Annotated in this window: 54 protein-coding genes and 1 tRNA gene (2 of these 55 only partly in view); 30 read left to right on the top strand and 25 right to left on the bottom strand. The window is 68.9% G+C overall.

Going from position 1 to position 54580, the window contains the following annotated elements:
• Positions 1-484: the start of a DUF5784 family protein gene (locus tag NOW55_RS16295; protein WP_256401166.1), read on the bottom strand. The gene continues 524 nt to the left of window position 1, outside the view; 484 of the gene's 1008 nt are visible here — the first part of the coding sequence; its start codon is at positions 482-484; its stop codon lies beyond the left edge, outside the window.
• A 176-nt stretch (positions 485-660) separates the two neighbouring features.
• On the opposite strand from NOW55_RS16295, the gene NOW55_RS16290 reads away from it, so the two are divergent.
• Entirely contained in the window at positions 661-834 is a 174-nt protein-coding gene (locus tag NOW55_RS16290) for a DUF5786 family protein (RefSeq protein ID WP_256295900.1), read from the top strand.
• Here the strand turns inward: NOW55_RS16290 and NOW55_RS16285 are convergent.
• The 3 genes from NOW55_RS16285 to NOW55_RS16275 are packed head-to-tail and all read right to left on the bottom strand — an operon-like array spanning position 831 to position 3472.
• A complete protein-coding gene (locus tag NOW55_RS16285; RefSeq protein WP_438266579.1) occupies positions 831-1607 on the bottom strand; it encodes a DUF7530 family protein in 777 nt (258 codons plus the stop codon). The genes NOW55_RS16290 and NOW55_RS16285 overlap by 4 nt on opposite strands.
• Positions 1604-2527 carry an NAD(P)H-binding protein gene (locus tag NOW55_RS16280; protein WP_256401165.1) on the bottom strand — a complete coding sequence of 308 codons (924 nt, stop codon included), beginning with the start codon at positions 2525-2527 and terminating at the stop codon, positions 1604-1606. Before NOW55_RS16280 ends, NOW55_RS16285 begins: the two co-directional genes overlap by 4 nt.
• A gap of 60 nt (positions 2528-2587) precedes the next feature.
• On the bottom strand, positions 2588-3472 hold the full coding sequence (locus NOW55_RS16275; RefSeq protein ID WP_256401164.1) for a YkgJ family cysteine cluster protein: 885 nt from the start codon (positions 3470-3472) through the stop codon (positions 2588-2590).
• A gap of 114 nt (positions 3473-3586) precedes the next feature.
• On the opposite strand from NOW55_RS16275, the gene NOW55_RS16270 reads away from it, so the two are divergent.
• Together NOW55_RS16270 and NOW55_RS16265 are read left to right on the top strand one after the other, a co-directional pair.
• Positions 3587-3865, top strand: coding sequence for a hypothetical protein (locus NOW55_RS16270; RefSeq protein WP_256401163.1), 279 nt, complete (start codon positions 3587-3589; stop codon positions 3863-3865).
• Positions 3866-3890: 25 nt separating this feature from the next.
• A complete protein-coding gene (locus tag NOW55_RS16265; RefSeq protein WP_256401162.1) occupies positions 3891-4100 on the top strand; it encodes a DUF7561 family protein in 210 nt (69 codons plus the stop codon).
• Here NOW55_RS16265 and NOW55_RS16260 read toward each other — a convergent pair whose 3' ends face one another.
• Both NOW55_RS16260 and NOW55_RS16255 read right to left on the bottom strand, forming a co-directional pair.
• Positions 4101-4520, bottom strand: a complete 420-nt coding sequence (locus NOW55_RS16260) for an RNA-binding domain-containing protein (RefSeq protein WP_256401161.1) — start codon at positions 4518-4520, stop codon at positions 4101-4103. It abuts the gene before it with no gap.
• On the bottom strand, positions 4517-5086 hold the full coding sequence (locus NOW55_RS16255; protein WP_256401160.1) for an AAA family ATPase: 570 nt from the start codon (positions 5084-5086) through the stop codon (positions 4517-4519). The genes NOW55_RS16260 and NOW55_RS16255 overlap by 4 nt, the downstream gene beginning before the upstream one ends.
• A 104-nt stretch (positions 5087-5190) precedes the next feature.
• Here NOW55_RS16255 and NOW55_RS16250 point away from each other — a divergent pair, with 104 nt between their 5' ends.
• Positions 5191-5565, top strand: coding sequence for a YccF domain-containing protein (locus tag NOW55_RS16250; protein ID WP_256401159.1), 375 nt, complete (start codon positions 5191-5193; stop codon positions 5563-5565).
• Here NOW55_RS16250 and NOW55_RS16245 read toward each other — a convergent pair.
• Positions 5547-6278 (bottom strand): GNAT family N-acetyltransferase, encoded by a 732-nt coding sequence (locus tag NOW55_RS16245; protein ID WP_256401158.1) that lies wholly within the window; start codon positions 6276-6278, stop codon positions 5547-5549. The two genes, NOW55_RS16250 and NOW55_RS16245, sit on opposite strands and share 19 nt — an antisense overlap.
• A gap of 117 nt (positions 6279-6395) precedes the next feature.
• On the opposite strand from NOW55_RS16245, the gene NOW55_RS16240 reads away from it, so the two are divergent.
• A tRNA-Arg gene (locus tag NOW55_RS16240) sits at positions 6396-6470 on the top strand.
• A 394-nt stretch (positions 6471-6864) separates the two neighbouring features.
• On the opposite strand, the gene NOW55_RS16235 is transcribed toward NOW55_RS16240, so the two are convergent.
• Positions 6865-7179 carry a hypothetical protein gene (locus NOW55_RS16235; RefSeq protein ID WP_256401157.1) on the bottom strand — a complete coding sequence of 105 codons (315 nt, stop codon included), beginning with the start codon at positions 7177-7179 and terminating at the stop codon, positions 6865-6867.
• Positions 7180-7275: 96 nt separating this feature from the next.
• On the opposite strand from NOW55_RS16235, the gene NOW55_RS16230 reads away from it, so the two are divergent.
• The 3 genes from NOW55_RS16230 (at position 7276) to NOW55_RS16220 (ending at position 11999) form a co-directional block, all read left to right on the top strand.
• The gene (locus NOW55_RS16230) at positions 7276-7710 is read left to right on the top strand and encodes a MaoC family dehydratase (RefSeq protein ID WP_256401156.1); all 435 of its coding nucleotides are present in this window, start codon (positions 7276-7278) and stop codon (positions 7708-7710) included.
• Between the two features lie 306 nt (positions 7711-8016).
• Positions 8017-10083: a YncE family protein gene (locus NOW55_RS16225; RefSeq protein ID WP_256401155.1), complete on the top strand. Its 2067-nt coding sequence runs from the start codon at positions 8017-8019 to the stop codon at positions 10081-10083.
• 200 nt (positions 10084-10283) lie between these two features.
• Positions 10284-11999: a histidine kinase N-terminal 7TM domain-containing protein gene (locus tag NOW55_RS16220; RefSeq protein WP_256401154.1), complete on the top strand. Its 1716-nt coding sequence runs from the start codon at positions 10284-10286 to the stop codon at positions 11997-11999.
• Positions 12000-12069: 70 nt separating this feature from the next.
• Here NOW55_RS16220 and NOW55_RS16215 read toward each other — a convergent pair whose 3' ends face one another.
• The 8 genes from NOW55_RS16215 to NOW55_RS16180 all read right to left on the bottom strand — a co-directional run bounded on the left by NOW55_RS16215 (position 12070) and on the right by NOW55_RS16180 (position 22312).
• Complete coding sequence (locus NOW55_RS16215; RefSeq protein WP_256401153.1) at positions 12070-13158, bottom strand: aminopeptidase; 1089 nt, start codon at positions 13156-13158, stop codon at positions 12070-12072.
• 60 nt (positions 13159-13218) lie between these two features.
• Positions 13219-13776, bottom strand: a complete 558-nt coding sequence (locus tag NOW55_RS16210; RefSeq protein ID WP_256401152.1) for a DUF7529 family protein — start codon at positions 13774-13776, stop codon at positions 13219-13221.
• 61 nt (positions 13777-13837) lie between these two features.
• The gene (locus NOW55_RS16205) at positions 13838-14317 is read right to left on the bottom strand and encodes a DUF7555 family protein (protein ID WP_256401151.1); all 480 of its coding nucleotides are present in this window, start codon (positions 14315-14317) and stop codon (positions 13838-13840) included.
• On the bottom strand, positions 14314-15984 hold the full coding sequence (locus NOW55_RS16200) for an ABC transporter ATP-binding protein (protein ID WP_256401150.1): 1671 nt from the start codon (positions 15982-15984) through the stop codon (positions 14314-14316). Before NOW55_RS16200 ends, NOW55_RS16205 begins: the two co-directional genes overlap by 4 nt.
• Positions 15981-17375: an ABC transporter ATP-binding protein gene (locus tag NOW55_RS16195; RefSeq protein WP_256401149.1), complete on the bottom strand. Its 1395-nt coding sequence runs from the start codon at positions 17373-17375 to the stop codon at positions 15981-15983. The genes NOW55_RS16200 and NOW55_RS16195 overlap by 4 nt, the downstream gene beginning before the upstream one ends.
• Positions 17375-19195: an ABC transporter permease gene (locus tag NOW55_RS16190; protein ID WP_256401148.1), complete on the bottom strand. Its 1821-nt coding sequence runs from the start codon at positions 19193-19195 to the stop codon at positions 17375-17377. Before NOW55_RS16190 ends, NOW55_RS16195 begins: the two co-directional genes overlap by 1 nt.
• 1 nt (position 19196) lies before the next feature.
• Positions 19197-20282 carry an ABC transporter permease gene (locus NOW55_RS16185; protein ID WP_256401147.1) on the bottom strand — a complete coding sequence of 362 codons (1086 nt, stop codon included), beginning with the start codon at positions 20280-20282 and terminating at the stop codon, positions 19197-19199.
• Between the two features lie 161 nt (positions 20283-20443).
• Entirely contained in the window at positions 20444-22312 is a 1869-nt protein-coding gene (locus tag NOW55_RS16180; protein ID WP_256401146.1) for an ABC transporter substrate-binding protein, read from the bottom strand.
• A 309-nt stretch (positions 22313-22621) separates the two neighbouring features.
• Between NOW55_RS16180 and NOW55_RS16175 the strand changes: the two genes are divergently transcribed.
• The 7 genes from NOW55_RS16175 to NOW55_RS16145 all read left to right on the top strand — a co-directional run bounded on the left by NOW55_RS16175 (position 22622) and on the right by NOW55_RS16145 (position 32928).
• Complete coding sequence (locus NOW55_RS16175) at positions 22622-22792, top strand: DUF7556 family protein (protein ID WP_256401145.1); 171 nt, start codon at positions 22622-22624, stop codon at positions 22790-22792.
• Positions 22793-22891: 99 nt separating this feature from the next.
• Positions 22892-23311 carry a PPC domain-containing DNA-binding protein gene (locus tag NOW55_RS16170; RefSeq protein WP_256401144.1) on the top strand — a complete coding sequence of 140 codons (420 nt, stop codon included), beginning with the start codon at positions 22892-22894 and terminating at the stop codon, positions 23309-23311.
• A complete protein-coding gene (locus tag NOW55_RS16165; protein ID WP_256401143.1) occupies positions 23312-26914 on the top strand; it encodes a DNA polymerase II large subunit in 3603 nt (1200 codons plus the stop codon).
• Positions 26915-26996: 82 nt separating this feature from the next.
• A complete protein-coding gene (locus NOW55_RS16160) occupies positions 26997-27851 on the top strand; it encodes a CBS domain-containing protein (protein ID WP_256401142.1) in 855 nt (284 codons plus the stop codon).
• The gene (gene glyS, locus NOW55_RS16155; protein ID WP_256401141.1) at positions 27844-29574 is read left to right on the top strand and encodes a glycine--tRNA ligase; all 1731 of its coding nucleotides are present in this window, start codon (positions 27844-27846) and stop codon (positions 29572-29574) included. The genes NOW55_RS16160 and glyS overlap by 8 nt, the downstream gene beginning before the upstream one ends.
• Before the next feature lies 1 nt (position 29575).
• Complete coding sequence (locus tag NOW55_RS16150; RefSeq protein WP_256401140.1) at positions 29576-30193, top strand: diacylglycerol/polyprenol kinase family protein; 618 nt, start codon at positions 29576-29578, stop codon at positions 30191-30193.
• Between the two features lie 308 nt (positions 30194-30501).
• A complete protein-coding gene (locus NOW55_RS16145) occupies positions 30502-32928 on the top strand; it encodes a DEAD/DEAH box helicase (protein ID WP_256401139.1) in 2427 nt (808 codons plus the stop codon).
• 21 nt (positions 32929-32949) lie between these two features.
• On the opposite strand, the gene NOW55_RS16140 is transcribed toward NOW55_RS16145, so the two are convergent.
• Positions 32950-33552: an Sjogren's syndrome/scleroderma autoantigen 1 family protein gene (locus tag NOW55_RS16140; protein WP_256401138.1), complete on the bottom strand. Its 603-nt coding sequence runs from the start codon at positions 33550-33552 to the stop codon at positions 32950-32952.
• Between the two features lie 144 nt (positions 33553-33696).
• Here NOW55_RS16140 and mdh point away from each other — a divergent pair, with 144 nt between their 5' ends.
• Complete coding sequence (mdh, locus tag NOW55_RS16135) at positions 33697-34611, top strand: malate dehydrogenase (RefSeq protein WP_256401137.1); 915 nt, start codon at positions 33697-33699, stop codon at positions 34609-34611.
• Between the two features lie 8 nt (positions 34612-34619).
• On the opposite strand, the gene NOW55_RS16130 is transcribed toward mdh, so the two are convergent.
• From NOW55_RS16130 to NOW55_RS16110, 5 genes are all read right to left on the bottom strand, one after another.
• Positions 34620-34760: a hypothetical protein gene (locus tag NOW55_RS16130; protein ID WP_256295932.1), complete on the bottom strand. Its 141-nt coding sequence runs from the start codon at positions 34758-34760 to the stop codon at positions 34620-34622.
• A gap of 72 nt (positions 34761-34832) precedes the next feature.
• A complete protein-coding gene (locus tag NOW55_RS16125) occupies positions 34833-36812 on the bottom strand; it encodes a bacterio-opsin activator domain-containing protein (protein WP_256401136.1) in 1980 nt (659 codons plus the stop codon).
• A 51-nt stretch (positions 36813-36863) separates the two neighbouring features.
• A complete protein-coding gene (locus NOW55_RS16120; protein WP_256401135.1) occupies positions 36864-37112 on the bottom strand; it encodes a ferredoxin in 249 nt (82 codons plus the stop codon).
• Between the two features lie 61 nt (positions 37113-37173).
• Complete coding sequence (cgi121, locus tag NOW55_RS16115) at positions 37174-37698, bottom strand: KEOPS complex subunit Cgi121 (protein ID WP_256401134.1); 525 nt, start codon at positions 37696-37698, stop codon at positions 37174-37176.
• Positions 37698-40106, bottom strand: coding sequence for an ATP-dependent DNA helicase (locus NOW55_RS16110; RefSeq protein WP_256401133.1), 2409 nt, complete (start codon positions 40104-40106; stop codon positions 37698-37700). The genes cgi121 and NOW55_RS16110 overlap by 1 nt, the downstream gene beginning before the upstream one ends.
• Before the next feature lie 278 nt (positions 40107-40384).
• Between NOW55_RS16110 and NOW55_RS16105 the strand changes: the two genes are divergently transcribed.
• Positions 40385-41803 carry an MFS transporter gene (locus tag NOW55_RS16105; protein ID WP_256401132.1) on the top strand — a complete coding sequence of 473 codons (1419 nt, stop codon included), beginning with the start codon at positions 40385-40387 and terminating at the stop codon, positions 41801-41803.
• A gap of 9 nt (positions 41804-41812) precedes the next feature.
• Here NOW55_RS16105 and NOW55_RS16100 read toward each other — a convergent pair whose 3' ends face one another.
• Entirely contained in the window at positions 41813-42232 is a 420-nt protein-coding gene (locus NOW55_RS16100; RefSeq protein WP_256401131.1) for a hypothetical protein, read from the bottom strand.
• 82 nt (positions 42233-42314) lie between these two features.
• Here NOW55_RS16100 and NOW55_RS16095 point away from each other — a divergent pair, with 82 nt between their 5' ends.
• Together NOW55_RS16095 and NOW55_RS16090 are read left to right on the top strand one after the other, a co-directional pair.
• Positions 42315-43616, top strand: a complete 1302-nt coding sequence (locus tag NOW55_RS16095; RefSeq protein ID WP_256401130.1) for an oxidoreductase — start codon at positions 42315-42317, stop codon at positions 43614-43616.
• A 144-nt stretch (positions 43617-43760) separates the two neighbouring features.
• Positions 43761-43913 carry a hypothetical protein gene (locus NOW55_RS16090; RefSeq protein ID WP_256401129.1) on the top strand — a complete coding sequence of 51 codons (153 nt, stop codon included), beginning with the start codon at positions 43761-43763 and terminating at the stop codon, positions 43911-43913.
• A 15-nt stretch (positions 43914-43928) separates the two neighbouring features.
• Here NOW55_RS16090 and NOW55_RS16085 read toward each other — a convergent pair whose 3' ends face one another.
• Entirely contained in the window at positions 43929-44603 is a 675-nt protein-coding gene (locus NOW55_RS16085) for a rhodanese-like domain-containing protein (protein ID WP_256401128.1), read from the bottom strand.
• A 361-nt stretch (positions 44604-44964) separates the two neighbouring features.
• Between NOW55_RS16085 and NOW55_RS16080 the strand changes: the two genes are divergently transcribed.
• Both NOW55_RS16080 and NOW55_RS16075 read left to right on the top strand, forming a co-directional pair.
• Positions 44965-46095 carry an MFS transporter gene (locus NOW55_RS16080; RefSeq protein ID WP_368407782.1) on the top strand — a complete coding sequence of 377 codons (1131 nt, stop codon included), beginning with the start codon at positions 44965-44967 and terminating at the stop codon, positions 46093-46095.
• A 76-nt stretch (positions 46096-46171) separates the two neighbouring features.
• Entirely contained in the window at positions 46172-46519 is a 348-nt protein-coding gene (locus tag NOW55_RS16075; protein ID WP_256401127.1) for a TRAM domain-containing protein, read from the top strand.
• A 127-nt stretch (positions 46520-46646) separates the two neighbouring features.
• Here the strand turns inward: NOW55_RS16075 and NOW55_RS16070 are convergent, their stop codons facing one another.
• A complete protein-coding gene (locus NOW55_RS16070; protein ID WP_256401126.1) occupies positions 46647-47858 on the bottom strand; it encodes an MFS transporter in 1212 nt (403 codons plus the stop codon).
• A gap of 165 nt (positions 47859-48023) precedes the next feature.
• Between NOW55_RS16070 and NOW55_RS16065 the strand changes: the two genes are divergently transcribed.
• The 9 genes from NOW55_RS16065 to NOW55_RS16025 all read left to right on the top strand — a co-directional run.
• Entirely contained in the window at positions 48024-49784 is a 1761-nt protein-coding gene (locus tag NOW55_RS16065; RefSeq protein ID WP_256401125.1) for a right-handed parallel beta-helix repeat-containing protein, read from the top strand.
• A gap of 147 nt (positions 49785-49931) precedes the next feature.
• Complete coding sequence (locus tag NOW55_RS16060) at positions 49932-50903, top strand: Na+/H+ antiporter subunit E (RefSeq protein WP_256401124.1); 972 nt, start codon at positions 49932-49934, stop codon at positions 50901-50903.
• Complete coding sequence (locus NOW55_RS16055) at positions 50900-51193, top strand: monovalent cation/H+ antiporter complex subunit F (RefSeq protein WP_256401123.1); 294 nt, start codon at positions 50900-50902, stop codon at positions 51191-51193. The genes NOW55_RS16060 and NOW55_RS16055 overlap by 4 nt, the downstream gene beginning before the upstream one ends.
• A complete protein-coding gene (mnhG, locus tag NOW55_RS16050) occupies positions 51190-51501 on the top strand; it encodes a monovalent cation/H(+) antiporter subunit G (protein ID WP_256401122.1) in 312 nt (103 codons plus the stop codon). Before NOW55_RS16055 ends, mnhG begins: the two co-directional genes overlap by 4 nt.
• Positions 51498-52034, top strand: coding sequence for a DUF4040 domain-containing protein (locus NOW55_RS16045; protein WP_256401121.1), 537 nt, complete (start codon positions 51498-51500; stop codon positions 52032-52034). The genes mnhG and NOW55_RS16045 overlap by 4 nt, the downstream gene beginning before the upstream one ends.
• A 2-nt stretch (positions 52035-52036) precedes the next feature.
• A complete protein-coding gene (locus NOW55_RS16040; protein WP_256401120.1) occupies positions 52037-52540 on the top strand; it encodes an MnhB domain-containing protein in 504 nt (167 codons plus the stop codon).
• Positions 52537-52896, top strand: a complete 360-nt coding sequence (locus tag NOW55_RS16035; RefSeq protein ID WP_256401119.1) for a cation:proton antiporter subunit C — start codon at positions 52537-52539, stop codon at positions 52894-52896. The genes NOW55_RS16040 and NOW55_RS16035 overlap by 4 nt, the downstream gene beginning before the upstream one ends.
• Entirely contained in the window at positions 52889-54421 is a 1533-nt protein-coding gene (locus tag NOW55_RS16030; protein ID WP_256401118.1) for a proton-conducting transporter transmembrane domain-containing protein, read from the top strand. Before NOW55_RS16035 ends, NOW55_RS16030 begins: the two co-directional genes overlap by 8 nt.
• A 5-nt stretch (positions 54422-54426) precedes the next feature.
• On the top strand, positions 54427-54580 hold the start of the coding sequence (locus tag NOW55_RS16025; protein WP_256401117.1) for a complex I subunit 5 family protein. The gene runs 1418 nt beyond the window's last position; the window shows 154 of its 1572 coding nt (coding positions 1-154); it begins with the start codon at positions 54427-54429; its stop codon lies beyond the right edge, outside the window.

Here is a 54580-nt window from a genome sequence, read left to right as displayed (position 1 = left end):
ATTCGAGGTACGAAAGCGCCACGTCGGGGTCGGAATCGGGGAAGCCACAGGCGCGCTCGTGGAGGAACTCCCGGGTCGTCTCGCGGCCGTCCTTGGACATCAGGACGGTGAGGAAGTACCAGCGGACGTGCGGGTAGTCGCCGAGCCACGGTGCCTCGACGGCGAGGTCGGCCATGAGCTCGCGCTGGGCCCACCGGGTGACCTCGTAGGGGACGTCGTCCCACTCGTACTTGTCCGTCCGCCAGAGCGTGCTCGGCGTCTCGGTGTTGCCGAGCCAGTACGCCACGTCGCCGTCGTAACAGAACAGTGCCATGTCGCCGTTGTCCATCTCGAACCGCCACGCCTGCCAGCCGTTCGGCGGCTTGTAGTGGGGCGTGACGAGCTCTGCACCGAGGTTCGAATCGAGGTCCGCCAGCAGGTCCCGGCGAACGCGGTCGTCGTCCCAGCGTTCGTGCGAGCGCCGGAAGCGGAGGGGTCGTGCCACACCGGGAGTTGGTCGGCTTGAGTTAAACGGGTTCGGGTACGGTCGGTCGGTTCGACGGCCCTGGGGCGGCGTTCGCTGCCGGGTGCGTCGCCGTCCACTCACCCCACCCCGCTCTCCGGGCCCGGTTTCGGCGATAGTTTGATATAGTGTAGCATCCAATCATGAGTCGTATTGCCATGTCAATGGGTGCCTACGACGATGACGAGCACGAGCGGCGCGAGCAGCAGGCCAGTCGGGTCGATACCGACTTCGACGACGAGCGGACTGTGTACCACGGGAAGGTCGAGTACGACTCGGGCGACTCGACCGAGGACCTGCTCGAACAGTTCGAGCAGATAAAGTCGGATTAGGGGTCGTTCTGCCGGCGGATGCTCAGCCCCACCGAGAGCGACGTGGCCAGCGTCACGGCGAAGACGTGGGCGACGATGACGGCCGACAGCACCGGCCGATCGAGGACGAACGGCACGAGCAGCAGCTGTGCGACCGCGAACCAGAGGTTCAGCAGGTCGGCCCGGGCGAACGCCCACGAGGTCTCGCGGTCGAACTCGTAGACGTACGCCCGCCAGATGGCGACGACGCCGGCCCACCAGCCGGTGCCGATGCGGTAGGCGACGTCCCAGAGGATGAGCAGCATCAGGTACACCGCGAGCACCGGCGGCTCCTCGCCGAACAGGCTGGTGACCAGCGGGTCCGCCGAGCGCGCAGGGTCGACGACGAACAGGTGCGTGACGACCGCGATGAACGCGAGCACGCCGAGGACGACCTCGATGCTCGAACCGAACAGGAGTCGCTGGTAGTCGTCGGGCGTCGGGAGCCGGCGGATGGAGGCCCCGAGCCGCAGCATCAGCGCGCTGCCGACGGCGGCGACTGCGACCGCCGCGGTGCCCGCCGGGACCGCCGACCAGAGGTCGTAGTACCACGCCAGCAGGAGCAGTGCGGCCTCGAAGCCGAGCAGCTGGATGGTGACGGCCGCTCGCTCGGAGATCTCGATGCCGGGGAGTGCGCCGACGATGCTCTCGTACACCCACGTCTCGCCGAACTCCTCGCGGTCGCGGGGCGGCTCCCTGGGCGTGCCGCCCGTCGCCGTACCGTCGCCGGACTGCGCGGTGGAGCCGTCGCTCACGCCGGGCCCACCACCGGGACCGGTTCCGGTGCCTCCGGGTCCGCGGCGAGCGCTTCGCGCACGGCGGTCTCGAACGGCGTCAGCTCCACGTCGACGTAGTCGGTGATGCTGTCGTCGGTGACGACGACCGGGTTCCGGAGTCCGGCGATGAGCGGTCGGGCGACGCCCTTCGGCACGTCGGTCACGAGGCTGACCCAGTACGCCGACAACTCCGGTGAGAGGACAGGCACCGGGACGACACGGAGCGGCTGACCGGTGGCCCGTGCCGTCGTCTCCAGCATCTCGCGGTAGGTGAGCACCTCGGAGCCGCCGATCTCGAACGTCCGGCCGGCCGTCTCCGGGGCGTCCAGCACGCCGACGAGGTAGGCGACCACGTCGTCGATGGCGATGGGCTGGCACGGGGTCGACACCCACTTCGGCGTCACCATCACCGGCAGCCGCTTGACGAGCTGGTACACCATCTGGAAGCTGGCGCTGCCCGCCCCGACGATGATGGCCGCCCGGAGCGTCGTCAGCTCGAACTCGCCCTCCTCCAGCAGGTGCTCGACCTCGCGGCGCGAGCGCAGGTGTTCGGAGAGGCGGTCGCGCTCCTCGCCGAGGCCGCCGAGATAGACCACGCGCGAGACGCCCGCCTCGTCCGCCGCGTCGACGAAGTTCCGGGCTGCACGCCGGTCGCGGTCCTCGAAGTCCTCGCCGGACTGCATCGAGTGGACGAGGTAGTACGCCGCGTCGACGTCCTCGAACGCGGGCGGGAGCGTCTCGGGGTCGAGCAGGTCGCCGCGAACGACGGTCACGTCGTCGGGGGCGTCGTACCGGGCGGGGTCGCGGACGAGCGCCACCACGTCGTGGCCCGCGTCGCGCAGCGGGGGCACGAGGTGACCACCGACGAATCCGGTCGCACCGGTGACGAGCACGCGCATACAGTCACGAAGGGGTGGCTGCTGCATAAAGCGTCACCCCGACTCGTTCCCGGTGCCGGGTCACTCCACCGCGTCCCAGCCGGGGGTCCCCGGTGCTCCAGCCTGGTCCTCGACGCGTTCGGCGGCCTCGGCGTCGGGCGCATCCTCACCCTCGCCGGACGCCCAGGCGGTCCAGGTCTCGACTGCGCCCGTGACCCAGGAGTCGGCCGACAGCACGGCGTCGCGGTACTCCTCGTAGCGTCGCTCGCTGTGCTCGGTCGTTCCCGGGACCGACCCCGCCGCCCAGCCGGCGAACTCGGCGCGGTCCGCGCGGGTCAGCGTCCCCGCGGCTGCCCGGCTCGCGATGCCCGCCAGCGCGTCGGGCTCGGGGTGGACGAACACCTTCTCGCCGAGCGCCTGCGGGCCGAGCAGCAGTCCGCCGACCGACTCGGGGGGCTCGTCGTCGAGCAGGCGTTCGCCGTCGAACGCGGCCTCGACGCGCTCGCACTCGGTCTCGCGTTCGAGGAGGAGGTTGTGCCCCGGGTAGTCGGCGCACTCCGACGGGTAGAGCCCGCCGCCGTGGATTCGACACTGGAGCGTCGTCGGGTCGAGGAACACGCAGCTCCGGAGCCACCGCTCCGCGTCGGTCCCGACCGGCGCGACCGGCTTCGGGGTCTTCCGCAGGCCGACGAAGAACGTCGGCTGGCCACCGAGTGCGGCCAGCCGGCGGCCGTCGACGACCACCGCACCGTCCACCGTTTCGGGGACCGTCCAGAGCCGCGGGATCAGCGCGTCGCCGTAGCCGGCGTCACAGAACTGCCGCACCTCCGTCCGGGTCAGCGGCGCGAGGTTGTAGATGTCGTCGAGTGGCTCGTGGGGCCCGCGGCGCTCGTGGTCGCTCGGGTGGTCCGTGAGGGGTCGCCAGTCGACACAGCAACCGGCACAGCCCTCGCAGTCGACGTCCATGCGTACGGGGTTCGGCCGCCAGCGACAAATCCGTATCTCTGTCTGTAGCTGGTCTCTATAGTGCTCTATATTGCACCCAAACCTATTCCATACATGAGTGTGAAGGCCCTTCACATGGTGAGTGGCAGAAACAGGGGCGTCAGCACGGTCGCGAACCGCGAGGTGGTCGCGAGCTTCGCACTTCTGGCGTCGCTGGTCGCACTCGGGCGGCTCACGACACTCGGGCCGCTCGAGACACCGGGCACACTGCTGGTCGAGGGCTACGAACTGGTGGAGACGTTCCTGACGGACGTGGTGGCCGTCTCCGCGCCGACGGCCCTGCTCTTTCTGGTGTACCTCTACGTCCTCGCGGTCGGCGTCGCCTGGTTCGTCCGCCACACGGGAAAGAGCTAACGCCGTCCAGCCCCGAGGCTGGGGCGTGAGCACGGACCCCTGTGACGGCTGCGGTAGCCCGGTGAAGATACGCGGCGGTATCGGCGACTTCTGGTCGTTCTTCGGCGGCAGCAATGACGCCGAGGGGATGCTGTTGACGTTCGACAGCGACGGCTCCGAGCACCTGCTCTGCTACGACTGCATCGAGAAGCTTCCGGACGAGCCGACCGCGGCCGACGTCGCGGCCCTGGAGTAGTCAGTTCTCGTCGCGCGTCTCGACCGGTTTGCCCTCCTCGGTCGGCGGCGCGACGTGGTCGACGAACGCCTCGACGGACGGCTCCGTGACCCGCATCCGGACGTGGATGTCGCCCAGTTCGTCGGGGTTGCCGACGGAGAAGTTCACCACGCCCTGGAACGCCGCCTGCTTCTTCAGGTCGAACTCGACGACGTTGCCGTCGCGGTTTCCGAAGAACTGGCCGCGGGCCGTGTCGAGGATGGCTCGCTCGTGCAGCAGCTCCGAGAAGTGGTCGACCTGGTGGGTCGTCGCGAGCAGCTCGCCCGGGTGCTCCTCGACCGTGGCCTCCGGGAAGATGTTCCGGATGGCGTCGGCGACTCGGTCCGTGACCTCGGTGTCCTTCACCGGTGCCGTGATCTGCACGTCGACGCTGTATATCATCCCTGCACCTCCGAGACGGCCGCCGGTCCCTCGGCGAGCAACGTCTCGATCTGCTCGCGGAACGCCGCCAACGTGTCGGTGTTGTCGATGACGACGTCCGCACGCTCCATCGCGTCGTCCATCCCGAAGCCGCGCTCGCGCTCGTCGCGCTCCCGCAGGCTCTCGCCGTCCTCGTCGGTCCTGTCCCGGCCGCGCTCGGCCAGACGGTCCCGGCGCACCTCGAACGGAGCCTCGATGCTCACGAGCACGAAGTCGTCACCGAACGCGGCCTCGAACACCTCGAGCTCGACGCCCGAGCGCAGGCCGTCGACGAGGACGGTGTCGTGACCCGCGAGGTGGTCGCGGATCATGGGTAGCGACCGCTGGGCGATGGCGTCGGGGCCGTTCTCCTCCCGTAGCGCCTGTGCGATGCGGCCGTGGTGCTCGGCCGGGTCGAGCCCGCGATCACGACACTCCTGTCGGATGACGTCGCCCATCGTCACGACGGGGATGTCGTGCTCGCGGGCCACGTTCGCCGCCTCGCCCTTGCCGCTCCCGGGCAGGCCGACTGTTCCGATGACGGTCATCGGCCGAGAGTTGTCGTGTGGGCGGCTTAACCCCACCGCTCTCCCGCTGACGGTACCACGCGCCGTCGCCAACGCTTTTCGCCGGTCGGTACGTCTGTTCACGTATGGCCCGTTCCCTCCTCGTCCGTGCCGTGTGGTTCCTGCTCGTCGGCTGGTGGCTCACGTTCATCGCCATCAACGTCGCGTGGTTCCTGAACGTCACCATCATCGGCATCCCGCTCGGTATCGCCATCATCAACCGCGTGCCGACGCTGCTGACGCTGAAGGAGCGCCGCGAGCCCATCGACCCCGACGCCGGCCGGAGCCAGCACTCGCTGCTCGTCCGGGCGGTGTACTTCCTGCTCGTCGGCTGGTGGCTCAGCCTGCTCTGGGCGAACCTCGCCTGGGCGTTCGCCGCCTCCATCGTCGGCCTCCCCGTCGCCGTCGTGATGTTCAACTACCTGCCGTATCTGACCTCGCTCTACCGGTTCGACGGCTGAGCGACGACGACCAGCAAGCCCGTCGCGAACCGCTCGAAGCCCAGTCCCTCCGCCAGCGCGACCGACCACGGCCACGCGTCGAGCGTCCGGTACTGCGGCCACAGCCCGGCGTCGAGCGCCCGCTCGGTCGCCCGCGAGACCACCGCCCGCCCGAACCCCCGGGAGCGGTAGTCGGGGTGCGTGACGACGCCGACGTGTGCGATCTGCTCGTCCCACACCTTGAAGCCCGCCGCCGCGACGAGCCGGCCGTCCGCCTCGATGCCGACGGTCTCCCCCGGCTCGAACGCCGGGCCGCCAGCGTCCCACTCGTCTGCTGGCACCGCCGCCCGGAACCGGTCGTAGGCAGCCTCGTCGTCGTCGGTCAGCACCCGCGCCGCCGACGCGACGGGCTCGAAGCGCTCGCGGTCGGTGTAGCCGTAGAACGCCGGGCCGAGCACCGTCTCGACCGGGGCGACCCGCTCCTCGACCCACCGTTCGAGCGCCGCCGGGTCGTCGGCCGCGACCGCTGCGAGCGCGTCGGCCCGCGCCCGGCAGTCCGCGACGAACGCCGACGGCGCACCGACGGCGACGGTGCCGTCTCGGACGAACACCTGTACGCCCGCGTCGTCTCCGACCTCGCCGACGACCACGCCGCCCGTCTCGAACGCGTCGCCCGAGACGCCGAGCTGGTCGGTCCAGTACGCTTCGAGCGCTCGCTCCGTCGCCGGCTGCATGGTCGTTCGGACGCACGCCTTCGTGAAAACGCTTCGACCGGTGTGTGGGTCCGTCGCACCTGCCGCGTCGGTCGAATCCCGACCGTTTTTCTACGATGGGGCCATATCGCGGTTCGAGGGCACGTAGCTCAGCCTGGATAGAGCGTCGGACTTCTAATCCGATGGTCGTGGGTTCAAATCCCATCGTGCTCGCTAGCCGCGAACGAAGTGAGCAGTAGCGCCGCTCGGGATTTGAAGCAGGGAGCGGAACGGAGTGGAGCGACCGTGTTCAAATCCCTTCGTGCTCGTTCGCTCCAGTCGCCAGTGTCGCCTACTGGACACCTGCTACGCCATGGTCCCTTTTGTGTGGCGGAGAGACACTAGACTGCTAGCCTCGACGTTGATGTGTGATGACATGGTACGTGAATGTGCGTCGTCGGACCAGGGAGTAGTCCCGGTGGTCCAGCCGATCGAGACCGGTCGGAACCGTCGGTCCCCATCGGGGGGACGGGACCGACGTGTGTCGCGGGCCGCCGTGGAGTACGAACCGACGATGCGAGAGGGAGGGGGTCCAGTGCCGCTGCGACGCCGTTCGGCAGTGCGCGGACTATCCGGCCGTCGTCGTCGTCCGGTCCGTGGTCCGGACCAGGACGTAGCCGTACAGCGTACAGCCCATCGCCACGAGCAGGGCGGTCGCGCGGACGGCGGGGTGGACGCCGAGGTCGGAGACGAGGCCGAAGACGTTCTCGAAGGCGACCATCGTGACAACGAACAGCGCGCTCCCGGACTGGAAGACGACGAGGGCACGCCGCCGCTCCGGGGAGACGCCGCGTCGCTGGCGGACCCGCTCCGAGCGGGCGAGGGCGAGGACGCTCGCGACCACGAGCCCACCGACGAGTAGCCAGTTCGAGGGTACCGACATCGTTCGATCGTAGTCCGTTCCGACTGAAAAATACTCGCCTCCAGACCATCCCGGGCCGATATGCAGGTTTTAGTCGACACCAGTCGAGACGACGGTATGGAGTACTTCGAGGACATCGAGGTCGGCGACACCCGCGAGTATGGCAGCTACACCGTCGAGGCCGAGGAGATCATGGAGTTCGCCGGGCAGTACGACCCGCAGCCGTTCCACACCGACGAGGAGGCCGCCGCGGAGAGCTTCTTCGGCGGGCTGGTCGCGAGCGGCTGGCACACCAGCGCGATCACGATGCGGCTGCTGGTCACGGGCATCTTCCCCGACACCTCGGCGATGGGCGCGGTCGGGGTCGACGAGCTGCGCTGGCCGAACCCGGTGCGGCCGGGCGACGAACTCCACGTCGAGACGGAGGTGCTGGAGACCGAGGCGGACTACCGCCCCGGCGTCGGCCTGGTCCGGAGCCGCGTGGAGACGTTCGACCAGGATGGCGAACTGAAGCAGCACTTCGTGAGCCGGGCGCTGTACGAGCAGCGGTGACGAGTCAGCTGTTCGACTGGTAACTGGGGCGATTGTTCGGCGGGTGGCTACCGCCGTTTCGAGACACGAGACAGCTAGTGTTCGGCCGGCGTCCGACCGTCCAGCACCCACCCGTCTTTCGACATCATCCGGTTTTGAACTCTCTCCGACGTGTTGAGTGGGTCGTTTGCGGTTCGTCCGTACCGCAGTATCCACTCCGTACCGGGAGCCATCGCCGGTGGCTTATGGCCATAACTATAGGCTATATTTATATCTGCTAGCTGAGAACATCGCGGTTACGGGGGCGAACTCCCTCGCACAGAGACCATGACAGACGTAACAACCATCGCGACAGGAATCGACGCCGCCATCGGCTGTGACTATCGACGGGCAGAACGCGCGCTGTACTTCGTCGAGTTCGGCGGCAGCATCGCACGCTACGACCTCGTTCGGGACGCCGTCGGCACGGTCTCCACGGGGACGGACACCATCATGGGGACGTACCAGTACGACCTCGACACGGGCCAGCAGGGAGCCGCCGGCGACGACGTCTGGTGGGAGATCATCACCGACGGCGAGCGAAAGCTCGTCTCGCTGGAGGACGCCGCCATCGCGTACCTCGGTGACGTCGACTACGACGGCATCTCGTCGGCCGAGGTACAGGCCCTCGACTACGACCGGGCGCGGGACATAAGCGGCAGCGACGACGACAACGAGCTGTTCGAGGGCGCGGTGTTCACGGTCCGGACCAACGACGGCAACTACGCGAAGGTCGAGGTGCTCGACCACGGGGACGACCTGCAGATCCGGTACCGCACCTACGAGCTGCAGGACGCGTACCAGGAGCTCGGCACGGGCTACGACCGACCGGAGGACATCGCGCTCGGCAGCGACGGTCGCCACGCGTACGTCACCGAGCGCGGCGGCAACGTCCTCCGCGTCGACCTGGACGACGCCGACCGGAGTCAGGCGACCGTCCTCGCGAGCGGGCTCACGGGGCCCCACCAGCTCGCGCTCGACGAGGACCACAACCAGGCCTACGTCGTGGAGTACGACGACGACGGCCGGCTGCTCCGGGTCGACCTCACCACCGGTGCCGTCGACGAACGCTACGGCGGACTTCACGGTGCCGTCGGGCTCCTCGTCGACGAGGAGCGACAGTTCGCCTACGTCACCGAACAGCGCGGTGGGGGCTCGAACGGGGTGCTCACCCGCATCGAGCTCGCGACCGGCGCGAACGAGCAGCTGGTCGACAACCTGACCGCCCCGTTCATGCTCTCGTGGGGGAGCCCCACGGAGGACCGCGTCGTCTTCACCGAGCGCGACCCCGAGAACGCCGTCTCGATGGTCGACCTCACGACGCTCGACGTCGACACGCTCGTCGACGACGTCCCGTTCCGGCCGTCGAGCGTCGCGCTCGTCAGCGAGGACGAACTCGTCGTCTGTAGCGACGACGTGCTCGCCAGCGTCGACCTCGTCGCCGACCTCTACCCGGCGGACGCACCGCTGTTCATGGGCATCGGCCACGTCCCGGTCACCGACATCTCGGCTGACGGCTACGCCACCACGCAGGGGCCGGGCTACCCGCTCCAGACGCGGAACGCCCCGTTCGGCGGGCGGCTCCCGATCATGCTCAACCACGAGCGGGCCTACCACGACGAGGGGGCGCGCTACTACCGCCTGCTCGTCGACGGCGACGAGCCGCGGCAGAGCTGGCACCAGCTCAGGTGGACGACCAGCACGAACCGGTTCGAGCCGGAGGCCGTCTCGGCGTCCAGCGGCGGCTACTACCGGATTCAGCGTCCCGGCGAGATCTGGTACAACAGCCGGCTGGGCTACAAGCTCGCCACCGGCTGGCTCACCAACGGCGAACACACCATCACGGTGAAGTTCTACGCCGACCGGGACCGCAGCAGCCTCGTCGACCAGGAGCACGTCGACGTACACATCGACAACCAGCACCCGCGCGCGGAGATCGGGACCATCTACCACAAGCTCCCGTCGGGCGCGCCCGCAGCGGAGGAGGAGATCGGGGCCTGCGGCATCGTCGACGGCGGCACCGACGAGTTCCAGCTCGCGCTCACCGCCCACGACCCGGAGGGCCACCTCCGGAGCTGGTCGCTGCGGACGCTCTGGGGTGCCAACCAGAGCGCTCACGTCGCGAACGACAGCTACGACAACCACGACTCGTCGGTCGGCTGGGCCGGCATCCAGGACAGCCGCGAACCGTCGGGCTGGTGGTCGGTGTACGCACTCGAATCCGAGTCGGCGCGCCAGTGCGCCCACACGTTCCACCTCGACGTGTGGGGCCGGACGGTGAACGGCTACCACCACGTCCACCACTCGCGCTACCACAAGTCCATCACGATGCTGCTGCCCGACCCGGGTCCCTGAGTCGACGGTAGCTGTCCCCGCTTCGTGACCGGGGTCGGCTGCCGTCCGGACATGGGCAGGCGGCAGTGGACCCCGTCCAGCCTCGATAGCGATCTCCGAACCCGGGTGCGAGCGGCTATTGCTGTCGTACCCCAGTAAGGTCCGGACAACGTTAGCACGGTGCCCACCAGACACATACCGGTTGGTCACCTGTCACCTCCATGGTCGATGCCGCACCGCTACTCCCGGGACTGATGCTGGTGTCTGCAGCGGCGAGTGCGGCCATCGCTGCCTACCTGGTCGTCCGCATCTGGCGATCGACGCCGGCTCCCGGGAGCCGTTCGTTCCTCCTGGTCGCCAGTTCGGCGGGGATTTGGTGTCTCGGTGTGGCGCTGGTGCTGTGGGAGCCGACGTCCGAGGGGATGGCCGCGCTGTCGATGGTCTCCTGGCTCGGGATGACGACCCTCGCCGTCGCCTGGCCGGCGTTCGTGCTGGAGTACACCCGGTCGGTCGACGTGTTCCGTCTGCGGGTGCTCGGGCCGCTGTCGGTCGTTCCCGCTGCCACGTTCTCCGCACTGTTCGTCGCGAACGGCCTGCTGGTCAACGAGGTCCACTCCGAGAGTATCGGGAATCTCTCGACGCTCGACGGCACCCCCGGCCCCCTGCTCGTCGTGTTCATCCTCTACACCTACGTCCTGAACGCGGGAACGTTCGTGCTGTTGGCCCAGCACTACCGCGAGGCCGGCGACCAGGTCCGTCCGCAGACGGGCGCGTTGCTCGTCGCAGGCGCACTCCCCTTCGCCGTCAGCATCGCCAGCCTGCTCGGCGTGACCCCGTTCCAGCCGGTCGACCTGACCCCGTTCGTGTTCTCCGTCACGAACGTCATCGTCCTCCTCGCGCTGTTCCGGTACGACCTGTTCCGGCTCGTCCCCATCGCCCGGACGACCCTGGTCGAGGAGCTGACCGACGGCGTGCTCGTCGTCGCCCCCGACGGCCGCATCGTCGACTCCAACCCGGCAGCGAGCGCCCTGCTCGGAACCGGCGACCTCGTCGGGGAGCGTGTCGACGACCTCTCCGTCGACCTCGGCCTGGGTACGGTCGACGAGACCGGTGGCCGGTCGACGTTCACCATCGACGACGCGGGTGAGATCCGCCACGTCGAGGTCGCCATCTCGAACATCCGGACACCCGGCGAGGGCGTCACCGGCTCGCTCGTCGTCCTCCACGACATCACCGAGCAGCGCGAACGCGAGGCGTTGCTCGAGGAGACGAACGAGCGGCTCGACGAGTTCGCGAGCGTCGTCAGCCACGACCTCCGGAACCCGCTCACCATCTCCCAGGGCTACGTCGAGATCCTCCGCGAGCGCCATAGCGACCCCGAACTGGAAGAGGTAGCCGACGCGAACGCTCGTATGCAGGAGATCATCGACGACACGCTTCGCCTCGCCCGGCTGGAGACCCAGGCGCTCGACGAGGAGTGGGTGTCGCTCCACGACGCCGCCATCGACGCCTGGGGGCTCGTCGACACCGACGACGCCAGACTCGCGGTCGACGCCGACGGCTCGGTGTACGCCGACCCCGGCCGGCTCCAGACCCTGCTCGAGAACTGCTTCCGGAACAGCGTGGAACACGGTTCCACGAGCCGCCGGGCTGTGTCCGGCGACAGCGTCGAGCACGGCTCCCCCGACGACGGCACCCCCCTCACCGTCTCCATCGGCTGGCTCGACGACGGGTTCTACGTCGCCGACGACGGCGTCGGCGTCCCCGAAGAGGTCCGCGACGATCTCTTCGAGATGGGCGTCTCCTCCGTGGAGGAGGGCACGGGGTTCGGGCTGGCCATCGTCGAACGGACCGTGCGAGACCACGGCTGGACGATAGAACTCGCCGACGCCGACGGGGCCCGCTTCGAGGTGCGGGGCGTCGACGTTCGCTCCTGAGGGGTCTCGCTGCTGGTGGCGACTCGTCGAGAAAGACGGTCGTCGTGCTATACGGCGGCCTTCGTCGAGCTCAGAACCCGTCCTCGAACCGGAACGTCCCGTCGCGCTGGACGACCTCGCCGTCGACCTCGATGACGCTGTCCTCGCCCATGTCGACGATCATGTCCACGTGGACGGCGGACTCGTTCTGCTCGTTGCCCTCGCCGACGTTGGCCTCGTAGGCCCGACCGACGGCCATGTGGACGGTGTCGCCCATCTTCTCGTCGAACAGCATGTTGTAGGTGAACCGGTCGATGTCGCGGTTCATCCCGATACCGAGCTCGCCGAGACGACGGGCACCCTCGTCGGCGTTCAGGACCTCCGTCAGAATCTCCTCGTTCTTCTCCGCCGAGTGCTCGACGACCTCGCCGCCCTCGAACTGCAGGTAGACACCGGTAACCTCGCGGCCCTGGTGGTACAGCGGCTTGTCGAACAGCACCTCGCCCTCGACGCTGTCGGGGACCGGCGCGGTGAACACTTCGCCGCCGGGCAGGTTGTGCTTGCCCGTGTCGTTGATGGTGACGTTGCCCGCGATGGACATCGTCACGTCGGTCGTGTCGCCGCTCCTGATGCGGACCTCGTCGCCGGCGTCGAGGATCTCCACCATCTGCTGCTGGAACTCGCCCTGCTCGTCCCAGTCCTTGTTGACGGCGTCCCAGACGAAGTTCTCGTAGCCCTCGGTGCTCATCTCCGCGAGCTGGGCGTTCGCGCCCGCCGGGTACTGCGTGAGCACCCACCGCTTCGAGAGCCGCTCGTCGAGCAGCGGCTTGCGGGCCTTCTCGTACTCGCGGGACGTCACCGGGTCGATGTCCGCGGTCTCGGTCACGTTCGCGTCGCCGCGGATGGCGATGTAGACGTCCATCTCCTCGAACAGCGCCAGCTCGTGGCTCGGCAGCTCGAACTCGCCGTCGTGGTTGCGCAGGTACGCCCGTCGGAAGCGTGTCCCCGTTCGCTGGCTGACCGCCAGCGGGTTCGCATCGACGTCCGCACACGTCTCGAACAGTGCCGTGACGAGGTCCTCGGCGAGGGGATGGGCGTCGATGACCACGTTGTCGCCGGGCTGGAGGTCGGCGGAGTGCTCGGCGACGATACGTGCGTGCTCACGAACTCGTGGGTCCATACCGGTAGTCGCGTGGGTGCTCGTTTACCGGTTTCGGTGCGGAACCCGACGGGCCGAGAATCAGACCTGGGGCTTCCAGTCGTCGATACGCTCGGCGTAGGGGACGAACTTCTCGTGGGAGTCGTGCTTGAACACGCCCAGGACGGCCCCGTCGAGCTTCTGGACGTAGGTGTAGAACTCGCCCGCGTCCTCGGCGTCGTGGACCATGCCGGGGGCGTGGCGCAGCTCGTACTGCGCGGCGACGAAGATGGCTGTCTCCGTCTCCGGGTCGCGGTACTCCACGACGAGGAACACGTTTCCGTCGACCTCGCGGCGGTACACCTCGTACTCGGGGAACTCCTTGTCCCCGAACACCTCGGTGAACTCCTCGCCGTGGTTCGACGGGACGACGAACACCATCCCGAAGCGGTCGTCGTCGTCGTCGCCCGCCTCGCGGTGCTGGCAGCCGGTGCTGCCGGCCATCATCGTCACCGTCTCCCAGCCCTCGGCCTCGCGCTCGTCCGCCAGTGCCTCCATGTCCTCGAGCGCGCCCTGCCAGGCGTTCTTCAGGGTGTCGGCGTTGTTCGCGATCCGGTCGACGTACTCGTCGTCGTGTTCACTGTCGGGGACGTCTGGCATATCTGCACACACGAAACGAAGCCGGATAAGCGTGTCTGACCGGCTCAGACAGCCGGAAGCGTCAGGCCGTCCCGGGAGCGGCGACGCCGAAGAGGAACTCCATCGCCATCGAGAGCCCGAGCATCAGCACCGCCGCCAGGAACTGCTTCGTGTGCGTCGAGAACCGGTCGTCCGGGTTCACCCGGACCCACCGCATCGGCGGGAGCCAGGCAGCGAGGCGTTCGAGTCGGGTCAGCGACCGTGCGCCGACCGACCCGGACGCCCTCTTCTGTCGGTCGTCGCCGCTGGTGACGAACTCACCCTTCGACTCCAGCTTCGACGGCGAGTCCGGCCGCAGCTGGAACGACGCGTACGCGAGCAGCGCGAACCCGACCCAGAACAGCACGTACTTCGTCCGGAACAGCGTTCCCTCCCCCGAGAGCTCGAAGAACGCCGACGTGCCCGCGACTGCGGCGGCCAGCAGGACCGCGTACGCCAGGGCGTCCAGCGTCTTCCGACCGAGTCGGATCGCTCCGACCACCTCCGGGGGCCGGTCGCTCATCGGTTCCGCTTGAGCTTCTCGAACTCCGGTGCGGGGTCCTCGTACCGGTCGACGTGTCGGTGGCAGAAGCTCGTTCGGCCATCTTCGCTGACCTGGTAGTGCTTCGGCCGGTCGGTGTCACAGATGCTACCGAACTGGTCGAACAGGTAGTTCCGGGCCTTGTTGTCGTGGCCCTTCTCGACGAAGCCCGCGGCCTCGCGGACGTGCTCTGCGACCTCCGTCGGCAGGTCGACGTCGCCGAACAGCTCGTCGGTGATATCCGTCACGTCGGAGAAGCGCGTCGACCGACCGAGCAGCTCGCGGGCGTGGTCCGTGAGCGATCGGTCCGCACGGGTCCGCTCGCGGATGACCTCCCGGAACACCTCGACACGCTGCCAGACGTCGTCGTCGACGTGCTGGTACTCGTCGGGTCGGATCTTCACCGGACAGCGCGTGCTGAACGGACAGCCGGTCGGCGGGTCGCGCGGGCTCGGCGGCGTCCCGCGCAGGGTGATTCGGTCCTTGGAGGCGGACGGGTCCGGCTCCGGAATCGCCGACAGCAGCGAGTGCGTGTACGGGTTCCCGGGGTTCTCGAACAGCCCGTCCGTCGGGCCGATCTCCATCAGGTTGCCGAGGTACATCACTGCGACCCGGTCGCAGATGTGCCGGACGACGCTCAGGTCGTGCGCGATGAACAGGTACGTCAGCCCGAACTCCTCCTGGAGGTCCTCCAGCAGGTTCAGGATCTTCGCCTGCACGGAGACGTCCAGCGCCGACACCGGCTCGTCGAGCACCAGGAAGTCCGGCTCGAGCGCGAGCGAGCGGGCGATGCCCACGCGCTGGCGCTGCCCACCGGAGAACTGGTGCGGGTAGCGGTAGTAGTGCTCCGGACGCAGTCCGACGGTCTCGAGCAGTTCGCGGACGCGCTCGCGGCGCTCCCGGGGCGTCCCCCAGCTGTGGACGTCGAGCGGCTCGCGGATGATCTCGCCGACGGTCATCCGGTCGTTCAGGCTCGATTCGGGGTCCTGGAAGACGATTCCCAGCTGCCGACCGCGGAGCCGTTTCAGTGCGCGGGCCGGCGCGGCGGTCACGTCGATGTAGCCGCGGTCGACCTCGTAGACGCCGTTCTCGATGCGGCCCTCCTCGACGAAGACGAAGTCCTTCTCGCCGAACAGCCCGAGCTTCGGGCCGAAGCCCTGGTCGATGACGTCCGAGACGTCCATGCCGGTCTGCTGGACGAAGTCCGCAGCGTCGATCTCGTCCGGGCTGACGTCCTCCCAGCCGCGGTCCGGGGCGACGGCCTTCGGCTGGACGCCGTCGGCGAACAGCTTCGTCACCAGCTCGACCGTGTCGTTGTCGGCGTACACCTCGCGGAGGTCGACGGTACGACGCCCGTAGGTGTTCGCCATCTGCTCGACGACGTCCGGCTTCTGGAAACGACTCGTGCCGGCCGTGGCGTCCTCGAGCTGGACGAGCGTGCGCCCGAGCGTCGACTTGCCACAGCCCGACTCGCCGACGAGGCCGAGCGTCTCGCCCTTCTTGATGTCGAAGCTCACGCCGTCGACCGCCTTGACGGGTTCGTCGGCGATGAGCCCGCCACCCGGGTAGTACGTCTTCAGGTTCCGCACCTGGATCATCGGCTCTGACTGGACTGTCGACTGCGACTCGGACATCGCTTGCTTGCTCATTCAGGTCCACCTCCGTTACCGCCTTTCGCTCTGTGGATCTCCAGCGCCTCGGCCTGCGGGACGTCCTCGGGGTAGAGCAGACACGACGCCGTGTGGGTGGTGTCGCTCTGCCCGACGGAGACGGATTCGGGGTGTACCGACTGACACTCGTCGAACGCCTCGGGACAGCGCGGCGCGAAGCGGCAGTACGTCGCCTCCTCGTTCGGCGTCGGGACGTCACCCTCGATGGTGACGAGCCGGTCGCCCTCCTGTCGGCCGGGGATGGAGGAGAGCAGCCCCTGCGTGTAGGGGTGCTTCGGCCGGTCGAACAGCGACTCCGCGTCGGCGGTCTCGACGATCTCGCCGGCGTACATCACGTTCACGCGGTCGGAGATGTCGGCGATGACACCCATGTCGTGCGTGATGAACATGATGGACAGGCCGCGGTCCTCCTGGATCTCCTCCAGCAGCTCCAGGATCTGCGCCTGGATGGTCACGTCGAGCGCCGTCGTCGGCTCGTCGCAGATGAGCAGCTCGGGTTCGCACGCGAGCGCCATCGCGATGACCGCACGCTGGCGCATCCCACCGGAGAACTGGTGGGGGTACTCGCGGACCCGACGCCGGGCGTCGGGGATCCCGACCGCCTCGAGCAGGTTGACCGCCTCCTGGGTCGCCGCCTGGCCCTGGAGTCCCTGGTGGAGGCTCAACGCCTCCTCGATCTGGTTCCCGACCGTGTACACCGGGTTCAGCGAGGAGAGCGGGTCCTGGAACACCATCGCGATGTTCCCGCCGCGCAGCCGTCGGAGCTCGCGCTCGCTCGCACGTGTGACGTCGAGGTAGCCGCGGTCGACGCGGACGCCGTCACCGGAGGTCCGCCCCTCCTCGACGAAGATGAAGTCGTCGCTGTCGATGAGGTTGAGCTCGTCGGCGTAGCCGGCGGCGATGACGTCGTCCCAGCCGACAGCGCCGTCGGCGACCATCTGGCGCGCGTTCACCTGCTCCGGAGGGAGGTCGGCGTACTTCTCGTGGTCGGTGAGCTCGTGCGGCTGTGCGCCGTGCTGGTCCATCGCGTCCTGGACCACGTTCGCGAGGTCGGCCTGCTCCTCGAGCTTCCCGATGTCGACCGTCTTCCCCGTGTACGTGTTCGCGAAGCGCTCGACGGTCTCCGCGTCCCGGAACTGGATGGAGCTCCCGCGGAGCGTCCGTCCGGGGCTCTCGACGAGACCCATGATCGAGCGCGCCGTCACCGACTTACCCGATCCGGACTCGCCGACGATACCGACCGTCTCTGCCTGGCCGATGTCGAAGCTGATGCCGTCGACCGCGCGGATGACCTCCTTGTCCGTGAAGAAGGAGGTCTGGAGGTTCTTGATACGGAGGATGGGCTCCTCCTCGTGGGTCTGCATCGACATCACCCACCACCCCCTGCGGCGGCGGTCTCACCAGCACCGCTGCCCTCGGACTGCGGGTCGATGGCGTCGCGGATGCCGTCACCCAGCGCGTTGAAGCCGGTGACGACGAAGACGACCATCAGGCCCGGAATCGTGGCGATGTGCCACGAGACGGTGGTGACGTACGGCCGACCGATGTTGACCGCACGCCCCCACTCCGGCGTCGGTGCCTGCACACCGAGGCCGAGGAACGACAGTGCGGCGACGCTGATGATGATTCCCCCGATGGTGAGCGACCCGTAGATGAGCAGGTAGCCCGCCACGTAGGGGAGCATGTGCTTGCGCATCGTGGCCGACGGTCGCTGACCGTAGGACTTGGCTGCGTCGATCCACTCCTCCTCGGACACCTGGAACGCGGGTCCACGGATGGCGCGCCACAGCGCCGGCCAGCCGGTGGCCGCGAAGATGAGCGCCAACAGGAACCCACCGCTGTAGATGTTCGAGATGGGGTGACTCGAGAACACGACCGAGAGCAGGATGTAGATCAACAGCCCCGGCAGTGCCTGGACCGAGTCACTGGTGACGACGACGATGAGGTCCGCGAGCCCCTTGTAGTACGCCGTCACCATCGCGAGCGCGGTCGCGATGAATCCGCCCAGCGCGATGGACAGCAAGCCGATGAACAGCGACACACGTGCGCCGTCGGCCATGAACGTGAACAGGTCCTTGCCGTTGGCGCGTTCAGACAGCGTCCCGATGGGGTGGAACCGCCCGTAGTCGTCGTAGCTCATCACCCCGACGTTGCTGTCGGGCGTTCCCTGGGAGGCGGAGTTGAGGTTCGCGGTCCCGTGGGTGATCGTCTCCACCTCGCCGTCCTCGACGTGCTGGAACTCGTGTCCGTACGGGTTGTAGATGTTCTGTGCGGTGGTGGTCGGTCCCAGCGCGGGGGCGAACATCGCCATCACGAGGAACAGGAACACCATCACGAAGCCGAACTGGCCCCAGCGGTGGGTGCGCAGCCGGTCGACCATGTCGTCTCGCGGCGTCCAGTCGGCGAAGCGGTAGTGCCGTCGGAACGTCTTGTAGCCCTGCCAGACCCAGGCGAGCCAGATGAAGGCGTACAGGTAGATCGCGACCACGCGGATGGCCCACGCGACGGCGGGCGAGAGCCCGAGGAACGTCCCGTGGAACGGGCCGATTGCGATGCGCGCACCGAGAATCTCACTGCCAGCAGGGTACTCGGAGGCGGCGCCCTCCGGCGGTAGGAAGCCCTGGTTCGGCATCAGGTCCCGGGAGAGCAGCGTCGGGATGTTGGCGACGATCCAGTCGGCGGCCTTCGCACTCGTCTGTGCGAAGCCGTGTATCAGCTGTGCGAGCGTCGGTTCGCCGATGAGCGGGAGTGCGGGCAGGAACGCGAGCGGCTCGTACAGCAGGACGAGCCACAGCACCGCGAGGAAGGCCCCGACGATGGCACGTTCGAGGAAGTCCGTCGAGATCGGCAGGTCCTCGAGGCCGAGCGTCTCGACGATGTTGAACGGGATGAACGCCGCCTTGACGAAGACGGCGAACACCGCGAGCACGACGAGTGCTCCCAGGGCGGACATCACGGTCCCGCCGGCGACGCCGAGCGTGTCGTACATCGTGTTGACGTACCAGCCACCGATGTCCTTGCTGCCGTTGACGAGCGGGTTGATCTGCTCGCCGAACAGGATCAGCGCGTCGACGAAGGCGCTGAACTCCACTGCGAGGAGGAGCAACGCGCCGCCGAGCCAGACGAGTGCCGGTGTCGGGTTCGCCGCGATTCGACCGAAGAACGTCCTGTTTTCACGTACCTGACTCATGTTATTCGTACCCCACTCGCGGGTCGATGATCGTATAGAGGAAGTCCTGGAAGATGTTCATGAAGACGATGATGAGGATGAAGATGTACATCAGCGAGCCGACCAGCGGCATGTCGCCCTGAAGGGCTGCCTGGAAGAACAGGTAGCCGATCCCGTTGATGGCGAAGATCTGCTCCATGATGACGGAGCCGCCGATGAGCAGGAACGCCTCGTTCAGGATGATCGGCACCAGCGGAATCAGCGCGTTGCGGAACACGTGCTTCCAGACGATCTTCTGTCGGGACAGGCCCTTCGCGCGGGCGGTCTCGACGTACTTCGAGTTGATGGTCTCGAGCACGGCCGTCCGTCCCAGACGCATCTCGTTACCCATGGAAGCGGACCCGAGGACGATGGCCGGCGGGAGGACCATCTTCACCGCGCGGACGAAGACCTCCCAGTCGAAGCTGAACAGGGAGATGGTGGTGCCGCCGATGGTGAACAGCTCGGTGCCGTTCGGGTCGTAGAAGTTCAGCGGCGGCGGCGTCCCGATGTTGTTGGTGACGATCCAGGCGTCCCACTGGAACTGGACCACGCCGAAGGTCAGCATCTCGGAGTAGGTGACGGACTGGCTCAGCACCGAGTAGAGGATGACGCCGAGCCAGAAGTTCGGCATCGCTCTCCAGATGATACCGCCGAAGGAGGCGAAGTAGTCACCCATCGTGTTCGGGTTGAGCCCGGCGTAGAAGCCGAGCGGGATACCGATGAACAGCGGGATCAGCACCGACCAGAAGCCCAGCCAGAGCGTACGCGGTGCGTGGCCGACGATGAGCGTCATCGCCTTGGTGTTGTCCTGGATGACGTAGGAGTTCCCGAGGTCGAACGTCAACAGGCCGACCATGTATTCGATGTACTGTTCCCATAGCGGCCGGTTCAACCCGAGCTGCGCTTCGACCCGCGCGTACTGCGACGGCGGGGTGTTCGGACCGAGGATGGCCGCGACCGGGTCGAGGGGGCCCAGTCGAATGATTGCGAACGTGATTGTCACGCCGAACAGCACCACAGGGACTGCCAGGAGGAGTCTGCGGGCGAAGTACCCCCAGCGACTCATGGTATGTCCCTCCGGTGAGCCACTTCCATCACCATTGTTCTACTGGGAGTATATTTCGCACCCATGGTTATGTCTTGCGTTCCTCAGCGGCCGTATTTCGGGACGTACCAGGGGCTACGCGCCCGAAAAATGAAAAATCCGATACGGGACCGAAACCCGATTTAGCTGCGGTCGTTCAGGTAGACGTTGTTGTGCTTCTGGCGGCTGCCGCCACCGGCACCCACGCGCGGCATGTCCACCCAGTTGTAGGCCATGCGCTCGTCGGCACGGTGGTAGGCGGGCAGCAGGATCATGTCGTCCCACATCGCCTCCTCCATCTCGACGTAGGCCTCGTTGCGGATCTGCTGGGCCTCCTCGGTCGGGGCCGGGTTGTTGCTGATGCGGTCCCAGGCGTCGGACGCGCGCTGCGGCGCGTCGGTGTCGGAGTCGTCCCAGTCCAGGTAGAAGCCCTGTGCACCGCCTTCCTGGTCGGTGTTCGTGAGCTCCGGCACGACCTGCCCGAGGAAGTTGTCCGGCGCGGGCCAGTCCATGATCCACCCGAGCGAGTAGGCGGCGAGGTTGCCGTTGCGGCCGCGGTTGAGCAGCGTCGAGAACGGCGCCTCCTCCAGCTGGAGGTTGACGTGGGCGTTCGCGAGCTTGTCGCGAAGGATGGTGCCCAGCCCCTGCCAGGTGTCGGACTCGTAGGTGGTCAGCGTGACCTCGTACTGGTTGTTCGGACCGTAGCCGGCGTCCTCCATCACCTGACGGGCCTCGCCGAGGAGCGTCTCACCGTAGCCGTACGGGTAGTTCTCCTCTGCGTGCGTGTCGTACGCCGGACCCTGGCCGGGGTAGATGCCCGGCGGGGTGAGGTGGTACGCGGGCGTGCCGCGGCCCTTGAAGACCTCGTCGACACCCTCGTGCTGGTCCATCGCGTAGGCCATCGCCTTCCGGGCGGGGGCCTCGACGTTCTTGGCGTTCAGGCCGATGTAGAACGAGTTGATGGTCGAGTACTTGAGGTACTGGACCGTCTCGCCGTTCCGCATCGGACCGTAGGTACCGATCTCGCGACCCTTGGAGTCCGTCTGCTCGATGGAGATCAGGCTCGGGTCGTACTGCGACGTCGGCATCGAGACCAGGTCGGAGTTCTTGTTCTGCCCGTAGTTGTACGCAGCGTCGGGGTCCGTGATGACCTGCCAGTGGACGCCGGCGACGTGCGGGACCGGGCCGTGGTAGTCCTCGTTGCGGACGATGTCACAGGAGGTGTTGGTCTCCCAGCTCTCGAACACGAACGGACCCGCGCCGATCGGGTTGTTGCGTGCGAAGTCATCGTAGGCCATCTCGCCGTCGTAGTCCCCGTGGTCGCCGACGATGCCTTCCGGCACGGCGGAGAACGAGGTGTAGGCGAGCATCTCCAGCGTGGACGCGAACGGCTGCTCCAGGCTGAGCTCGAGGGTCTTGTCGTCGACTGCCGTCGCACCGAGCGAGCCCCACTCGTAGTTGCCCTCGTCGTCGGTCGTCTGCTCGATGCCCATCGCGTAGGACGTCGTGAAGTACCGACGGCGGCTGTTGGACGAGCCCGCGAGGCGCTCGAAGGAGTAGACGAAGTCCTGTGCGGTGACCTCGTCACCGTTGTGGAACTGGACGTCCTCCTTGATGTTGAACGTGTACGTCGTGAAGTCGTCGGAGACCTCGTAGTCGGCGGCGATGAGCGGCTCGACCTCGATCTCGCCGTTCGGATAGTTCATCAGCGCGTCGAAGACGTTCTGAATAACGGTCCCGGACGCGGTGTCCGTCGCGGCCACCGGGTCGAGGGTGCTCATCGTCGCGTTGATGAGCTGGAACGTCTTGTCGAGGAGCTCTCGGTCCTCGCCCGTCTCTCGGGTGGTCTGCTCGGTCGCGGTCTCCTGTGGTTCGGTCTCGGTGTCTTCGGGGGTATCGGTATCCCCACCGTCACCGTTACCACCGAGACATCCCGCGACTGCGACTGCAGAAGCTGTGCCACCGGTCGCCTTCAGGAAGCGACGGCGGTCAATGCTGGTATTGTCTGTCATCCCACGCACCCCTTTTGGGACGATATGGTTAAAATTACCGTTATGGTCTGTGGCTGTTTTACATACCCTAACATTTAAACCGGGTCTCCGTAGTCACCTGGTTTTTCTGCGAAATCATGTCAACGAGTAACGTGGCAATGTTGCTGGTAGGGGTGCATTAAAATACGGCATGGTGTTGCATGACCTGTCAAGCCAGCCCACGGTCGGCCCGCTATCGAACATACTTTATCGCGTGCCCTGCGTGCGTGAAACAGTAAACTGAAATGTCGATTCGACGCGTTTATGAGTGGCCATGAGAGAGAGACTCATATGGCAGCATCCGAGTCAGGCTCGTCGGAGTTCCCCGACGAGCGCGACGTCGTAGCGTCTGTCGATGGTGAAGGCTCCGCCCAGGAGTACGTCATCGCAGACATCACAGAGGATGGAGCCTGGCTCTCCATGCAGGCGGAGGACGCACCGGACCTTCCAGCCTGGCGATAACGCCGGCCGACTTCTCTCGCGACGCCACGCCGACCAGCCCTGGCTCCGGTCGCGGGTGATGACACTACCTTTTTGCCGTCGACCCACCTTCACGGGGATATGCACTACCGGGAGGTCACCACCGAACAGGAGTTCTGCTGTCGGCTGGAGACCGGCGGGGACTGGCGCGCACAGCTCGAGGAGCTGGCCGCCGACGAGGGGATCGAGGCCGCCTGGTTCACCGGGCTCGGCGCGGTCCAGGACGCCGAGGTGTGGTTCTACGACCAGGAGACCTGCGAGTACGACGCCGTTACCTTCGACGAACCGCTGGAGGTCGCCGCCTGCGTCGGTAACATCGCGGACCTCGACGGCGAACCGTTCGCGCACACCCACGCCGTGCTCTCGCGACCCAGCGGCGGCGCGCTCGCCGGCCACCTGGACGCCGCGACGGTCTGGGCCGGCGAGCTGTACGTCCGTGCGTTCGAGGAACCCCTCGTCCGCGAGCACGACGAGACCACCGACCTGGACCTCTGGTTATAGATGCGGGAGGCAGACGAGCGGTACTTCGAACGGATCGAATCGCGGCTCGACGAGGCGTTCGACCTCGCACAGCGCGCCAAGGCGACGGGAGGCGACCCCGAACCCGAGGTCGAGATTCCGACCGCCCGGGACATGGCCGACCGCGTCGAGAACATCCTCGGCATCGACGGCGTCGCCGAGCGGGTGCGCGAACTCGAGGGCGAGATGTCCCGCGAGGAGGCCGCGCTCGAACTCGTCGAGGACTTCGTCGAGGGGACCGTCGGCGACTACGACTCACGCGAGGGGAAGGTCGAGGGCGCGGTCCGGACCGCCGTCGCCCTGCTGACCGAGGGTGTCGTCGCGGCCCCCATCGAGGGTATCGACCGCGTCGAGCTGCTGAAGAACGACGACGGCACCGAGTTCATCAACGTCTACTACGCCGGGCCCATCCGCTCCGCGGGTGGGACCGCACAGGCGCTCTCCGTCCTGGTCGCGGACTACGCCCGTGCGCTGCTCGACATCGACCAGTTCAAAGCCCGCGGCGACGAGATCGAGCGCTACGCCGAGGAGGTCGCGCTGTACGACAAGGAGACGGGGCTCCAGTACTCGCCGAAGGACAAGGAAACGAAGTTCATCGCGAAGAACATGCCCATCATGCTCGACGGCGAGGCGACCGGCGACGAGGAGGTGTCGGGCTTCCGCGACCTCGAACGCGTCGACACCAACTCCGCCCGCGGCGGGATGTGCCTCGTCCTCGCGGAGGGTATCGCGCTGAAGGCCCCGAAGATCCAGCGCTACACGAAGAACCTCGACGAGGTCGACTGGCCGTGGCTGCAGGACCTCATCGACGGTACGTACTACGACGACGCGGCCGCCGAGGGCGACGACGAATCCGAGGACGAGGGAGACGGCGACGACGAAGCCAACGCCGGCGACGACCCGAGCGAGGCGGACGACGGCCCGACCGGGCCGCCCCGCGTGGAGAAGAGCCAGAAGTTCCTGCGCGACCTCATCGCCGGCCGCCCCGTCTTCAGCCACCCCTGCGAGTCGGGCGGCTTCCGGCTGCGCTACGGCCGGGCGCGCAACCACGGCTTCGCGACCGCCGGCGTCCACCCCGCCACGATGCACCTCGTCGACGACTTCCTCGCGACGGGCACCCAGATCAAGACCGAACGCCCCGGCAAGGCCGCCGGCGTCGTCCCCGTCGACTCCATCGAGGGGCCGACGGTCCGGCTCGCCAACGGCGACGTACGCCGCGTCGACGACCCCGAGGAGGCCCTCGAGATATGCAACGGCGTCGAGCGCATCCTCGACCTCGGCGAGTACCTCGTCAACTACGGCGAGTTCGTCGAGAACAACCACCCCCTCGCCCCCGCCTCCTACACCGTCGAGTGGTGGCGCGGCGAGTTCGACGACGCCGGCGCGGACGTCCAGGCTCTCCGTGACTCCCCGCACGTCGACCTCGACGACCCGACCGCCGAGGAGGCCATCGAGTGGGCCACCGAGTACGACGCACCGCTGCACCCCGCGTACACCTACGTCTGGCACGACGTCTCCGTCGCCGCCTTCGACGAGCTCGCAGCGGCCGTCGCCGACGGCTACGTCGAGGACGGCACCCTGCACGTCCCCCGGCGTGGCGAGGTACGCGAGACGGTCGAGACGCTGCTCAAACCCCACCACCAGACCGACGACGAGCTGCTGATCCGTGACTACGTCCCCTTCCTCAGGTGCCTCGGCATCGACGGCGACCTCGAACGCACCTGGACCCTCGACGACCTCTCCGAGCGCGCGCTGACCTGGGGAACCAGCGACGACACGGTCGACGCCGGGAAGGACGCCGAGCCGACCGACCACGACGACGACCGGCCGCCCGGCACCAACGCCATCGAGGCCGTCAACGAGGTCGCGCCGTTCACCGTCCGCGAGCGCGCCCCGACCCGCATCGGGAACCGGATGGGCCGCCCCGAGAAGTCCGAGTCCCGCGACCTCTCGCCCGCGGTCCACACCCTGTTCCCCGTCGGCGAGGCCGGCGGCAGCCAGCGCTCCGTCGCCGAAGGGGCGAAGCACGCCCCCGACATGCGCTCGACCCCGGGCCGCATCGAGGCGCAGGTCGGCACCCGCGAGTGCACCGGCTGCGGCGAGCAGACGTTCGAGACGCGCTGTCCCGACTGCGGGGAGCGCACCGAGCCGTACTACTTCTGCCCCGACTGCGAGCAGGAGCTCGAACCGGACGACGCGGGCCGCGTCCACTGCGACCACTGCGAGGTCGACGGCACCAGCGTCGAGTTCCACGAGATCGACCTCAAGGAGCAGTACTGGAGCGCCATGGACGAGGTCGGCGAGCGCGAGAACTCCTTCGAGATACTCAAAGGCGTCAAGGGGCTCTCCTCGACGAACAAGACGCCCGAACCCATGGCCAAGGGCGTCCTCCGCGCGAAACACGGCGTCACCGCGTTCAAGGACGGCACCGTCCGCTACGACATGACCGACCTGCCGGTCACCGCCGTCCGGGCGACCGAGCTCGACGTGACCGCCGACCAGCTCCGCGCGCTGGGCTACGAGACCGACGTCCACGGCGACGAGCTCCGCCACGACGACCAGCTCGTCGAGCTGAAGGTGCAGGACGTGGTCCTCTCCGACGGCGCGGCCGAGCACATGCTCAAGACCGCCGACTTCGTCGACGACCTCCTCGAATCCTACTACGGCCTCGAACCGTTCTACGAGATGGACGACCGCGAGGAGCTCGTCGGCGAACTCGTCTTCGGGATGGCTCCCCACACCTCCGCCGCGACGGTCGGGCGTGTGGTGGGCTTTACGAGTGCTGCGGTCGGGTACGCGCACCCGTACTTCCACGCGGCGAAGCGCCGGAACTGCGACGGCGACGAGGACTGCGTCATGCTCCTGCTCGACGGCCTGCTCAACTTCTCGAAGGCGTTCCTCCCGGACCAGCGGGGCGGGAAGATGGACGCGCCGCTCGTGATGTCCAGCCGCATCGACCCCTCGGAGATCGACGACGAGGCGCACAACATGGACATCATGTGGGAGTACCCGACGGAGTTCTACGAGGCGGCCCGGGAGATGGCGGACCCCGAGGAGGTCGAGGACATCATGAAGATCGCCGAGGCGACGCTGGGAACGGAGCGCGAGTACACCGACTTCGCGCACACGCACGACACCACGGACATCCACATGGGGCCGGCGCTGTCGGCGTACAAGACGCTGGGGTCGATGCAGGACAAGATGGACGCCCAGTTGCACCTCTCGCGGAAGCTCCGGGCGGTCGACGAGACCGACGTGGCGGAGCGCATCATCGAGTACCACTTCCTGCCGGACCTCATCGGCAACCTGCGGGCGTTCTCCAGACAGGAGACGCGCTGTCTGGACTGCGGGGAGAAGTACCGCCGGATGCCGCTGACCGGCGACTGCCGGGAGTGCGGCGGCCGGGTGAACCTGACCGTCCACCAGGGGTCGGTGAACAAGTACATGCAGACGGCGCTGATAGTGGCCGAGGAGTTCGGCTGTCGTCCCTACACGGTCCAGCGGCTGGAGAAGCTGGAGAAGGCGCTCTCGTCGGTGTTCGAGGACGACACGAACCGCCAGACCGGCATCGCCGACTTCATGTGAGTTCATGACATGCTCTGGGGCCGTGTGACGCCCCACCGAAGAAACAGGGCCTTTAAGCGGCTTTTGCACGTATCCGGCGGGTATGAAAGTTGCCGACGCGATGACGCCCCGCTCAGAGTTGGTCACCGTCGAGCTGCCGGGCACCCGCGACGACGTGCTCGAGTATCTCCAGGAGTACGGCTTCTCATCTGTCCCGGTGGTCAAAGAGACGGACGGCGTCGAGGCGTACCGCGGTCTCGTCTCGCGCGCCCTGCTCATCGAGCGTCCCGACGAGGACCAGCTGGCGCTGCTGATGGACGAGGAGGTGCCGACGACGACGCAGGACACGGACCTCACCGAGGTCGCGCGCGTCATGGTCGAGGAGGGCGCGCGCCGCGTCCCGGTCGTCGACGGCGAGCTCGAAGGCATCGTCACCATCACCGACGTCATCCGCGCCATCGCACGCGAGAAGGTCGAGACGGACGCGGTCGTCGGCGACGTGGCGACCCGGGACGTGAACACGACCTACAGCGGCACGCCGCTGCCCGTCGTCGAGCGCGAGCTCTACTACGCGAACGTCCCCTACGCCGTCGTGCTCGACGACGAGGCCGACCCCGCGGGCATGGTCACCGTGGTCGACATCGTCGAGGTCGCCCGCATCGTCGAGGGCGAGGAGGACACCGGTGACTCCATCGCGAGCCAGGACGACGAGTGGGCCTGGGAGGGAATCAAGGCCGTCGGCGGCCGCTACCTGCCGACCCGGAACGTCGAGGTCCCCGCGACGGCGGTCTCCGAGTTCATGACCGAGGACCTCATCACGGTCTCCGCGAAGAAGACGGTCGTCGAGGCGGCCCAGCTGATGATCCGACACGACATCGAGCAGATCCCGATGGTGTCCGGCGAGCCCCTCGTCGGCATCGTCCGGGACATCGACCTGCTGGAGGCGCTGTATGACTGAGACGGCGGACGTCGTCGAGCTCGCGAAGCGCCGGGGCTACTTCTTCCAGGCCAGCGGCGCGTACGGCGGTGTCTCGGGCTTCTACACGTTCGGCCCGCAGGGCGCGGCGCTCAAGCGCAACATCGAGGACACCTGGCGCGACCGCTTCACCATCCAGGAGGGCAACCTGGAGGTCGACGCGCCGACCATCGCCCCCGAGTCGGTGTTCGAGGCGTCGGGCCACCTCGACGGCTTCGACGACATGCTCGTCGAGTGCCCCGACTGCGGCGAGAGCCACCGTGCGGACCACATCATCGAGGACAACACCGACATCGAGGAGGCCGAGAGCTACCCCATCCCCGAGGTCGAGGAGCTCATCGCGGAGTTCGAGCTCGTCTGCCCGAGCTGTGGTGCCGGCCTCGCGGGCCGGACCGTGACGGCGTTCAACCTGATGTTCGAGACGAACATCGGCCCCGGCTCCTCGCAGCCGGGCTACCTCCGGCCGGAGACGGCACAGGGCATCTTCGTGGAGTTCCCGCAGCTGAAGGAGTACGCCCGCAACCAGCTCCCCTTCGGCGTCACGCAGATCGGTCGCGCGTACCGCAACGAGATCTCGCCCCGGAGGTCGCTGCTCCGGGTGCGCGAGTTCACGCAGGCCGAGCTCGAGCTGTTCGTCGACCCCGAGGAGGACGAGCCGGACCTCGATGCGGTGCGCGACGTGACCGCGCCGCTGTACTCGGCGGAGATGCAGGACGACCCGGACGCCGCGGCGGCCGAGTGGACCATCGGCGAGGCGGTCGACGAGGGCGTCATCGGCGACGAGTGGGTCGCGTACTACCTCGGTATCGCCAAGGAGTGGTACGACCGCGTCGGCGTCGACATGGAGCGGTTCAGGTTCCGCCAGCACCTCCCGGGCGAGCTGGCGCACTACGCGGCGGACTGCTGGGACGCCGAGGCCGAGGTCGACGGCGACTGGATCGAGCTCGCGGGCTTCGCCTACCGCAGCGACTACGACCTCTCGAAGCACGCAGATCACTCCGACGACGACTTCACGCTGTTCACGCAGTACGACGAGCCGCAGACGGTCGAGCGCGCGACGGTCGACCCGGACATGAGCTACCTCGGTCCGGAGTTCGGTGGCGCGGCCGCCGGCATCGCCGAGGCGCTCCAGACGCTCGCCGACCGGGACCGCACGGCCTTCGACGGTGATTCGGTGACGGTCGAGGTCGACGGCGAGAGCTACGACATCCCGACCGAGCACGTGAACTTCAGCGTCGACGAGGTGACCGAGTCCGGCGAGCACATCACACCGCACGTCGTCGAGCCGTCGTTCGGCGTCGACCGCGCGCTGTACACCGTCGTCCACCACGCCTTCAGCGAGGACGAGGTCGAGGGCGAGCACCGGAACTACCTCGCGCTCGAACCCGAGGTCGCCCCGACGTTCGTCGGCGTCTTCCCGCTGACGGACCAGGACGGCTTGCCCGAGCGCGCACGCGAGGTGGCACAGGACCTGCGAGACGCGGGCCTGTCGGTCACCTACGACGACTCCGGCTCCATCGGCCGGCGCTACCGCCGGCAGGACGAGGTCGGCACGCCGTTCTGTGTCACCCTCGACGGCGACCCGCAAGGCACCGCGACGATCCGCGAGCGCGACTCCACGGCCCAGGCCCGGGTCGACCTCGCGGACCTCGTCGACGTCCTGACCGCGCTTCGAACCGGCGACGCGACGTTCGACGACTACTGAGATGAACGACGAGGTCGCCAGACGGCTGGTCCACGCGAGCGGGGCGATACTGCCGACCGCGTGGGTCGTCGGCCAGCTCGACGCCGTTCCGGAGCTCCCCTGGCAGGTGGTCCGCTACGTGCTCGTCCTGGGGACCGTCGTCGCCCTCGGGCTGGAGGTCGTCCGGCTGTTCGTCGGCCTCGACTGGGCCATCTTCGAGAAGCTCACCCGCGAGTACGAGCAGGAGAACCTCGCGGGCTACGCGCTCTACATCATCGGCGGGACGTTCGCCGGGCTGCTGTTCACTCCGGTGGTCGCGGTGCCGGCGATGTACATGCTGACCATCGGCGACCCCATCAGCGGCCTGCTCGGTTCCGACGAGCTCCGGCGGGTCAAGCCGGCCCGCGTGCTCGGGACGATGTTCGTCGTCTCCTTCGCGTTCGCGCTGCCGTTCCTCCCCCTGACGGCGGCGGTCGCGGCGGCGGTCGCGGCGACGCTGGCCGACGGCGTCAAGCCGGTCGTGGCGACGTACGTCATCGACGACAACATCACCATCCCTATCCTCGCGTCGGTGACCGCCGCCGTGGTGCTCGTCGCCACCGGCGAGCCCGTCGAGGCGGTCGTCACGGCGGTCGCGTGACGCGGTTGCGGGGGCCCGACCCCGCCCGCGGGACCGCCTAGGTGCGTAGGTCCAGGCTACATCGGCGAGGCGTGGACACAGTTCGGGTGAACGATGACCACACTCGAACTCGTCATCGCGGCAGCGGTCGTCCTGCTCGTGCTCGCCGTCGTCGTCGCCGTCGTCGGCGACGAGGAGCTGCTCATCGAGCTCGTCGGCGAACTCATCGACTGAGGAAGCGACCGACGGCGCGGCCACGCGGACCCGTCGTTTCACTTTCACCGCGTTCGGCGAACCCTTAACCGGGACGACGCCCAACCCCGCGGTAGATGGCGACGACGGACAGCGACGGGGAGTCCATCGAGCACCCCTTGCTCACGCCCGGATTCCTCGAACGACGGCTCTACCAGCTCAGACTGGCCGGCACCGCGACCGAGGACCACACCCTCGTCTGTCTGCCGACCGGCCTCGGGAAGACGACGGTCAGCCTGCTGGTCACCGCCCGCCGGCTCGACGAGGTCGGCGGGAAGTCGCTGCTGCTCGCGCCGACGAAGCCCCTCGTCCAGCAGCACGCCGAGTTCTACCGCGAGGCCCTCACGATTCCGGACGACGAGATCGTGGTGTTCACCGGCGACGTGAGCCCGGACGACCGCGCAGCACTCTGGGAGGACGCGACCATCGTCATCGCGACGCCGCAGGTCGTCGAGAACGACCTCGTCGGCGGCCGCATCTCCCTGCGGGACGTGACCCACATCACGTTCGACGAGTGCCACCGCGCGACCGGCGACTACGCCTACAACTTCATCGCCGAGCGCTACCACGGCGACGCCACCGACCCGCTCGTCACCGGCATGAGCGCCTCGCCCGGCGGCGACGCCGAGGAGATCGGGGAGGTCTGTGAGAACCTCGGCATCCGCGCGGTCGAGGTGATGACCGAGGAGGACGCCGACGTCGACGAGTACACCCACGACACCGAGGTCGAGTGGCAGAAGATCCAGCTGCCGGAGGAGGTCATCGAGATACGCGACGCGCTCAACGACGTCATCTCGGACCGACTGGGCAAGCTCAAGGAGCTCGGGGTCACCCGGAAGACCTCGCCGGACCTCTCCGAGCGCGAGATACACGAGATCCAGTCCCAGCTCCGCCAGATGATGGACAACGACCAGTCCGCGGGCTACGAGGGGATGAGCTTCCTCGCGGAGATACGCAAGCTCCGGACCGCCGTCACGTACGTCGAGACGCAGTCGGTCGAGGCGACCTGCCGGTACTTCGAGCGCCAGCAGAACGCCGCCAGGTCGTCGGGTGCGTCGAAGGCCAGCCAGCGAATGATATCCGAGCCGAAGGTCGAGGAGGCCATCCGCCGCGCGCACTCGTTCGACGACATCCACCCGAAGTACCGGAAGGCGCGCATCCTGCTCGCGGAGACGCTCGGCATCGAGGACGGCGAGCGCGTCATCGTCTTCACCGAGTCCCGGGACACCGCCGAGGCGCTCACCGACTTCCTCTCGAACCACTTCGAGACGCGCCGGTTCGTCGGCCAGGGCGACAAGGAGGGCTCCGACGGGATGACCCAGAAACAGCAACAGGAGACCCTCTCGGCGTTCAAGGACGGCGAGTTCGAGGTGCTCGTCTCGACCAGCGTCGCCGAGGAGGGACTGGACGTGCCCGAGGTCGACCTCGTGCTGTTCTACGAACCCGTGCCGACGGCCATCCGGTCCATCCAGCGCAAGGGTCGGACCGGCCGCCAGACCGAGGGCCGCGTCGTCGTCCTCATGGCCGAGGACACCCGCGACGAGGCGTACTTCTGGATATCGCGGCGCAAGGAGAAGCAGATGGAGTCCGAGCTGCGCGAGCTGAAGGGCGTCGCCGACGAGGTGGCCGCGGACCTCGACGACGGCCAGACCAGCCTCGGCGAGTTCGACGACGGTGAGGGCGAGTCGGAGATGCAGCCCGGGCTGCAGGAGTTCGGTGGCGACGACGAGCCCGGGACCACCGACGACGAGAGCGAGGGAACCGCCGACGAAACCGAGTCCGCGACCGGGGCCGCCGCCAGCGACGGCGTGGTCGCCACGCCGGACTCCGACCCCGACGAGGACCTCGCCGAGATCGTCGTCGACCAGCGCGAGATGGACTCCGCCATCCCTCGCGAGCTCTCGACCCGGGACGACGTGACGACCCGGCTGGAGACGCTGGAGGTGGGCGACTACGTGCTCTCGGACCGGGTCGCCGTCGAGCGAAAGTCGGTCTCGGACTTCCTCGACACGCTCACCGGCAGCGACCGCTCGCTGTTCGAACAGCTCAGGGACCTCTCGGGGCACTACGCCCGGCCCGTGCTCATCATCGAGGGGACGGACAGCCTCGTCGGCACGCGCGACATCCACCCGAACGCGGTCCGGGGCGCGCTGGCGTCGCTCGCGGTCGACTTCGGCGTGAGCGTCCTCCGCACCGAGAGCGAGGCCGATACCCGTGACCTGCTCGCGGTCATCGCGGGGCGCGAGCAGACGAAGAACGACCGCGAGGTGTCGGTCCACGGTGAGAAGGCGAAGAAGACCCTCACCGAGCAGCAGGAGTACGTCGTCGGGGCCATCGCGGACATCGGCCCGGTGACGGCACGGTCGCTGCTCGCGCACTTCGGGACGGTCGAGGACGCGCTGTCGGCGACGGAGGAGGAGCTGCTGGAGGTCGACGGCGTCGGGTCGGTCACCGCAGAACGCATCCGCGAGGTCGTCGGAAGCCAGTACGAGCCAGGGCGGTAGCGACGGCGGACGGTTCTCGTTTCAGCGACTCTGGAGCGCCGCCAGCGTCTCGGTCGCCTCGCGGACGGTCTTCAGGTACTCCCGTGCGCGCTCGGGGTCGTCGGTGTTCGCGGCGGCCGCGCTGAACCGGCGGATGGTCTCCTCGACTGCCGCGACAGCGTCGTCGAACTCGCCGGTGGGCTCGACCGACTCCGGTCCCCGTCCACCGGTGTCCGCCCCGTGGGCCGGCGCGTCGCGGCTTCTGGACGAGGGGACACGGCGGCCGTGGCCGCTGTTCGGCGGGGCTGGCTGTGCAGGCGTCGTCGGCGTCCCGTCGTCGTCCTGCTCTGGTGCGGTGTCGGCCACCGGCTCCGTCCCCTCGTCGGCCTCGGCGGGCCGCTGCTCTCGCTGCTGTTGCTGCTGTTGTGCGGCCGCCTGCCCGCGACCCTGACACGAGGGACAGAACTCCTGGCCGTTCTGTCGGAAGATGGGGTCGCCACAGCGGTCGCAGTGCCTGTTCGTCATCGTCGCGCCCTTCAGCAGGAGTTCGCTCATGCGGCGTGTCTGTTCGCGCTCCTGCTCCTCCGATGCGAACTGCTCGCGCAACTTCTCTCGTTCGGCTTCCTTGTCGAACTCCTCGCTCATGTGGGGGAGAACGTGTGCGAGGTCGAAAAGGGTACTGCCATCGACTCGTCGCCGTGGCTCGGGCCAGCGGTGTAGCGGGCCTTCGTCGCCAGCAATGCCGACTTCGACACGTTTAACCGAGAATCGAGAGCAGTTTCGAGTGTTATGGCGAAAGTTAGCGTAGTCGGTGCGGCCGGCACCGTTGGGGCCGCCGCAGGCTACAACCTCGCGCTTCGTGACGTGGTCGACGAGCTCGTCTTCGTGGACATCCCGGACCAGGAGGACGTGACGGTGGGCCAGGCAGCGGACACCAACCACGGTATCGCGTACGACTCGAACACGTCGGTCCGGCAGGGCACGTACGCGGACACTGCTGGCTCGGACGTCGTCGTCATCACGGCGGGCATCCCGCGCCAGCCCGGCCAGACCCGCATCGACCTCGCGGGCGACAACGCGCCCATCATGGAGGACATCGGCTCGTCGCTCGCCGAGCACAACGACGACTTCATCACCGTGACGACGTCGAACCCGGTCGACCTGCTCAACCGCCACCTGTACGAGGTGGGCGACCGCGACCGGAACGAGGTCATCGGCTTCGGTGGCCGACTCGACTCCGCACGGTTCCGCTACGTGCTCTCGGAGCGCTTCGACACGGAGGTCCAGAACGTCGAGGCGACCATCCTGGGCGAGCACGGCGACGCGCAGGTCCCCGTCTTCTCGAAGGTCCGCGTCGACGGCGCGGACCCCGAGTTCAGCGACGACGAGAAGGAGGAGATCCTCGGCGACCTGAAGGAGTCCGCGATGAACGTCATCGAGCGCAAGGGCGCGACCGAGTGGGGCCCGGCGACGGGCGTCGCCCACATGGTCGAGGCCATCCTGCGCGACACCGGCGAGGTGCTCCCGGCGTCGGTCAAGCTCCAGGGCGAGTTCGGCCACGACGACGTGGGTCTCGGCGTCCCCGTCAAGCTCGGCAGTGACGGCGTCGAGGAGATCGTGGAGTGGGACCTCTCCGAGTTCGAGCGCGACCAGCTCGGCGAGGCCGCCGACAAGCTCTCCGAACAGTACGACAAGATCGCGTAGGTCGGTTCCTACGTCGGTTCGTCGCCGTCACGCTGCGACGGCGGCCCGGCGACCTCGACGCGCGCGGAACGTGCCTGTGCCTCGGATACTCGAACGTCGAGCAGTTCCGCCCACTCGCGGAGACGAGCGGTGTAGTCGTCGGTCGACATGGTTATGAGATGCATCGACAGCGATTATCATAACTGTTGTCCCGGACCTGTCAGTCCGTCCGCTGGTGGCGCTCAGGGCCGGTCGAAGAACTCGCCGACCAGTTTGCGCTCGGCCGCCCGCAGGTGCTGGTGGTACGTCGAGCGGGCGATGCCCATCGACTCCGCGAGGTCGTCGCCGCTCGTCGGGCGCGGCCACTCGAAGAAGTCACCGAAGTACGCCCGCTGGAGCGCGGTCAGCTGCCGGTCGGTCAGCTCCTCCTCCAGCGCGGCGATGAACTCCTGTTTCGTCGTCGCGGCACGCTGGCGCTCGCGGTACGCGCCGAGACTGACGCCGTCGAACGCCTGCTCGACGTTGTCGACGACGGTCCGGGCGTTGGCCTCCCGGGGGAGCTCCACCTCGACGGTCGTCGTCTCCGGCGACGCCTCGATGCCGGTCACGTCGCCGCCGTACTCCGCGAGCGTCGAGAGCAGCCCCGAACTGCCGATGCTGAACTCGACGAGCGAGATGCCTCCGTTCCGGGTGATGACCTTCGCCGAGGCCACGTCGTCGTGCTCCTCGGCGATCTCGACGACGCTGTCGGGGTCGTCCGACTCCACGGTGAAGAACATCCCGAGCGTGTCGTCGTCCCGGTACACGGACCCCGCGTACGAGAGCGTCGCGTCCGCACGCTGGGCAACGTCCACGAAGAACACCGACCGGTCGTCGACGTGGAACGAGAGCTCGACGATGTCGTCCGCGGTCAGCGTGCGCCGCGTCTCCGCCGCCGACACCGCCGTCGCGACCATCCGGCCGAGTGCGGCGAGGATGGCCACCTCGCGCTCGTCCAGCGCCTCCGCGTCCGAGGTGTACACCGTCAGCACACCGTAGCGGGCGTCCCGGTACACCAGCGGGATGGCAGCCAGCATCTCGCATTGCTCGTCGGTCCGGGCCGCGTGCCACGCCGCTGTCGGGATGTCGTCGACCGAGGCGACCTGCACCTCGCCCGTCTCGATTGCGCGGGCCACCGGGCCGTCGCTCCGGCCGAGTTCGAGAGCGTCACCCTCCGCGCTCCCGCCGACGATGGCGCTCGGTCGGATGCTGTCGTCGGCCAGGTCCGGTTCGCCGATCCACGCGCAGGTGTACGGGTCGGTGTCCGCGAGCAGTTCGGTGACGTTCCGCTCGATGGCCGCCCGGGTCGTCGACTCGACCAGCGCCCGGGTCGTCTCCTGGACGACGCCGTTCACCCGGTCGAGCAGGTGTTCGAGCCCGGCGCGCTCGGTGTCCAGCATCGCGGCGCGGTGCTCGGCCGTGCGCTCGGCCTCCACGCGGTCGGTCACGTCCGTCTGGAAGCCCACGAAGTGTGTCACCTCGCCCGCGCTGTCCCGGACCGGCGCGATGTCCACACGGTTCCAGAAACGTTCGCCGTCTTCCGTGTAGTTCACCAGTTCGACCGACTCCGAATCCTGGGCCTCGATGGCGTCGCGGAGCGCCTTGATCGCCGCGGGGTCGGAGTCCTCGCCCTGGAGGAACCGACAGTTCTTGCCGATCGCGTCCTCGCGCTCGTACCCCGTCAGCCGCACGAACGACTCGTTGACGTACACCAGCGGAATGTCCGGCGCGTTCGCGTCCGCGATGGTGATGCCGACGGGTGCCTCGTCCAGCGCCCGTTCCTTCAGCCGGTCGGTCCCGGTCCCGGCGTCGAGACACGCGCTGACGCGCTCGCACAGCCGGTCCTCCCAGTTGCCGGTCTTCCGCCGCACGTAGCCGTCCACGCCCGCCGCGACTGCCTGCTCGGCCACCCGTTCGCTCCCGACCGCCGTACACAGCACGACCGGCACCTGCCCGTGGACCGTCCGAACCGTCTCGAGCAGCTCCACCCCGGTCGCCTCGCCCAGGTCCTGCTCGGTCACGACACAGTCCGGCACCGCCCGTCCGATGGCCGAGAGCGCCTCGTCGTCGCTCCCGGCGATCTCGAGGTCCACCTCGTCCCCGACCGCCGCCAGTACAGTCGCCGTCTCCCCGGCCCGGTCCTCGTCGCCGTCGACGACGAGGATCCGGGGCATCGCACTCATGTATACTCGTATCGAACTCCCACCCTAAAGCAGTTGTCAGTCGTTCGCACGCTACGGGACGAGCTGCTCGCCGTCGTCGTCGTACACGACGATGGCGTCGACCGGACACGACCGCGCCGCGAACTTCGCGTCCAGCTCCTGACCCTCCGGAACCTCGCGGACGAAGACGTCGTCCTCGACCTCCTCACCCCCCACGAGGTCCGCCTTCCCGTCGTCGGTGTCCTTCTCGAAGCCCTCGCCCCACTCCGCCACGCACTGGAACATCCCGATACAGGTGTCCCGGTCAAACTCGACTCGCATGGGCTGGGCTTCGTCCGAGCCGGGTATATGGTTGACGGGCCCCGGTCCCGGACACCTGCCCCTACTTCTCGACGACGAGCAGCGACACCCGCTCGCGGACGAGTTCGGAGAGCGAGGCGGCGGTCGCGGTGCGTTCGGCGTCTGTAATCCCGAAGAACTCGCAGATGCGTGCCTCGTCGGTCGCCGTCCCGAGCACCGCGTCGTCGGTCCACTCGGCGGCGAGTGCGTCCGCCGCGGCGGCCTCACGGTCGTCCGTCTCGAACGGGTCGCCCGGGAACGCGCCGACGACCACGGCGACGACCGGCACAGCCTCGCCCTCGCTCACCCCGAGTTCGAGTGCGCGGGAGATCTGCCGGCGGCCCGCGGCGTACAGCAACATCTCGACGCCGGGGTCCCGGGCGATGGCGTCGTCGCGCCGCCACGCTCTGGCCGCGCGGTCGACCGCGGTGCGGAGGTGGGCCTCGTCGACGACGTATCTGGCGTCGAACGCCTGGACGACGCAGTCGTGCTCGTCGGCGACCGAATCGAGGAACGCGAGGAACTCGTCGACGTCGGCGACCGTCGTCCGGCCCTGGATCACCCGCATCAGAAGTCACCCAGGCTGGTCTGGCTCTGCGGTTCCTCGTCCTGGTCCTCCGTACCGGTCGCGTCGCCACCGTCGCCACCGTCGCCGTCGGCGACCACCTCGCTCGCCGGGTCGACGCCCTCGACGGAGGGGTCCTCGCGGCCGGCGTTCTGCATGATGGTCTCGGCGGTCTTCGGCCGGTCGCCGAGCGCGGCGAGCACGACCGACTTGTCGACGGTGCGGAGGGCCTCCCGGTCCTCGATGCCGGCGTCGTAGAGCCGCCGGGCGCGCTTCCGGCCGACCTCGCGGACGGAGACGAGTTCGAGCAGCTCCTCGCGGACGCCGTCCTGCACCCGTTTCTTCGCCTCGCGGACGCCGACCGTGACCGGACCGGGGAGGTCGAGCTCGCCCGCGATGCGCTCGGTCGCGCCGAGCAGCCACTCCGCCGTCTCGACCTTCCCGCGCAGGTCGCCCGGACCCACGTCGTAGCGCTCGGTGATGCGGTCCTCGTCGACCTCGTCCGCCCAGTCCTCCAGCATCCGGGCGGTCTTGAGTGCGGAGAGCCAGTCCTCGAAGCGGTCCTCCTCGTACTCCGTCGGCGCGGGGCCGAGCAGCTCCGCCTCGCGCTCGTAGAACACCTCCGTGTACTCCTCCCGGTCGCCGGATTTCAGGTAGAGCTCGTACATGTCCGGCGTGCGCGAGAGCAGCTGGTAGAGCCCGAGCGGCGTCGGCTTCTCGACGCCGGCGTCCGCGGCTGCCGGCGCTTCGCCATCGCCGTCGTCGGCCACACCATCCTCGTCGCTCCGGGTGAACGTCTGGAAGCCCGCCGTCGTCTCCTCGGCCTCGAACTCGGTCGTCGGCTCGCTCGCGCCCGCGATGGACTCCAGCCCGTCGATGATGGTCGCCGCGCTCATCGGGTCGAGGTAGAGCATCGAGACGGTGTAGCCGACGTTCGTCGCCGCGAGTTCGTCGCCGTCGCGCTCGACGAAGCCGTTCTGGACGAGGTAGTCGACGACGCTGTCGGCCACCCGCTCCAGCCGGCCCTCCTCCGTTGACTGGCTGGCGTAGAGCGTCTGTTCGAGGAACGAAAGCAGCCCCTCGCGGGTCCGGGCGAAGCCGGACGCGATGGTCGCGAGCACGTGGGTCCGCATCGCCGGCTCGACCGCCAGCTTCGACCGGACGTCCTCGGGCTCGGCGTCGACGTACCGCTCCTGGAGCTCCTCGATGTCCTCGTGGCTGTTCGCGAGCAGCACCGCCTCGCCGTAGGGGTCACGGCCGGGGCGGCCCGCCCGACCCATCATCTGGTGGACCTCGAGCACCGACAGGGGCTGCATCCCGGTGCCGTCGTAGCGTCGCCAGTCCCGCACGACGACGCGTCGGCTCGGTGTGTTCACGCCCGCGGCGAGCGTCGGTGTGGCCGAGACGACCTTCAGTTTGCGCTCGCGGAACGCGTCCTCGACGAGCTGGCGGTGCTCGCGGGCGAGCCCGGCGTGGTGGAACGCCGCACCCTTCGCAACCGCGTCGGCGAGGTCGTCGCTCGTCTCCGCGTCGCTCACGCCACGGATCTCGTCGGCGAGGTCGGCGAGGGTCTCCTTCGTCTCGCTATCGAGGAACGGCTCGACCACGTCCCCGAGCCGACGGGCCGACGCCTCCGCGTTCCGGCGGGAGTTGACGAACACCAGCGTCGAGCCGCCCTCCGAGAGCGTGTCCCGGACGAGGCCGGCGGTCTGCTTCTCGCCGTTTCGCACCGGCACCTCCCGCTTGCTGTCGTTCTCGAAGTGCAGCGCCTGTCCGTAGTGGACTCCCTTCCGGAGCTCGATGGGTCGCCAATCCGAGTCGACGAGCTCGGCGTCGAGCCACTCCGCGATGTCCTCGGCGTTGCCGACCGTCGCGGAGAGGGCGACGACCTGCAGCCCGGGGTTGGTCTGCCGGAGCTTCGCGAGGGTGACCTCCAGCGTCGGCCCCCGGTTCCGGTCGTCGATGAGGTGGACCTCGTCGGCGACGACGCAGGTCAGGTCCGCCAGCCACGGCGCGCCGTTGCGCACCAGCGAGTCGACCTTCTCGCTGGTCGCCACGACGATGTCCTTCTCGGCGAGCCAGCCGCCGTCGGACTCGTAGTTGCCCGTCGTGACCCCGACGCTCACGCCGAACGCCTCGAACGCCTCGAACTCCGCCTTCTTCTCCGACGCCAGCGCGCGCAACGGGACGATGTAGAGCGCCTTCCCGCCGCGCTGGACCGCCGACAGCATCGCCAGCTGGGCGACGAGCGTCTTCCCAGAGGCGGTGGGGACGGAGGCGACGAGGCTCTGCCCGTCGGTCACTCCCGCTTCGACGGCCTCGGCCTGCGGCGGGTACAGCTCCTCGATGCCCTGCTCGTGGAGCTGGTCGACGAAGGCCGACGGGACTCCCGGCACGTCCGCTGTCTTCATCTACCCTCCCTTGGCTCCTGTCGTGGTTTAAACTGTCGTGTTCGGGTGGTCGGCCGGTGAAGCCGGGTCGTGTGTCGCAGCGTGACACACCGGCCCCAGTTCTTTATACCACACCGTCCACGGTCCACTCGAACCGTTACATGACTCGCCGGCATCTCGGCCGTCCGGTGTTCGACCCCCGCTCGCCGCCTGCTTCCATCGCGGCCCGATAGCTGCAGCACTCGGGTTCGCCTCGCTACGTTCCGTAGCCGCAGTGTCCCACTCGAACACAGACACAGATGCCGACAGCCTCCGAGTCGCCGGCGACGAGCCGCGACTCACACGACGCAGAATCGCAGACAGACGACGCATCGCCGACGCACGAACCATCGACGACCGACCCCGGCTCGTCGACCGACCCAGAACCGCCCGCCGACCGACAGCCGTCGCTCTGGCGCAACCGCGACTTCCGGCGCTTCTTCGCCGGCCAGTTCGTCACCAACGCCGGCGACAGCCTCTACACCGTCGCCGTCCTCTGGCTCGTCTTCGAGCTGAGCGGCTCGACGGTGCTGACCGGTATCGCGAACTCGATGCTGCTGCTGCCGTGGCTCCTCCAGATACTCGCCGGCCCCATCGTGGACCGCCTCCCGCTCAAGCCCGTGCTCGTGGGCTCGCAGCTCGTCCAGGGCGTCGTTGTCCTCGCGCTGCCGCTCGCGGCCGCGACGGGGAACCTCAGTGTCGGGGTCATCCTCGCCGTCGTCCCCCTGCTGGTGCTGTCGACGCTGGTGATGGCACCGATGCAGACGACGCTGCTGCCCCGCATCGTCCCCGAGACGCGGCTCTCGAACGCCAACTCCGCCCTCGCGACGGTCACGCTCGGACTGGACATGGTGTTCGACGCGCTCGGCGGCGCGTTCATCGCCGTCTTCGGCGCGACGACGCTGTTCCTGTTCGACTCGGTGACGTTCGCGCTCGCCGCGCTGCTGTTCGCCGGTATCGGGCTCTCCGGCGACGCGGCGGAGACCGACGATGAGACGACGACGGGCCGTGACGAGTCCGTCCTCGCCGGCTACCTCGACGACCTGCGTGCCGGCATCGACACCCTTCGCGGGACCGTCTTCGTCGAGCTGATACTCATGACCGCCGTCGCGAACTTCGCCATCGGCGTGACGCTCGCCATCCTGCCGTCGTTCGGCAGCGGGCTCGGCGGCCCCGCGATCTACGGCCTGCTGCTCGGCGCGCTCGGCATCGGCCGGCTTATCGGGTCGGTCGTCGCCCCCTACCTGGAGGACGTCCAGTACGGGAGACTGCTGCTCGTCGGCCACTCGCTGGGCGCGTGCTGCTGGCTCGCCGCCGTCTACGCGCCGACGCCCGCGCTCACCGTCGTCCTGTTCGGCCTCTCGTGGGTGCCCGCCGGCGCGAGCGGCGTGCTCACGGCGACGCTGAACCAGACGGTGTTCCCGAAGGACCTGCTCGGCCGCGTCTCCTCGGTCAAGGGGACCGCCTCCGGGGCAACGCTGCCGCTCGGCTCGCTCGTCGGCGGCGTCGTCGCCGCGGTGCTGGGAACGACGACGACCATGGGCCTCGCCGCCGTCGGCTTCGGGTTCACCGGGCTCTACACGCTCTTGCGTCCGCGGATTCGGCGGCTGCCCTCGGTCGCCGACGCCGACCCTCCCGCGTTCGACGTGGCGGTGGCAGGTGACGGCGACGGGGAGTAGTCCCCCGAACTACTCGTAGGTCGACTCGGTCGGCCGGCAGGTGTCCTGCTTCCCGATTCGACTGACGTGACTCTCCCGAATCGTGATGACGGGCCGGGCCTGCCGACAGCCCTCGAAGTCGAACCACGCGTCTGCGGGGACGGCTGTCTCGTCCTCGTCGGAGTACGCGAACACCCGAATCGGACCGGTGTCGACGATATCCTCGCGTTCGAGCCGGCCGTTCGCCGGCACGGTGTACGTCTCCTCGAACAGCGTCGTCCCCTCGGTGTCGGTGACACGCACCCAGAGTGGACGGCTGGCATCGTCCCCGTTGACGACGAGGAGATCGGTCGGGGGATAGGATTCGAAGAAGCCGAAGCAGCCACCGACGCCGACGGCGACGGGCAGCGCGCTGGCCCGGAGGAGGGCACGTCGAGAGAGCTGGACCATACCGACAGCATCGAGATATGTCGAGTTAGTTCTTGGTGCACCACCCCACGGGTTTTCCTCGTTCGCCCCCGAACCTCCACCCATGCCGACGCTGGACGACCCGGTCGACGTCGGGTCGCTGACCCTCCCGAACCGGCTCTACCGCGCGCCGCTGCTGGAGTGCGCGGGCAACGGTGACGGCGCGGTCGACACCCTCATCCAGGATTTAGAGCCGGGAGCGGCGACGGGCGCGGGTCTGCTCTGTCAGGGCGCGACCATCGTCCGGGGCGAGGGCGGCTGTGCCGCGCCGGGGATGACCCGGGTCCACGACCCGGAGTTCGTCGCCGAGCTCGAACGCCTGACGGGGCGAATCCACGAGCATGGGAGCCACATCTTCTGCCAGCTGGAACACGGCGGCCTGCGGAGCATGGAGACGTGGCACGCCGGCTACCGCGCCGAGCATCCAGCCCTCGACCAGCTCGCCGTCTCGCGCCCGCCGTGGCAGCTCCGGCTGCTGGACCGGCTGGGCTTCCTCGACTTCTCGCCGCACGTCCTCTCGACGCGGGAGGTCCGGGAGCTGGCGCGGGACTTCGCCGTCGCGGGGGCGCGGGCCATCGACGCGGGCTACGACGGCGTCCACGTCGCCGGGGCGAACATGGGCATCGTCCAGCAGTTCCTCTCGCCGTTCTACAACCGGCGCGACGACGAGTTTGCGGACGGCGTGCGCTTCCTCGAACTGGTCCACGACGAGTTCCGCGACCGGGCGGGCGACGCGCCGCTGGTGACGAAGGTCCCCGTGGAGACGCCGAGCCCGCCCGTGGTTCGGCGACGTATCGACGGCGACGACGCGGTGGTCATCGCGGAGCGGCTGGCCGAGATCGGCTACGACGCGCTCGCGCCGGTCGAGACCTCGGTCGTCTGGGACATGAGCATCGTCCGGGGGGAGTACCCGGCCCGGGCGTGGGGCGAGTCGTCGCTCCAGCCGGCGTACCACGAGGCGTTTGGGGGGCGATTCCGGACCGAGGCGGTGAAACTCGGGAACAGGGTCGAGTCGCTGTTCTACGGCTTCGAGCCGGCGTGGAACGCGGACGTCGCCCGGCGCATCCGCGACGCCGTGGACGTGCCCGTCATGCTGGAGGGCGGCATCAGGGAGCGTGGACGCATCGACCGCCTGCTCGGGGAGTCGTGCGACCTCGTCGGGATGGCGCGACCGTTCTACGCCGAACCGCGGCTCCCGGCCCGGCTGCTCGGTGACGTGCCCGACACGACCGGTGCGCTCTGTGAGAACTGCAACAACTGCACCGTCCCGCAGGTGACCGACGAGCCGGGCCGGTGTCGCACGCCGAGCGTCGTCCGCGAACGCGCCCGCCGCGAGCGCGACGGCGAGTACGAGACCGGCCGCTGAGGCTTGGCGAGCCGGAATATCCCGGGTCCAGCCGTGCTGTTCGGCTACAAACCTTATGATTGTGCAGTCCGCAACATCGTGTACACCATTCACATGGGGTCGATTTCAGCGGGCGGGCGGCACCATACGGGGGTTCGATAAGCCATGGCACAGTGTAACGTCTGCATGGAGGACATCGACGAGGAAGCAGAGACGCACATCGAGGTCGTGAAACCGATGGAGTACAAGGGCTCGACCCAGCAGATACGCCACTACTACTGCAGCATCTCCTGCCTGCTGGAGCAGGCACAGGGGTAGCGCGGCGGTCCGGATTCAGGGACCGGTGACCAGTCCGTCGGCCAGCCTGCCGAGCGGTGCCTCGACGGTGTACGACGGCGTCGACAGCGTCAGCACCGTCTCCTCGGTGATGTCGGCGAAGCGGACGTGGACGGTGTACGAGCCGTCGTCGGCGATGGGTGCGGCCTCGTCCTGGTCGGACGCGAGGTCGCGGACCCAGGCCATCTCGCCGGCGTCGTTCGGGTCGGTCTCGCCGCTGATCTCGTAGAACGCGGTGCTCGACCGGCCGGTGATGGGGTAGCCGCGGTCCACCCACTCGTAGAACCCCTCGTCGATGACGTGCACGTCCGAGTAGCCGTTCTGCTGGAGGTGTGCGGCCCGCATCGCGGAGAGGTGGTGCGGGCAGCCGCAGTAGCAGACGATGCGGGTGTCGGGGTCCCAGTCCATGACCGGGTCGTCGGGCCCGCCGGGGCTCGACGCCGGACTGCTCACGGCGTCGACGATGTGTGACTGCTCGTACTGCCCGGTCCCGCGTGCGTCGACGAACCTGGCGGACTCCGCCTGGTGCCAGTCGTGGGTCTTGTCGACGGGCTGGAGCGTGATGGTCTCCCCGTCGACGACGGTGACGTTTCCGTTCCCCCCTGCGAGACAGCCCGCGAGGCCGGCCGTGCCGAGGGCGGCCGAGCTCGCGAGGAACGTGCGGCGGCGCATGGGCGGCGCTAGGCACTCGATGCGAATAGCGATGTTGGTCTGCCGCTCCCCCTTTGTTTCCACTGGAGAACGTGGTACGATGAGACGAACTGGGTCCAGTCGAACCAGCAGAAAGTGTCGTTCTGGCCGGTGGGTGGGGCTGCGTGCCGTCGGCCCGCTCGTCGACGGCGGGACACGACTATGTGTCCCGTGAGCAGTCCGCACGACAGCTTGATACGGTGGCCGGGGGAATCGGTGTGGCGTGTCCACGACCGACGGTTCCGACGATGCGGAGACGCCCGACGACACGGCCGGCCCGGGGGACGGCCCGGCCGTCGCCAGCGAGCGCGCTCGCCGGGGACTGCTCCTCGGCGCGAGCGTCATGTCCGTCTCGCTCGGAGCGTACGAGCTCGCGCCGGCGAGCGTGACGACGCTCATCCGGCAGTCCCTCGACATCGGCCCCTCCGCGGCCGGGCTCATCGTCAGCGTGATGTTCGGCACCGCCGTCGTCGCCAGCATCCCCGTCGGCGTCGTCCTCGACCGGACGAACTCCCGGTACGCGGTGGCCGTCGCGGTCGGCCTCCTGCTCGTCGCCGGCGTCTGGGGCTGGTACGCCGCGAGCGCCGGCTCCTTCGCGATGGTGCTCGCCTCGCGCGTCCTCGGCGGGCTCGCATACGTCGTCGTCTGGAACGCCGGCATCGACGTCGTCGGCCGGTCGTTCGAGGCGGAGCGGCAGGCGACCGCCGTCGCGACGTTCACCGCCAGTGGCCCGGTCGGCTTCGCCGTCGGGCAGGCTGCCGCACCGGTCGTCGCCGAGGCGTTCGGCTGGCCCGCCATCTTCCCGGCGTTCACCGCGCTCTCGGTCGTCGGCCTCGCGCTCTTCTGGCCGACCAGCCGGGGGAGCGGCCGCGCGAGGGACACGCGGACGCCGACGTTCGCGGACCTCTCGCGGGTCGTCACCGACCGGCGCGTCTGGCTCGTCGGCGTGCTCGGCTTCCTCGGCTACTCGCTCTACCTGTTCGTCAACAGCTGGGCACCCTCCTATCTGACCGACGAACTCCGGCTCTCGCTCGTGGTCAGCGGCGCGCTCTCGGCGCTGTTCCCCGCGGTCGGCGTCCTCTCGCGCATCAGCGGCGGCGTGCTCTCGGACCGGCTGTTCGACGGCCGCCGCCGCCCGGTCGTGCTGGCCTCCTTCGCGGTCGCGACGCCGGCCGTCGCCACGTTCACCTTCCTGCCGACCGTGCCGCTCGTCGTCGCCGCGCTGTTGGTCGCCGGCTTCGCCATCCAGCTGTGTCTCGGCCTCGTGTTCGCCTACGTCCGCGAGCTCGTCGAGCCCGCGGTCGCCGCCACCGCCGTCGCGTTCCTGACGAGTGTCGGGCTCGCCGGGGCGTTCCTCGCACCCATCGTCGGCGGCGCGCTCATCGACGTGACGAGCTACGATGTCGCGTTCCTCCTCGCGGGACTGCTCGGCCTCGTCGGCGTCGCGGTGGCGTGGCGCGCCCCGGAGCCGTGACCGACGTCGGCACCGCCACCCCTGACCGAGGCACGTACCGCCAAGCTATTTCCCGACGGGTGGCGACCACGCGTCCATGCAACAGCTCTACATCGCCGGTGGCGCAGCAGCCGTCGTGCTCCTCGTCGCCGTCGCGGTCGTACTCCGGCGACGCGGTAGCAGCGACGCCCGTGAGTCAAGGCGTGCCCACGAGTCGGCCCAGCAGCGCGACGCGCCGGTCGACATCGGCGACACCGTCGAGTTCGGCATCACCGAGTTCACCGACCACCACTCCGGCGAGCGCGTCGCCGTCGGCAAGGTCGAGGGGTTCGTCGTCTTCGCCGAGGACGTGCCGTCGGGAGCCGCTGTCGGCGACGTGATTCGGGTGAAGATCACGTCGTTCAACCGCGGCGGCACCTCTGCCGACGGCACCGTCGTCGGGTAGGGCGAGACCGCTTTTCTGTCGACTCGCGAACATCCTGGTCTGTCCACGAACCGCGCCGCGGGCGTCCTCCACCGATTGGCCCGGCGGCGACGCCATCGACGGCTGGGACGGCGTGGACTGACCACCCCTACCGCCGCCCGCCGGCGAGCTTCGAGGCGGCGGCCGACCCGCGGAGCCGGAGCATCGACAGCGTGCCGACGAGGGGCCCGAGCGCGAGCGGTGCGAACGCCCATCGCCAGCCGACCACGCCGACGAGTACGGGAACCAGCTGGATGGAGACGGTGGTCAGCAGGAAGCCGATGGCGGTCTGGAGCGTCAGCGCCGTCCCGACGTAGGACTCCTCGGCGAGCTCCGAGACGGCCGCCGAGAACTGCGCCGAGTCGGCGACGATGGCGACGCCCCAGACGAGTACGAACGGGACCAGCAGGACGAGCGACGAGCCGAACACCAGGCCAGCACCGAGGCAGGCGACCCCGCTGACGACCATGCTCGCGCTGGTGACCGAGGTGCGGCCCAGCCTGTCGGCGGCCGACCCGGCGAGGACGGCACCCAGCCCGCCGACGCCGATCGTCCCGAACGCGAGCAGCGAGGCGAGGCTGGCGGACTCGCTGCTCCCGCCGCCCGCAGCGAGGCTCGCGACGAGGTAGGCCGGAATCCACGTCCAGACGGCGTACAGCTCCCACATGTGGCCGAAGTAGCCGCCGTTGGCCAGCATCGTCTCGCGGTCCCGGAGGATGCGGCCGATGGCTCCCGGGTCGAAGGGGGCCGCCGGGGCCTGGTACGGCCCCGGTTCGACCAGCAGCACGAGGAGGCCACCGACCGTCGCGAGCGCGGCTGCACCGTAGAGGACGACCCGTGGCTCCCCGACGCCGCCGAGGGAACGGAGGAGGTGGGGAAGTGCCGAGCCGACGGTCAGTGCTCCCACCATGGTACCGATGGCGAACCCACGACCCTCCCTGAACCAGCCGGCGAGCAGCTTCATCCCCGGCGGGTAGACGCCGGCGAGTGCGACACCGGTCAGAAACCGCAGGACGATGGCCGGTACCGCGCTGGTGACGACGCCCGCGATGAGTGCCGTACAGGCCGCGCCGCCGACGGCTGAGGCGGCGATGAGGTACCGCGGCCGGACGACGTCGGAGAGCGTGAGGATGGCGGACAGCAGCGCGCCGACGACGAACCCCAGCTGGACCGCGATGGTGAGCCACGCCGTCTCGGTCGCCGTGAGCCCCCACTCGGCGGCCAGTTCGGGGGCAGCGGCGCTCGCACTGAACCACAGCGACATGACCAGGAGCTCTCCCGCCGCCACCACCAGCAGGACGCGGCGTCTGCGAGACAGCATTCAGTTCGGTACGTTGGAGCCGCCGGACTATAGCCTCCACTCACCCGGGGGTGAGTGCCCCACCGCTCGTCGTCCCGGTGACATGACGGTCGCGACCGGTGGCGATGTGTCATCGGGGTGCCAGTCGGCAAGAAACGTTAAGCCCGCACATATCACTCTACAGTCATGGATTTCTCGCGACGGGAGCTGCTCCGGGCCGGCGTCCCCCTCACGATGGTCGGTCTCGCGGGCTGTAGCTCGAACGGTACCGATGGTTCGTCGGGTGCGTCGACGACGGCACCGCCGACGCAGGCATCGACGACGCAACGACAGACCACACAGTCGACGACACAGCAGCAACAGGGAACCGACACCACATCGGACTCGGCCTGCGAGTCGCCCGTCGAGGTCTCGGGCACCATCACCGAGGACACCACCTGGGACTGCGACCGGTACCGCATGAGCGGCGACGTGACCGTCGCGAACGGCGCGACGCTGACGGTCGACAGTACGGTCGTCGATACGGCGGCCGACACGCTGCTGTCGGTCGGTGACGGGGCGACGCTCGTCAGTACCGGCACGGAGGAGTTACCCACCGTGTTCCGCAGCGAGACCCACGAACCGGGGAGCTGGAAGGGTATCGAGGTGACCGCGGGGAGCGTCGAGGCATCGTTCGACAACACCATCATCCGCTTCGGCGGGGCCGGCGGCTGGGCGAACGTCTACCTCCAGAACGGTGCGACGGCGGCGTTCCACAGGTGCATGTTCGACCGCTCGTCGACGTTCGGGGTCCACGCCGAGGCGAACACCGGCTTCACGTCGTTCTCGGACTGCTCGTTCCTCGACAACCCGTCTGGGTCGATGCGCATCCCGGCGACGGCCCTCCCCGACCTCGAACTCTCCACGACGTACACCAACAACCACCTCCCGGGGAAGGTCGTCGTGGACCACGAGACCGTCACGCAGGACTCGGTCTGGCCCGCCATCGACGCGCCGTACGTCTTCCCGGAGGGGGCGACCATCGAGGCCGCGGTGGCGGTCGAGGCGGGTGCGCTCTGTCGGTTCGGGCAGGGAGCGCTGCTGTCGGTCGAGCGGGGCGGTATTCTCGACGTACGCGGGGAGGCAGCGTCGCCGGTCAGGTTCGTGGGCGAGCAGACGGGGACGCCCGGGTTCTGGCGGGGCATCGAGATCGTCTCGAACGACCGGAACAGCCTCTCGAACACCCTGGTCGCCGGCGGCGGTGCCGACGGCTGGGCGAACGTCTACGTCCAGAACGGCGGGCGGGTGTCCATCGACAACGCCAGTCTCGTCGACTCGGCCACCTACGGACTCCACGCGGAGGCGAACACGACCCTGCCCACGTTCGAGGGGGCCGGTTTCACGGGCAACCAGCAGGGCTCGATGCGGATTCCACTCCCCAGCCTCGGCCAGGTCGGCCCGGACACGGTCTTCCTCGACGACGACGGCGAGAACCGCATCGAGGTCGCCGACGAGGCGGTCACCCAGGCCGCCGACTGGAACCTGCCCGACGTCCCGGTTCACTTCCCGGGGAACGGTCGCATCCGGGCCGACGTCACCGTCGACCCCGGCGCGACGTTCACCTTCGCACAGGGCTCACTGCTCTCCGTCGAGGAGGGCGGGAGCCTCGGTGCGGACGGCAACCCAGACGGCCCCATCACCTTCCGGGGTGACGCCGACGTCCCCGGCTTCTGGTCCGGCATCGAGTTCGCTTCGCTGAACCCCGACAACCGGCTGGACAACTGCGAGGTCGCCAACGGTGGCAACGGCGGCTGGGCGAACGTCTACGTCCAGAGCTCCGAGATGGCGACGGTGGAGAACTCGACGCTCCGGGACAGCTCGACGGCGGGCATCATCGCGGAGGACGGCTCCAGCCTGACCGAGTCCGGCAACACGTTCTCCGGGAACGCCGACGGCCCCATCGCGTAGGGTGCCGCGTCGGTCCGGGTCGCTCACCGGGTCCGGTCGGCTGGTAACCACCTGGACGGCATCCAGCAGTCAGTCGGTCGTCACGGCGCATGCTATCTGCTAACAACAGTAATGGTTGCGGCTCGCATCACATCGGATACGTAGCGCATGCCCCAGGTGCCCGAGCACGAGCCACGGGTTCTGGCCGTCGTCACCGCGCCGGCGACGGCCGACCGGACCGTCGAACACGCCCTCCGTGAGGGACGGGACGCCCGCGCGGAGTCGGACGGACCGGTCGCCGTCGAGGTGCTGGTCCTCGCGCCCGACGAGACGACCGGCGAGGCGACTGCGCGTCGCGTCGAGACCGCGGTGTCGGCGTTCGACGGACTGGACGCGCCGGCACCGCAGGTCAGCACGGTGGTGCCGGGTGCGGGGGCGGATTCGACGGACGCACTGCTCGCCCAGCTCGACGGGCGACGGGTCACCAGACTCGTTCTCGCCGCGGACAGCGAGCTCGCGGTCGAGCGGCTCCGGGACCGGCTCGGCGTCGGAGCGGTCGAACTCGTCGGCGGCGAGCCGCCGGGCGGCCGACGTTCGCTGGTCCACGCGGGCGGCTGGCGTCGGTACGCCACCGTGTTCGCGCTCTCGTACCTGTTCTACCTCGCCATCGGTGGGTTCGTCGGCGGACTCGACCTCCTGACCGGCGCGTTCAGCGCGGCCGTCGTCGCCCTCGCGCTGTCGTCGGTCAGCTTCGTCGACGCGCCGACGCGCCGCCGGACCGTCCCGCGCGTGGCACGAACGGTCGCCTTTCTCCCCGTCCTGCTCTGGGAGGTCGCGAAGGCGAACGTCGCCCTCGCGGTCGTCATCCTCCACCCGCGACTGCCGATCGACCCGTCGGTGGACGCGCTGGAGACGGACACCCGGGAGGACCTCGAACGGATGGTGCTCGCGAACAGCATCACGCTCACGCCGGGGACGCTGACGGTCGACGTTCAGGACCGGACGTTCCTCGTCCACTCGCTGACCGCCGAGAGCCGAGAGAGCCTCGAATCGGGGCGGCTCCAGCGGCTCGTCTCGTGGGTGTTCCACGGGCGGGGAGCGGATGCGGAACCGACCGATGACGGAGGGAAGGACCCGTGACGGCCCTCGAAGTCGGCGGCACCATCCCGACGACGCTGCTCGCGACCGCCGTCGCGCTGCTCCTGCTCGCGCTCCTGTTCGCCTACCGGGCCGCGGTCGGGCCGACAACGCCGGACCGGGTCGTCGCTGTCAACGCCATCGGGACGACGACGGTCGTCGTCATCGCGCTGGTCGCCGGCGCGTTCGACCAGCCGGGCGTGCTCGACGTGGCGCTGGTGTACGCGATGCTCAACTTCCTGCTGAGCCTCGGTGTGGCGAAGTTCGCGGCCGAGCGGGGTGGGTCGGTGTGAGGCCGGCCGTCGTCGCCGTCGTCGCGCTGGCCGCCGCGGGCGTGTTCTTCTCGCTCGTCGCCGCCGTCGGCGTGCTCCGGCTGCCCGACGTGTACGCCCGGGCCCACGCCACCTCGAAGAGCGACACGCTGGGTACCGGGCTCGCGCTCGCGGCCGTCGCCGTCGTGCTCGACTCCGGCGTCGCACGGTTCAAGCTCACCCTGCTGGTCGTGTTCGTCCTGCTCACCAACCCGGTGGCCGCCCACGCCATCACCCGAGCCGCGCACGTCCAGGGCATCCCGGCGTGGGAACGGGAGGACGACGGATGACCGACCTCGTCCTCGCCGGCGTGCTCGTCGGCTTCCTCGTCGTCGTTGCCTGCGTCGTCGCGCTCCTGCGGGACACGCTCGCCGCGACGGTCGTCTTCGCCGCGTACAGCCTCGGGATGTCGATCCTCTGGGTCGTCCTCCGTGCCCCGGACGTGGCGCTCACCGAGGCGGCCGTCGGCGCGGGCGTCACGACCTCGCTGTTCCTCGTCGCCATCGTGAAGACCGGCCGGCCGGTCGGCGAGGCGTCGTTCGTTCGCGGCGTCCACCTCCGCTCGCTCGTCGGCGCCGTCGCCGTCGCCGTCGCGCTCGGCCTCACGATCCCGTCACTCCCGGCCGCCGGCGACCTGTCCACGCCCGCGTTCCGGCGCGTCTCGCCGTACTACCTGGACCGTGCCGTCACCGACTTCGGCACCGAGAACGTCGTGACGGCGGTCCTCGCCGGCTACCGCGCGTTCGACACGTTCGGCGAGGTGACCGTCGTCTTCGCCGCCGGCGTCGCGGTGCTCGTCGTCTTCCGGAAGGAGGTGCTCTGAGCGTGGGCGGCGACACCGACGGGACGGTCGGCGGACCCCGCGAGAGCGTCGTCGTCACGAAGGCGGTCCGGCTCGTCGCTCCCTTCGTCTTCACGTTCGGCCTGTTCGTCACCTTCCACGGCGCGAGCAGCGTGGGCGGCGGCTTCCAGGGCGGCGTCGTCGTCGCCTCGGTGGTCGTGACCATCGCCTTCGCCTTCGGCGTCGACCAGACCGCGCGCTGGCTCGACCGGGCGGTCCTGACGACGTGTGGGACCCTCGGCGTCGTCGCCTTCGCCGCCGTCGCCGTCGGTCCGCTCGCGTTCGGAGGGACCCCGTTCGAACTCACCGCCTACCCGGGCGCGAAGGGGCCGCTCTACGCCATCGAGGTCGTCGAGGTCGGCATCGGCGTGACCGTCGCCGCGACCGTCGTCGTGCTGTTCTTCGAGATATCGGGTGGCTTCGACGGTGACGGCGAGGCTGGTTCGGAGGACGGGAGCCCACCCGAAACGGCGGGGGACGGCGGATGATCGACGTCCTCCTCGCCCGGCTCCCCTACGTCGGGTCCGTCGTGCTCGTCGCCGTCGGGCTGTTCGTCCTCGTCGACGACGAGAACCTCGTGAAGAAGGTGCTCGGGCTCAACGTGTTCCAGACCGGGGTCTTCCTCCTGTTCGTCACGGCGGCCTACCGGACCGGTGCGGACCCGCCCATCGTGACCGCCGACGGCGGGCCGTACGCGAACCCGCTCCCGCAGGTGCTCGTGCTCACCGCCATCGTCGTCGGCGTGAGCGTCACCGCGGTCGCACTGGCGCTGACCGTCCGCATTTACCGGGAGTACGGCACGCTCCGCGAGGACGTCCTCCGGGAGGAGCTCGCCGATGAGTGAGCTGCTCGTCGGACTCGTCGTGCTCCCCATCGTCGGGGCCGTGCTCGCCTCGGTTTCCAGCTGGGTCCACCCGCGGAGCGGCTGGCCGCTCGCGGCCGCGACGCTCGCGGTCCAGACCGTGCTCGCGCTCTGGGTGACCGCGCTCGTGCTCGGCCGGGGTCGGCTCGACCACGCGGTCGGGAGGGTCCCGCCCCCGTTCGGCATCGAGTTCGTCGCCGACGGCGTCTCGACACCGTTCGTCGTGCTCGTCGCGGGCGTCTCGCTCGCGCTCGCGGCGTACACCCGCGTCGCCGGGCCGCGCTCCGGGCCGTTCTACGGGCTCTACCTGCTGCTCGTCGCCGGGCTCACCGGTGTCTGCGTCACCGCCGACGTGTTCACGCTCTACGTCTTCCTCGAGATCTCGGGGCTCGCGGCGTACGCGCTCGTCGCCCGCGCCGAGGGTGGACCCGCAGCGCTCGCGGCGCTCCAGTACCTCCTCCTTGGGACCGTCGGCGCGACGTTCTATCTGCTCGGCGTCGGCTACGCCTACGTCGCGACCGGGACGCTGAACATGGCCGACATGGCGACGCAGCTCCCACACGGGTCGCCGCTCGCCGTCGCCGCCTTCGCCGGCATCGGCGTCGGACTCGCGGTGAAGATGGCGCTGTTCCCCCTGCACGTCTGGCAGCCCGACGCCTACGAGCACGCGCCGTGGGCGGTGAGTGCGCTGCTCTCGGCGCTCGTCTCGACCGTCGCGGGGTACGCGCTGCTCCGGCTGACCTACACCGTGTTCACCGTCGGCTTCCTCGCGGCCAACCCGCTCGTCGACGACGCGATTCTGCTCGCCGGCTGCGCAAGCGTCGTCGCCGGCGGCGCGCTCGCCTATCGCGCGTCGTCGGTTCGGCGCGTGTTCGCCTACTCGTCGGTCGCCCAGTTCGGGCTCGCAACGGTCGGCATCGGCCTCGGGACGGTGCCCGCGCTCGTCGGCGCGATCGTCCAGCTGCTCGGGCACGCCGTAATGAAGGGCGGGCTGTTCGTCGCCGCCGGCGTCGTCGCCGCCCGGACCGGCGCGACGAGCGTCGACGAGTACGCCGGCGTCGGCGCGCGGACGCCCTGGGCCGCCGGCTCGCTCGTCGTCCTCGGCCTCGGCATGGTCGGCCTCCCGCCGACGGTCGGGTTCGTGGCGAAGTGGTACCTCGCCGTGGGTGCGGTCGAGGCCGGCTCGTGGCCGGCCCTCACCGTCGTCGTCGGCAGCACGCTGCTGTCGCTCTCGTACTTCGGCCGGCTCCTCCAGCAGCTCTCGCTCGGCGACGGGGAGGAGCGCCCCGGCACGCTCCCGGTCGGCGACGGGGTGGGCGGCGCAGACGCCACGGGCGGGCACGGGTCCGTCTCGACGGACGGTGCCGGGGACGATCCAGCCGCGATATCGCTCGGGATGCGCGCCGTCGCCGTCGGCGCGGCGGTCGCCACCGTCGTCCTCGGCGTCGGTGCCGTCGCCGTCGCCTCGTTCGCGGAGCCGACCGTCGTCTCCCTGCTGGAGCCGTGACTCCCATGACCACCGAATCGCTCCTCCCGGTGCTGGCGGTCGCGGTGTCGGCAGTCGCGGTCGTCCTCGTCCTCCTGAGCGGCGACCGGCCGTCCCTGCGCGAGGCGTGGACGTTCGCTGCGGCGCTGACGAAGTTCGGGGCCGTCCTCGCGCTGGTCC

Origin of the sequence: Haloarchaeobius litoreus (assembly GCF_024495425.1) — an archaeon.
Classification (GTDB): domain Archaea; phylum Halobacteriota; class Halobacteria; order Halobacteriales; family Natrialbaceae; genus Haloarchaeobius; species Haloarchaeobius litoreus.
This window is presented reverse-complemented; position numbering and strand designations above follow the sequence as displayed.

Bases quoted from the DNA above. Each gene is read 5' to 3' on its own strand.
- NOW55_RS16290 (WP_256295900.1), top strand. From the start codon at position 661: ATGTCAATGGGTGCCTACGACGATGACGAGCACGAGCGGCGCGAGCAG.
- NOW55_RS16280 (WP_256401165.1), bottom strand. From the start codon at position 2,527: ATGCGCGTGCTCGTCACCGGTGCGACCGGATTCGTCGGTGGTCACCTC.
- NOW55_RS16275 (WP_256401164.1), bottom strand. From the start codon at position 3,472: ATGGACGTCGACTGCGAGGGCTGTGCCGGTTGCTGTGTCGACTGGCGA.
- NOW55_RS16270 (WP_256401163.1), top strand. From the start codon at position 3,587: ATGGTGAGTGGCAGAAACAGGGGCGTCAGCACGGTCGCGAACCGCGAG.
- NOW55_RS16260 (WP_256401161.1), bottom strand. From the start codon at position 4,520: ATGATATACAGCGTCGACGTGCAGATCACGGCACCGGTGAAGGACACC.
- NOW55_RS16255 (WP_256401160.1), bottom strand. From the start codon at position 5,086: ATGACCGTCATCGGAACAGTCGGCCTGCCCGGGAGCGGCAAGGGCGAG.
- NOW55_RS16250 (WP_256401159.1), top strand. From the start codon at position 5,191: ATGGCCCGTTCCCTCCTCGTCCGTGCCGTGTGGTTCCTGCTCGTCGGC.
- NOW55_RS16245 (WP_256401158.1), bottom strand. From the start codon at position 6,278: ATGCAGCCGGCGACGGAGCGAGCGCTCGAAGCGTACTGGACCGACCAG.
- NOW55_RS16235 (WP_256401157.1), bottom strand. From the start codon at position 7,179: ATGTCGGTACCCTCGAACTGGCTACTCGTCGGTGGGCTCGTGGTCGCG.
- NOW55_RS16230 (WP_256401156.1), top strand. From the start codon at position 7,276: ATGGAGTACTTCGAGGACATCGAGGTCGGCGACACCCGCGAGTATGGC.
- NOW55_RS16225 (WP_256401155.1), top strand. From the start codon at position 8,017: ATGACAGACGTAACAACCATCGCGACAGGAATCGACGCCGCCATCGGC.
- NOW55_RS16220 (WP_256401154.1), top strand. From the start codon at position 10,284: ATGGTCGATGCCGCACCGCTACTCCCGGGACTGATGCTGGTGTCTGCA.
- NOW55_RS16215 (WP_256401153.1), bottom strand. From the start codon at position 13,158: ATGGACCCACGAGTTCGTGAGCACGCACGTATCGTCGCCGAGCACTCC.
- NOW55_RS16210 (WP_256401152.1), bottom strand. From the start codon at position 13,776: ATGCCAGACGTCCCCGACAGTGAACACGACGACGAGTACGTCGACCGG.
- NOW55_RS16205 (WP_256401151.1), bottom strand. From the start codon at position 14,317: ATGAGCGACCGGCCCCCGGAGGTGGTCGGAGCGATCCGACTCGGTCGG.
- NOW55_RS16200 (WP_256401150.1), bottom strand. From the start codon at position 15,984: ATGAGCAAGCAAGCGATGTCCGAGTCGCAGTCGACAGTCCAGTCAGAG.
- NOW55_RS16195 (WP_256401149.1), bottom strand. From the start codon at position 17,375: ATGTCGATGCAGACCCACGAGGAGGAGCCCATCCTCCGTATCAAGAAC.
- NOW55_RS16190 (WP_256401148.1), bottom strand. From the start codon at position 19,195: ATGAGTCAGGTACGTGAAAACAGGACGTTCTTCGGTCGAATCGCGGCG.
- NOW55_RS16185 (WP_256401147.1), bottom strand. From the start codon at position 20,282: ATGAGTCGCTGGGGGTACTTCGCCCGCAGACTCCTCCTGGCAGTCCCT.
- NOW55_RS16180 (WP_256401146.1), bottom strand. From the start codon at position 22,312: ATGACAGACAATACCAGCATTGACCGCCGTCGCTTCCTGAAGGCGACC.
- NOW55_RS16175 (WP_256401145.1), top strand. From the start codon at position 22,622: ATGGCAGCATCCGAGTCAGGCTCGTCGGAGTTCCCCGACGAGCGCGAC.
- NOW55_RS16170 (WP_256401144.1), top strand. From the start codon at position 22,892: ATGCACTACCGGGAGGTCACCACCGAACAGGAGTTCTGCTGTCGGCTG.
- NOW55_RS16165 (WP_256401143.1), top strand. From the start codon at position 23,312: ATGCGGGAGGCAGACGAGCGGTACTTCGAACGGATCGAATCGCGGCTC.
- NOW55_RS16160 (WP_256401142.1), top strand. From the start codon at position 26,997: ATGAAAGTTGCCGACGCGATGACGCCCCGCTCAGAGTTGGTCACCGTC.
- glyS (WP_256401141.1), top strand. From the start codon at position 27,844: ATGACTGAGACGGCGGACGTCGTCGAGCTCGCGAAGCGCCGGGGCTAC.
- NOW55_RS16150 (WP_256401140.1), top strand. From the start codon at position 29,576: ATGAACGACGAGGTCGCCAGACGGCTGGTCCACGCGAGCGGGGCGATA.
- NOW55_RS16145 (WP_256401139.1), top strand. From the start codon at position 30,502: ATGGCGACGACGGACAGCGACGGGGAGTCCATCGAGCACCCCTTGCTC.
- NOW55_RS16140 (WP_256401138.1), bottom strand. From the start codon at position 33,552: ATGAGCGAGGAGTTCGACAAGGAAGCCGAACGAGAGAAGTTGCGCGAG.
- mdh (WP_256401137.1), top strand. From the start codon at position 33,697: ATGGCGAAAGTTAGCGTAGTCGGTGCGGCCGGCACCGTTGGGGCCGCC.
- NOW55_RS16130 (WP_256295932.1), bottom strand. From the start codon at position 34,760: ATGTCGACCGACGACTACACCGCTCGTCTCCGCGAGTGGGCGGAACTG.
- NOW55_RS16125 (WP_256401136.1), bottom strand. From the start codon at position 36,812: ATGAGTGCGATGCCCCGGATCCTCGTCGTCGACGGCGACGAGGACCGG.
- NOW55_RS16120 (WP_256401135.1), bottom strand. From the start codon at position 37,112: ATGCGAGTCGAGTTTGACCGGGACACCTGTATCGGGATGTTCCAGTGC.
- cgi121 (WP_256401134.1), bottom strand. From the start codon at position 37,698: ATGCGGGTGATCCAGGGCCGGACGACGGTCGCCGACGTCGACGAGTTC.
- NOW55_RS16110 (WP_256401133.1), bottom strand. From the start codon at position 40,106: ATGAAGACAGCGGACGTGCCGGGAGTCCCGTCGGCCTTCGTCGACCAG.
- NOW55_RS16105 (WP_256401132.1), top strand. From the start codon at position 40,385: ATGCCGACAGCCTCCGAGTCGCCGGCGACGAGCCGCGACTCACACGAC.
- NOW55_RS16100 (WP_256401131.1), bottom strand. From the start codon at position 42,232: ATGGTCCAGCTCTCTCGACGTGCCCTCCTCCGGGCCAGCGCGCTGCCC.
- NOW55_RS16095 (WP_256401130.1), top strand. From the start codon at position 42,315: ATGCCGACGCTGGACGACCCGGTCGACGTCGGGTCGCTGACCCTCCCG.
- NOW55_RS16090 (WP_256401129.1), top strand. From the start codon at position 43,761: ATGGCACAGTGTAACGTCTGCATGGAGGACATCGACGAGGAAGCAGAG.
- NOW55_RS16085 (WP_256401128.1), bottom strand. From the start codon at position 44,603: ATGCGCCGCCGCACGTTCCTCGCGAGCTCGGCCGCCCTCGGCACGGCC.
- NOW55_RS16080 (WP_368407782.1), top strand. From the start codon at position 44,965: ATGTCCGTCTCGCTCGGAGCGTACGAGCTCGCGCCGGCGAGCGTGACG.
- NOW55_RS16075 (WP_256401127.1), top strand. From the start codon at position 46,172: ATGCAACAGCTCTACATCGCCGGTGGCGCAGCAGCCGTCGTGCTCCTC.
- NOW55_RS16070 (WP_256401126.1), bottom strand. From the start codon at position 47,858: ATGCTGTCTCGCAGACGCCGCGTCCTGCTGGTGGTGGCGGCGGGAGAG.
- NOW55_RS16065 (WP_256401125.1), top strand. From the start codon at position 48,024: ATGGATTTCTCGCGACGGGAGCTGCTCCGGGCCGGCGTCCCCCTCACG.
- NOW55_RS16060 (WP_256401124.1), top strand. From the start codon at position 49,932: ATGCCCCAGGTGCCCGAGCACGAGCCACGGGTTCTGGCCGTCGTCACC.
- NOW55_RS16045 (WP_256401121.1), top strand. From the start codon at position 51,498: ATGACCGACCTCGTCCTCGCCGGCGTGCTCGTCGGCTTCCTCGTCGTC.
- NOW55_RS16035 (WP_256401119.1), top strand. From the start codon at position 52,537: ATGATCGACGTCCTCCTCGCCCGGCTCCCCTACGTCGGGTCCGTCGTG.
- NOW55_RS16030 (WP_256401118.1), top strand. From the start codon at position 52,889: ATGAGTGAGCTGCTCGTCGGACTCGTCGTGCTCCCCATCGTCGGGGCC.